The organism is Nocardia puris, from assembly GCF_003315035.1.
Classification (GTDB): domain Bacteria; phylum Actinomycetota; class Actinomycetes; order Mycobacteriales; family Mycobacteriaceae; genus Nocardia; species Nocardia puris.
On sequence record NZ_QNRE01000017.1, the window covers coordinates 1 to 56,799 of the forward strand.

Genomic DNA, 56,799 nt, shown 5'->3' on the forward strand with positions numbered 1-56,799 from the left:
CACGTCGCCCACACCATCAGCCCCATCGCCAAACCCAAAACCATCCACATCGTCCCCGAACTCCCCAAAACCCGCTCCGGCAAAATCATGCGCCGACTCCTGCGCGACACCGCCGAAGGACGCCCCCTCGGCGACACCTCCACCCTCGTCGACCCCACAGTCTTCGAGAATATCCGCGCCGAGAACGCCTGACCGCATCCGCACGACGAGGCCGGTGATCTTTCGGGGTCACCGGCCCCGCCGGTTGAGATCGCACAAGAGTGCCGGGAAGTCCGGCCCGCGACGGATCGGCGGCCGAATTGGCCAAAAGCGGCGGTGTTGGTGACCTCCATGTCCGCGTCCCTGGCCGGTTCGGCGCTACTGTTGCGGCGTGGGCGTGTCCACCGGGCGCGGCGGACCGCCCGTGCGCTACAACCAGAGGAATGAACCGGCGCGGCCGCGCGCCCACACGGTAGCCTGCGTGACCGTGGCGGGTGCCGCCGCGCACAGAACGGAGCCAGCAGTGCCGGGACAGGGAGAAGGGTCGACCAAGTGAGTTTCACCCAGGGCGGTAACGGGAACGACGCGCGCGACGGTCGCACGGTCACCTCGATTCCGCTGACCGACGCCAACCCCATCGGTTCCGCGAGCTTCGGCTCGCTCGTGCGCGACGCGACCGAACAGATGTCGACGCTGGTGCGCGCCGAAGTGGAGTTGGCCAAGGCCGAGGTCACGGGCGAGATCAAGAAGGGCGTGCAGGGCAGCGTCTTCTTCATCGTCGCGCTGACCGTCCTGCTGTTCAGCAGCTTCTTCTTTTTCTTCTTCCTCGCCGATCTGCTCGACATCTGGCTGCCGCGTTCGGCCGCCTCGGGCATCGTGTTCGCGCTGATGGTGCTGATCGCCGCGCTGTTCGGCTTCCTCGGCTACCGCAAGGTGAAGAAGCTGCGCGCCCCCGAGAAGACGATCAACTCGCTCAAGCAGGCCGGCTCGGTGCTGCCCGCCGGGCTGGGTGGCGCGCCCGACACGCCCGCGCTCACCAAGCGCGAGCACTGACGGCGCGGGTCGCCGACATGACCGCGCATCCGCCCAGTACGCTCGATCGGCGTGTCGGTGAACCTGCTTCCTGATCCTTCCACCGTCCGCTACGACGGCCCCTGGATCCATCGGGACGTGCGCGCCAACGGCATTCGATTCCACGTGGTGGAGGCCGAACCCGAGCGCGCGGACGCCCGGCTCGTCGTGCTGCTGCACGGGTTCGCCGACTTCTGGTGGACGTGGCGCCACCAGCTCACCGCGCTGTCCGACCTCGGCTACCGCGCCGTCGCCGTGGACCTGCGCGGCTACGGCGACAGCGATAAACCCCCGCGCGGCTACGACGGCTGGACCCTCGCCGGCGATATCGCCGGGCTCATCCGCGCGCTCGGCCACACCGAGGCCGCGCTGGTCGGGCATGCCGAGGGCGGGCTGGTCTGCTGGGCGACCGCGATCCTGCACCCGCGCCTGGTCGGCTCCATCGCGCTGGTGGGTTCCCCGCACCCGGCCGCGCTGAAGAGCGCCGTGCTGCGCGACCGCCGCCAGCGCCGGGCTTGGCTGCCCGACTTCCTGCGCTACCAGCTCCCCCGCTACCCCGAGCACCGGCTCACCACCGCCGACGGGGCGGAGGTGGAACGGCTGCTGCGCCGCCGGGTGACCGGAAAATGGTCCGGCACCGACGAATTCACCGACACCGCGCGCCGGATGCGCACCGCCATCCGCATCCCCGGCGCCGCCCACTGCGCGCTGGAGTACCAGCGCTGGGCCTTCCGCAGCCAATGGCGCCCCGACGGCCGCCGCTTCATGGCGACCGTGCGCTCCCCGATCCGCATCCCCGTCCTCGCCATGCGCGGCGAACACGACGACTACCTGCTGAGCGCGACGCTGCACCGCGGACACCGGTGGGCGCCACGCCGCAAGCTGGTGACGATCCCCGACGCCGGGCACTTCGCGCACCAGGAGAATCCGGACGCGGTAGTGGCGGAACTGGCGAAGTTCCTGGGCTGAGTTGTCGGCGCGCCGGGGCGCGCGTGTTCGGTCGTCGGGCTCCCCCCGAGGTGGTTGGGAGGGTGCGGATGGGGCGTTCTGGTCGAGCGTTGGGGTTAGCCCGGTAGTGCCCGCTCAGCTCAGGACGCAGGCTCCCGTGTCCACCGGGGCCGACACCACCGGGGCGGAGTCGAGTTCGGTGCGGACCTCGTCCAGGGTCAGGACGTAGCCGGTGTCGTCGTCGGTGACGGCGGCGCCGAAGACCACGCCGAGGACCTGGCCCTCGGTGTCGACCAGCGGGCCGCCCGAGTTGCCCGCGCGGACCAGGCCGCGCACGGTGTAGACCTCGCGCTCGACCGTGCCGTTGCGGTAGATGGTGGGGCCGGTCAGGTCGAGGGTCTCGCGGACGCGGGCCGCGCTGGCCGTGTAGGGGCCGCCGCCGGGGTAGCCGAGCACGATGGCGCTGTCACCCGAGCGGGCCGGCGCGGGGGCCTGCGGGACCACCGGCGAGACCAGGCCGGGCACCGCGAGCACCGCGATGTCCTTCGACGGATCGAACAGCACGACCGAGGCCTCCAGCGGACCGCGCGGCGTGTCCACCGACACGCTGGTGGTGCCCGCCACGACGTGCGCGTTGGTCATCACCCGCTCCGGCGCGATGACGAAACCGGAACCCTCCAGCGCGCGTTGGCAACTCGGCGCGACACCGCGGATGCGCAGCACGCTCTGCTGCAGCGACGCCGCCACGGGACTGGACAGCACGCTCGGATCGGGCGGCTCCACCGCCGCGATCGGCGCGCGGCCGAACGGCCCGATCACGTCCGGCAGGCCGGAGGTGTTGAGCAGCTTGGAGAATTCGTTGGGAACCTTGCGCAGCCAGTTGGGCGCGACCTCGTTGACGTCGGCCAGTACGCGCGACCCGTTGATCGCCGTCGCGATCGACGGCTGCGACGAGGTGGCCAGCGGCAGCGCCAGCAGCCACGCGGTGACCAGCACCGCGACGGCCTGCAGCACCGCGCCCACCACGCTGTCCACGCTGCGGGTGAACGGGTGGCGCATCCCGCTGCGCGCGGCGCGGCCGAGCACCATGCCCGCGACTTCGCCGACGATCACCAGCAGCACGATCAGCAGCACACCGGTGAGCACCCTGGTGCGGCCCTCGTCCACGTGGACCAGGATGTGCGGCGCGATCAGGATGCCCGCGACGGCGCCGAGCACCACGCCGAGGAAGGCCAGCGCCGAGGCGACGGCCCCCTGCCGCCACCCGGACGCCGCGGCGGCGAGCGCGAGCAGCACCACGATGATGTCGAGCCAAGCAGACGAACTCATAAGGTCATCCCCACCGCCGCCAGCGCCTCCTCCAGATCACGCACATCGTCGCGGTCCCAGTCGAGCTCCCAGCCCGCGGCCTTGAATATCCCCGCCAGAATCCCGCCGGTGAGCCCCCACACCAGCATCCCGTCCACCGCGAACGCGGGGCTCTGGTACCCGAACCGCCCGCGCACCAGGAACCGATTGGCCGGGTCCAGCATCTCCGAGAGGGGCACGCGCACAACGCGTTCGGTCTCGCCCTGGTCGACCACCCGCACCTCACCGGGCGTGCGCCAGTAGGCCAGCACCGGTGTGACGTCGAAACCCGATGGCGGGACGAACAGTTTGGGCAGCACCGCCAGCGGTTCCACGTGCTCGGGGATCAGACCCGTCTCCTCGCACGCCTCGCGCAACGCCGTATCGATCGGGCCGTCGTCACCGGGATCGACGGCGCCGCCGGGGAACGCGACCTGGCCGCTGTGCTGGCGCATGGTGGAGGCGCGCTGGGTGAGCAGGACGTCGGCGTCGTGCGGCACTCCGCCGGGCGCGGCCGGATCATCCTCGGGCGCACCGCTGAACAGCACCAGCACCGCCGCCTGACGCGGCTCCTTGCCCACGGTCATGGCGCGGCGCAGGGCGCGGGCCATCGTCAGCGTGTCGCTCGTGTCGGCGCCACCGGATTCGACGGCCCGGCGCAGCCACGGCGGCGTACCGGGCGGAAGCGCGATCATGCCGCGCCCTCCGCGGCCGCGCCGCCCCCGGAGCTCGAGCCCACCACCACCTCCACAGCAGAACGATCCGTCCGGCGCGCCATCACGCCCGGACTCCGAGGGCCGCCGCCACCGTGTCGGCGATGTCGTCGACCCCGGTAAACGTACGCACAACAACCTGCGCGAGGGAACCATCCGCGCGAATCAGCACCGAAATCGGCAGCACCGCGGGCGCTTCGACGGCGTTGCGCACGCGGGTGTCCGCGTCCAGCACGCCGGGCAGGCGCACGTCCAAGCCGCTCAGCCGGGCCAGGGCCTTCGCCTCGTCGGGATCGCTGTGGACGGTGAGCACGGTGACGGAATCGCCCGCGCGCTCGGCGTATTCGCGCAGCATCGGCAGTTCCTCGGCGCACGGCCCGCACCAGTACGCCCACAGGTTCAGCAGGGCGGGGCGGCCCGCGAGCGCGGCGGCCAGGTCGACGGAGGAGCCGTCGGCGAGGCAGCCGAGCGTGATCCCGGCCAGCGGACCGGAGCCGACCGCGCCGGGCACGGCGCTCGGGCACGGCGCGAGCGCGGCCTCGGCGCGCTGCTGCGCGGCGACGGGAGCGGCGGTGGCCGCGGGTCGCTCCGGAGTGGCGGGTTCGTCACCGCCACGCGGCCACAGCGCGACCGCGGCAGCGACGACGACGATCAACCCGACCAGCCCCCAGCGCAGCCCTCGTGTCACAGCCCGACCATCCCGAGCAGATGCTCGCGCTCCGGCCCCTTCACCAATTTGGCGGCGAGTTCCGGTTCGGTGGGGCCCGCGCCGAAGGACGGGCAGTCGTCGGCGAGCGGGCAGGCGCCGCAGGCGGGTTTGCGCGCGTGACAGATCCGCCGCCCGTGGAAGATCACCCGGTGCGACAGCATGGTCCAGTCCTTGCGCTCGATCAGCGCGCCGATCGCGTGCTCGACCTTGACCGGGTCCTCCTCCTCGGTCCACCCCCAGCGGCGCACCAGGCGGCCGAAATGGGTGTCGACGGTGATGCCCGGCACGTCGAACGCGTTGCCGAGGATGACGTTGGCGGTCTTGCGCCCGATGCCGGGCAGTTTCACCAATTCGTCGAGAGTGTGAGGTAACTCACCATCGTGGCGTTCGACCAGTGCCTGGCCGAGCCCGATGAGCGAGCTGGTCTTGTTCCGGAAGAAGCCGGTCGGCCGGATGTATTCCTCCAGCTCCGCGCGATTGGCCTCGGCGTAGTCGCGCGCCGTGCGGTACTTCGCGAACAGCGCGGGAGTGGTGAGATTCACGCGCTCGTCGGTGCACTGGGCGGAAAGGATTGTCGCGACCGCCAATTCGAGCGGATCGGTGAAATCCAGCTCACAGTGCGCGTCGGGGAACTCGGCCGAGAGGGTGCGGTACATGCGGCGCGCGCGGCGCACCAGGCCGAGGCGCGTTTCCGCCTGTCGCGCGCGGCTTCTCCGCTTGCGGGGCGCGGGCGTGGCGGGTTGCGCGGCGGTCGCCCCGACGGCGGCGCGCGGGGAGCCCGCGACGGCTGTCGAGGGGGTGGCTGGCACGCGTCCACCATACGGAACCGGGGCGACAAGTCGCCCGTTCAGATCGGTTGCCGTGTTCCATCTGAGACCTTCAGCGTGTTTACTCCTGGTTATGCAAGGACTCGCTGTGGTGCTCTTCCCAGTGGTGTTGATGCTGTTCGCACTGCTGATGGAGCGGGTCGAGAATCGGCTCCGCAAAATTCTCGAACCCGATCCCGAGGTTCAGCAGTACCTGGACAGGGCCAGCAACGCCGAGGTCAAGGAGTTGACCAAGGCCGGACTGCCGGCCGCCGTCGCCAAGATGCGCAGGCGCCGCAGCCGCACCGACGACCTCGACGTCGCACGCGCGAGCTGAGCGGCGGATTCGCCCGATTCCCCGATAGCGCGACACCGCGCAATCCACTCGTTACGTGGTGTCTGTCACTACGCCGGCGGATTGCCGCGTAGACTGCGCTGTTGGCCGAAGCGCTTCGGTCCAGCCCAGAGCCATTTCCCATAAGGAGCACATTCGTGGACGAGGCCCTCGCCAGAGCAGGCATCTTCCAAGGCGTTGAGCCCACCGCGGTCGCGGCACTCGCCAAACAACTTCAGCCCGTGGACTTTCCGCGCGGCCATGTCATCTTCAACGAGGGTGAACCGGGCGATCGGCTCTACATCATCACCTCGGGCAAGGTGAAGATCGGCCGCCGTTCCCCCGACGGCAGGGAGAACCTGCTCACGATCATGGGCCCCTCGGACATGTTCGGCGAGCTGTCGATCTTCGACCCGGGCCCGCGCACCTCGACCGCCACCACGGTCACCGAGGTCCGCGCCGTGACGATGGACCGGGACGCGCTCAAGTCCTGGATCGACCAGCGTCCGGAGATCGCCGAGCAGTTGCTGCGCGTACTGGCCCGCCGCCTGCGCCGCACCAACAACAACCTTGCCGACCTGATCTTCACCGACGTGCCCGGTCGCGTGGCCAAGGCGCTGCTGCAGCTCGCGCAGCGCTTCGGCACCCAGGAGGCGGGCGCCCTGCGGGTCACCCACGACCTGACCCAGGAGGAGATCGCCCAGCTCGTCGGCGCCTCCCGCGAGACCGTGAACAAGGCCCTGGCCGACTTCGCGCACCGCGGCTGGCTGCGGCTCGAGGGCAAGAGCGTGCTCATCTCCGATTCCGAGCGCCTCGCCCGCCGCGCCCGCTGACGCGGGCCGCACCCGAAGACGAGAACGGCCCGCCGCGACCAGCGCTCCACTGGTCGCGGCGGGCCGTCGTGTGCTCAGCCTTCGCTGCGCAGGTAGTCCAGCTGCGCCTTCACCGAACTGTGCGCGGCGGGCCACAGGCGCTTGTCGACGTCGGCGTACACCTTGCGCACCACCGACATCGCCCCCGCGTTCTCGCCCAGCTCCCGCAGCGCGGCGCGCACCTGGTCGAGCCGCTCGTGTCGATGCCGTATGTAGTACCGCGCCACCGGCTCCAGGTCGGGATGGTCGGGGCCGTGCGCGGGCAGCAGCGCCTTGCCCGTGCCCGCCTCGACCAACCGGTCCAGCGAGCCGAGGTAGTCGGCGAGGGTGCCGTCGGTGGAGTCCAGCACGGTGGTGCCGCTGCCGAGGATGGTGTCGCCGGTGAGTACCGCGTCGGCCAGCACGAAACTCACCGAATCACCGGTGTGGCCGGGGGTCGCGAGCACGCCGATGTCGAGCCCGGCCGCCGAGACGACCTCGCCGTCGGCCAGCGGCTCGCCCGAGCCGTGCAGGTAGGACGGGTCCACCGCCCGCACCGGGGCGCCGGTCAGCTTCACCAGCCGGTCGAGGGCCCCGGTGTGGTCGTGGTGGCGATGCGTGATCAAGGTCATCGCGATGCGCCCGTCTGTGGCCCGCGCGATCGCCTCGACGTGCTTGTGATCCTTGGGCCCCGGGTCCACCACCACGTAGTCCGGACAGTCCCGCGCGCGCAGCAACCAGGTGTTGGTGCCGTCCAGGGTCATCTTGCCCGGATTGTCCGCCAGCAGCACGGCCGCCGTGGGCGTCACCTGGCGCACGTGCCCGTACGCGGGATGGGTCAGCGTCATCGCGGTACCTACATCGCTAGAGAATCGGTGTCCGACACCCTGTCTAACGCACTTCGGCGATGAGTTCGACCTCGACGGGGGTGTTCTTGGGCAACTCGGACACGCCGACGGCCGAACGCGCGTGCGCGCCCGCCTCGCCGAACACCTCGCCGAGGAACTCCGACGCGCCGTTGATCACCAGCGGCTGATCGGCGAAACCGGGCGCGGACGCCACGAATCCGACCACCTTGACGATCCGCACCACCTCATCGAGCCCGACCAGATCATGCACGGCCGCCAGCGCGTTGAGCGCACACAGCCGGGCCGCCTCGGCCGCGGCCTCCAGCGTCACGTCCGCGCCGACCTTGCCGACCGCCGACAACTCACCGTCGACGAACGGCAGCTGACCCGAGGTGTACACGAGCGAGCCCGTGCGCACCGCCGGGATGTACGCGGCGACCGGCGCGGCCACCGCGGGCACGGACAGGCCGAGCCGCTCCAGGTTCTTCCGCCACGGGGTGGCCGCCTCGGCTGCCACTACTGCCTCGGGCGCTTCAGGTAGGCCACGTGCTGCTCGCCGGTCGGGCCGGGCAGCACCGTCACCAGCTCCCAGCCGTCAGCGCCCCACTGGTCCAGGATCTGCTTGGTGGCGTGCGTCAGCAGCGGAACGGTCGCGTACTCCCACAGGGTCACATCACTCATGGTGTGCATCCTGCCGGGCGAACGGTGCGCTCCGCCTCCCGGGTGGCGCTTTTCCGCGCCCCGTTCCGGCGCCGCTGTCTGGTACAGGAGCATCCGGAATCGGCCCGCAAACCGGATCCCCGGCACGTGATCGGGGAGTGGGCGATAGGCTCGCGAGCGTGGGAGTACCAACAGCAGTGCCCATTTCGGCGGAGCCGGGGCTGGAAACGGGTTGGCCGAAGCGCGCGGAAAAGGCCCGCTTGCACTATGTTTCGGGCAAGGGGGGAACCGGGAAGTCCACCGTCGCCGGCGCGCTCGCACTGGCGCTGGCCGCCGGGGGCAGGCGGGTGTTGTTGGTCGAGGTGGAGAGCAGGCAATCGATCGCCCAGCTCTTCGACCTGCCGCCGCTGCCGCCCACCGAGACCCGCATCGCCACAGCCGACGGCGGCGGCGAGGTGGTCGCGCTGGCGCTCGACATCGAGCACGCCTTTCTCGAATACCTCGACATGTTCTACAACCTGGGCTTCGCCGGACGGGCGATGCGCCGGATGGGCGCGATCGAGTTCGTCACCACCATCGCGCCCGGCCTGCGTGACGTGATTCTCACCGGCAAGATCAAGGAGTGTGCGGTCCGCGTCGACAAGGCGGGCAAGCGGGTCTACGACGAGATCGTCGTAGACGCCCCGCCCACCGGGCGCATCGCGAGCTTCCTCGACGTCACCACCGCCATGGCCGAAATCGCCAAGGGCGGGCCGATCGCCGCGCAGGCCGAGGGCGTCTCCCGGCTGCTGCACTCCGACGAGACGATGATCCACCTGGTCACGCTGCTGGAGGCGCTGCCGGTGCAGGAGACCGCCGACGCCGTCGCCGAACTCACCGCGGGCGATCTGCGCATCGGCACCGTCATCGTGAACCGGGCCGGCGAGGGATTCCTGCCCGCCGACGTCCGCAACCGGGCGGCGCTGGGCGAGGTCGATCGCGACGGCGTGCGCGCGGGCCTGGAGAAGGCGGGAATCACCTTGTCCCGGGAGGACTTCGACGGCCTGATCACCGAAACCGTCGAGCATTCGGCCAGGTTGGCGGCCCAGGACGCGAGCGCCGCCGAACTGAACAAGGTCGACGTGTCCCAGCTGTACCTGCCCGCCCTGCCCGACGGCATGGACCTGGGCGGCCTGTACGAACTAGCCGAACACCTGAACGCGCAGGGGGTGCGATGACCGCGCTGGACATCAACGGGATCATCGCCGATCCCACCGCCCGCGTGGTGGTGTGCTGCGGCTCCGGCGGTGTCGGCAAGACCACCACGGCCGCGGCCATCGCGCTGCGCGCCGCCGAGGTGGGCCGCAAGGTCGTGGTGCTCACCATCGACCCGGCGCGCCGGCTGGCCCAGTCACTCGGCGTGGCCGACCTGGACAACGCCCCCCAGCGGGTGGAGCTCGGGCCGGAGGCCAAGGGCGAACTGCACGCGATGATGCTCAACATGCGCCGCACCTTCGACGACATGGTGCTCGAGCACACCACCCCCGAGAAGGCCGAGCAGATCTTCGCCAACCCGATCTACCAGACGGTGGCCTCGTCGTTCGGCGGCACGCAGGAATACATGGCGATGGAGAAGCTGGGCCAGCTCGCCTCCCGGCGCGAATGGGACCTGATCGTCGTGGACACCCCGCCCTCGCGCAACGCGCTGGACTTCCTGGACGCGCCCAAGCGACTGGGCACGTTCCTCAACGGCAAGATGATCCGGCTGATCATGGCGCCGGGCCGCGGTGTCGGGCGGTTCGTGACGGGTGCGATGAGCCTGGCCATGCGCGGCGTGTCGACGATCGTCGGCGGCCAGATGCTCAAGGACGCGTCGCTGTTCCTGCAGTCGCTGGAATCGCTGTTCGGCGGTTTCCAGGACCGGGCCGACCGCACCTACGCGATGCTCTCCAAGCCGGGCACCCACTTCCTCGTGGTGGCCGCCCCCGAACCGGACGCGCTGCGCGAGGCGTCGTTCTTCGTGGACCGCCTCTCCACCGAGCGCATGCCGCTGGCCGGGCTGGTCCTCAACCGCACGCATCCGGCGCTGAGTGCGCTCTCCCCGGACCACGCGCTCACCGCGGCCGATCAGCTGGCCGAATCCGATCCGCTCACCAGCGCGGTGCTGCGCATCCACGCCGAGCGGGTGGCCACCTCCCGGCGCGAACAGCATTTGCTGCACCGCTTCACGGGCGCCCACCCCCGGGTGCCGATCGCGGCGGTGACCGCGCTGCCGTTCGAGGTCGCGGATCTGGAGGCGCTGCGCGCCGTGGGCGATCAGCTCACCGCCGCGTCCGCGTGAGCCGCACCGGACCGTAACGTTCGGTATTGAATCGGAATTGCTATAGGCCCCAACGAGACCGAGCCCGCAGATCTGCGGGCTCGGTCTCGTTTCGCGAGGGGTTACATCGCCACTTGGTGCTGGCGCTGGGCCTGGAAGAAGTCGGCCCACGAGGTCACCTCGGGATGCTGCTTGAGCAGCGCCCGCCGCTGCCGCTCCGTCATGCCGCCCCACACACCGAACTCCACCCGGTTGTCGAGAGCGTCGGCCCCGCACTGCATCAGGACCGGGCAGTGCCTGCAGATCGTCGCCGCTTTGCGCTGCGCCGCGCCGCGGACGAACAGCTGATCGGGATCCACTTCCTTGCATCGGGCCTGGGATACCCAGGCGATTCGCGCTTCGGCCTGCTCCACGTCCAATCGAGCGATGGGGGTTGTCGTATGCATTTGGTGTGCCCCTTTGCAGTCCGAACACCGGGTCAACGGCGCTCCAGAATCGCGTGCCAGCTCACAGCAACCCGAACCCCGCTGCGAACTGAACCACATTCCACTTTGAGTGTTAGCTCCATCACACTGGGTTCTCAATCTAGGTAAAGGTTGGGCTTCAGCGCAAGACCGTCTCGAGAATTTTTGGTACGACCGTCCCTCCTATTCGGATAGCGAACCGGTCGGTCGGCTCTCTTTGCGACTCGCCCGCGTGCGACACGCCGTACACGCCGGTGCGACACGCCCTGCGCGCCGCGAGGAGCGCCGGTCGCGGCGGTCCGCCAAACACACCCGAGAGCGTCGCGGAGCCACCCCGTAGTCTGGGGAACGTGCCGAACGTGCCGATCACACATACGCTCGCGAAGCTGGCGGGCAGCTGCGCGCTGGCCGCCGTGCTCGTCGCCGGGCTGCTGTTCCCTTTGGCGGGCGGATTCGGATTCGTCTCGAACCGCGCCGCCGACGCGGTCGACAACGTCGCCGCCGAACTGGTCGAGGGCATCGTCCCCGCCGTGTCGACGATGGTCGACGCGGACGGCACGCCCATCGCCTGGCTCTACGAGCAGCGGCGCTTCGAGGTGCCCAGCGAGAAGATCTCCAACGACATGAAGCTGGCCATCATCTCCATCGAGGACCGCCGCTTCGCCGAACACCAGGGCGTGGACTGGCAGGGCACCGTGCGCGCGTTCCTCACCAACACCACCAGCGGTGAGGTCCAGCAGGGCGCCTCCACCCTCGACCAGCAGTACGTGAAGAACTACCAGCTGCTGGTGCTGGCCAAGACCGACGCCGAACGCCGCGCCGCCATCGAGACCACCCCGGCCCGCAAGATCCGCGAGATCCGGATGGCGCTCACCCTGGACAAGGAACTCAGCAAGGACGAGATCCTCACCCGGTATCTGAACCTGGTGCCGTTCGGCAACTCCTCCTACGGCATCCAGGACGCCGCGCAGACCTACTTCGGCATCGACGCCTCGCAGCTGAACGTCGCGCAGTCGGCGATGCTCGCGGGCATGGTGCAGTCCAGCTCCAAGCTGAACCCGTACACCAACGAGCAGGGCGTGCGAGAGCGCCGCAACACCGTGCTGGACACGATGATCCAGAACATCCCGGCCCGCGCCGCCGAATTCCGCGCGGCCAAGGAGGAGCCACTCGGCGTGCTCCCCGAGCCCAAGGGCCTGCCGCGCGGCTGCATCGCCGCCAACGACCGCGGCTTCTTCTGCGACTACGCGCTGCAGTACCTGGCCAACGCCGGCATCAGCCGCGAGCAGATCGACAAGGGCGGCTACCTGATCCGTACCACCCTGGACCCGGCCGTGCAGGATTCGGTGAAGCGCGCGGTCGTGCAGCACGCCGACCCGAACCTCCCGCACGTCGCCGAGGTCATGTCGGTGATCGCACCCGGCCAGGACTCGCATCCGCTGCTGGCCATGGCCAGCAGCCGCACCTACGGCCTGGACCGCGACGCCAACGAGACGCTGCTGCCGCAGCCGTACTCCATGGTCGGCAATGGCGCGGGATCGGTCTTCAAGGTCTTCACCACCGCCGCGGCCATGGAGAAGGGCATGGGCATCAACTCCCAGCTCGACGTGCCCGGCCGCTTCGAGGCCCGCGGCCTCGGTGACGGCGGCGCGCGCGGCTGCCCGCCCGCCACCTACTGCGTGGAGAACGCGGGCGCCTACAAGTCGCCCATGTCGGTCACCGAGGCACTGGCCACCTCGCCGAACACCACGTTCGTGAAGATGATCCAGGCCGTCGGCGTGGGACCGACCGTCGATATGGCGGTGCGCCTGGGCATGCGCTCGTTCACCGAGCCGGGCAGCTCCGGGATCAGCAACCAGAGCCTGGCCGACATGATCAAGAGCCAGAACCTCGGCTCGTTCACGCTGGGCCCGGTCGCGATCAACGCGCTGGAACTGTCCAACGTGGCCGCGACGCTGGCCTCCGGCGGCAAGTGGTGCCCGCCGTCGCCGATCAAGGAGGTCGTCGACCGCTACGGCAAGCCGGTGCCGCTCACCCAGCAGGCGTGCGAGCAGGTCGTGGAGCCCGGCTTGGCCAACACCCTCGCCAACGCGCTGAGCAAGGACGACACCGCGGGCACCGCCGCTGCGGCCGCCCAGTCGGTGGGCTGGAACCTGCCGATGGCGGGCAAGACGGGAACCACCGAGAGCCACCGCTCCTCGGCCTTCCTCGGCTTCACCAACTCGCTGGCCGCCGCGGTCTACGTGTACGGCGACAGCCCCACCCCCGGTGAGATCTGCTCGTTCCCGCTGCGCAGCTGCGGCAGCGGCAACCTGTTCGGCGGTAACGAACCCGCGCGGACCTGGTTCAACGCGATCAAACCGATCGTGGACCGGTTCCCGCCCGCCGCGCTGCCACCGCTGGACGACAAATACGTGCGCGGCGCCAATAACGCGCAGGTCCCCGACGTGGCGGGCATGTCGCAGGCCGACGCGACCGCCGCGCTGACCACCGCGGGCTTCCAGGTCTCGGCGGTCACCGGCACCGGGCCGCCGCCCAAGGGCAGCGTGATGAGCACCTCGCCGAACGGTTCGGCGATCCCGGGCTCGGTCATCACGATCTACGTCAGCGACGGCACGCAACGCGTCGCGCCGGCTCCGGCGCCACCGCCCGCGGTGCCGAACCTGCCGCCACCACCGGCGCTGCCGCCCGGCTTCCCACTCCCACCGTGGTGGCCCCGATAGTCCAGTGAACGACGAACGGCCGACCGGAAACTCCGGTCGGCCGTTCGCGTTCGCGGATCCGGCTAGAGCCGGGCCTTCACGGCCGCGGAGATGCGCGACCCGTCGGCCTTGCCCGCGGCGAGCGCGGTGGCGGCCTTCATGACCTGGCCCATCTGGCGCATGCCGGGCCGCTCGCCGATCTCCTCGGCGACCTGGGCGATGGCGGTGTCGGCGAGATCGGCGATCTCGGCCTCGGTGAGCTGGGTCGGCAGGTACTCGTCGATGATCCTGGCCTCGGCGTGCTCGTTCGCGGCGAGTTCACCGCGACCGGCCTGGGTGTAGACCTCGGCCGACTCGTTGCGCTTCTTCGCCTCCTTCTGCAGGACGGCGATCACCTCGGCGTCGGAGAGTTCGCGCGCCTGCGTGCCCGCGACCTCGGCGTTCTGGATCGCGGCCAGCAGCATGCGCAGGGTCGACAGGCGCAGCGTGTCCTTGGCCTTCATCGCGGCGGTCATGTCCGTCCGCAGCCGCTGTTTGAGTTCCGACATGTGCCACACGGTAGCCGCTCCCGGGGAACCGGCCCACCACATTTCGCCGGTGGCCGCGCCGAGCTTGTGCGGAAACACACTCGGCGATCCGCGGCGGGCTCACCTATGCTGGGCAAATGCCCGTGATCTCGACGTCCGCCGTCCGCAGAACCGCACTGGGAGCCACCGGTGCCGCGGTAGCTGGAATCGGTTACGCCTCCCTGATCGAGCGCAACGCGTTCGTGCTGCGCGAGGCGACCATGCCGGTGTTGCCGCCGGGATCATCGAGTCTACGCGTACTGCACATCAGCGACCTGCACATGACGCCGGGCCAGAAGCTCAAGCAGCAGTGGTTGCGCGAACTGGACCGGCTGGAGCCGGATCTGGTGGTGAACACCGGCGACAACCTGTCGCACCAGAAGGCCGTGCCCGCCGTGGTGCAGTCGCTCGGCGGATTGCTCGCCCGCCCAGGACTTTTCGTGTTCGGCAGCAACGACTACTTCGCGCCGGTGCCGAAGAACCCGCTGAAGTACTTCAAGAAGGACCACCGCCGCGTGTACGGCGCGCCGCTGCCGTGGAAGGACCTGCGCGCGGCGTTCACCGAACGCGGCTGGCTCGATCTCACCCACGTGCGCCGCGACCTCGAGGTGAGCGGCATCCGCATCGCCACCGCCGGCGTCGACGACCCGCACCTGCAGCGCGACCGCTACGACACGGTGGCCGGCGCGCCCAACCCGCTGGCCGACCTGCGCCTGGGCCTCACCCACTCGCCCGAACCGCGCGTGCTGGATCGGTTCGCCGACGACGGCTACGACCTGGTGCTGGCCGGGCACACGCACGGCGGTCAGCTGGTGCTGCCGGGCTACGGCGCGCTGGTCACCAACTGCGGTATCGACAAGTCGCGCGTGAAGGGCCCGTCGAAGTGGGGCGCGCACACCCAGCTGCACGTGTCCGCCGGCGTGGGCACGTCGCCCTGGGCGCCCTACCGCTTCTGCTGCCGCCCCGAAGCCACCCTCCTCACGCTCGTCGCCGCTCCCCCGAAGCGTCCGATCTCGGACAGTGATCGTGGAGTGTCGACGTCGGAGACCGTCGCGCGCTGAGGGCGTACCGATTCGCTGACTGACGCTCGGCCGTCCTCCGGCGGCTGAGCGTTCCTTTCGTCGACCCTTCAGATCGTGCGCATCTGCGTCGCCCGAGTGTCTCGAACCGTTGCCCGGGTTGACCTTTCGCGCGGGGCGAGACGGGTCATGGGGCGGGTGTAGCAGTTGAGCTCGATCTGCAAGGCCCGGTATGGTCGCTTGCCGAAACTGGAGACAGTCGAGGAGGGGACGACGTTGAGCAGAGGGTCCGGCGAGCCGTTGACCGAGCCGATCCCCACGGGGATACACCCGGACCACCCCGGAGACGTCGCCACCGCGCTCCCCGCCCCCGACGTTCCGTCCGCGTCCAACGACATCCCCCTGACCCTGCCGGGGATCACTCCCCCTCCCCAATCCGCCATGGGCACAACGGTTCCGACCGCCCTGCCGCCCCTCCACCAAGGCCTCGGCGGCGCTCCCCGGATCTCGGCACCCGCTCCGGGGGCTGACGAGTCGCATGTGGCTCCCGTACAAGAGATTTCATCCCCGAGAGGCACGCGCACCGAGCCGGCGCCGTCCCCCGAGGCGTCGCCGCAGCCGGACCGCCCGGGGTACGCAACAACCCATACGACACCGAGGCAGACCGCGCACCCGACACCGTCGGCGCCGGAGACCGAGCGGCCCGCCTACACGTCCGCCCCGGCATTCGACGCGCACACAGCCCAGCTGAACTTCACCTCTCCCCGGTACTCGGCGCCGCAGGGTTTCCCGGCGCCTCCCGGCCCCGGAGCGCACCAGCATGAACGAACCCCGCTGGGGTGGAAGGCATGGGCCGGGGCGGTGGCGGCCGGAGTGGTGGTGGCCGGTGGGGCGGTCGCGGTGGTGGTGAGCGGCGGCGGGGAGGAGGACGCGCCCGCGATGGTGAGCGCGCTCACCGCGTCGGAGGCGTCGCTGTCGCGGCGCTCCACGTCCGTGCAGGCCGGGCCGCCGGTGGTGCCCGGGTACCAGGTGGTGGTCGCGCCCGACAACGGCGCCGCCTACGACGTGCCCGCCGGCTGGACCGTCGCCGAACCCGGCACCCCGGGCGGCTTCGGCACCCCGCCCGACGCCGTGAGCGGCAAGGGCTATGCGTTCGAGGGCAAGGACTACTGCCCCGGCTCCACGCGCACCGTCGCCTTCGTCACCAGCTCGCAGAACACCGACACCTCCGGCGCCGCAACGGAACTCGCGACCCGCACGGCGCGCGCCGCCTACGCCGACTCCACCGGCGGCGGACCCACCGGCGCACCCCAGCCCCTCGCCTCCCTCGACGGCGCCCAGAACGGCACCTTCGTCGAGTCCAAGGGCGCCATCCCCGCCTCCCAGCCCGGTTGCGCCACCGAGTACACCATCTACACCTTCGCCGCCCCCGCCGACACCGGCACCGTCGTCCTGGTCATCGCCGCCGACACCGGCGTCCCCGGCGCCGTCGACACCGAGATCGCCAAGCGCATCTTCCGCACCATCCGCCCCCACGAAGGCTGACTGACCTGCCGGTTTAACGTCTGGACCCGACCTGTTGTAAGCTACTCCAGGTTCAAGCCACGGGGTGTGGCGCAGCTTGGTAGCGCGCTTCGTTCGGGACGAAGAGGTCGCAGGTTCAAATCCTGTCACCCCGACTCGTGTGGTTGAGACACGATAGAGGCCCTGACCTGCCACTTGGGTCAGGGCCTCAATCTTTGCCCGGAATCCGTGCACAGCTCGCCAGAAGCCCTCAGGGGCCAGTCCGCCTGCGCGGTGGCCCCAACTGCCGCACCCCGTCGCGCCTCTCGGTTCCGAGTCGAATGCGGCCGGTCGGCGCGCTCACCACGACGACACACCGGGTGGGCTATCCAGCCCGCACTCGGCGGACCAGAGCGAGAGCCCCGGCGGTTACGGCAACGATTACGAGCACGAAGCCGTAATCGACCGGGGCATCACTCTTTTCCGGCGATGTTTTCGCCATCCCCCACCATCTCCTCCCTGGGCGCGGTGTCTGGACCAAATGTCCACCGCCCCTCGGCAGGAGGTGAGATCACATTGCGACAACGAATCGCGTCGTCCTATTGCGCGACAACGAATTTCGCGTCTCGCACATGTGGGCTTGTCTGGAACATCCCGAATGGACGCTTGATATCGATGGCCGAATCCTCCGATTGTCCGTCCCGGATTCCCGCACGCGGCAGCCTCGACAACGGAACCAACCGCAGCGGGCGACTGTCCGGACCGGAATCCCGCACACGGCATCCCCGTCAACGGAACCAGTCGCAGTAGGCAATCGACAGAGGGCGACGACCGTCAGCGGCTGGGCGGTTCCGCCGGCATCGGCTCCTCCACCTCCTCGGCGGGCGCGCTCGGGTGGGGCCACCAGATGGCGGCGGCGGTGATCGATACCAGCGCGAGGACGAGGGTCAGCAGGGCGATGAGGGTGGGTGGGTTCATCGGATCCTCCCGGTGGTGACGGAGGGCGCCCGGCGTCAGGTGGGGCCTGCCCGCCCGGTGGCGCAACCGGGCGGAGTGCCGATGAAGGGGCACGGTGTGGTCCCGACGCCGGGGCCGATCATCAGGATGACCCTTCAATGTGACCAGCGGGCGCACACCGTGTTGCGTTGTCCTCGCACGGCGGGACAACCATCGGTGAACTTTCGGACTCCACAGGCTGCAATACGGGGTGCGGCACGACCGCATCGAATCCGGACCGACAGCGCTCGCCGGGCGCCAACCCGTCGGCCCACCCCGCACTCGAGTATCGGAACTCGAACGCGCCTGCGATGATCGAATCGTCGTCCCGGCCTCCGAGCACCGGCGGTGAGCAGACGCTTACTCGCTGTTAACTTACGGGCACACGGCCGAAACGCGAGGTCCATAGCGTATACAGGCATGTCGACACGGGTGGCCACACTGGCCGATGCAGCGGGTAGACCGTTGCGGGACGTGGTGTATACGGCGTTGCGCGACGAGTTGATGAACGGCGACATCAAGTTCGGCGAACGCCTCACCGAGCCGAAACTCTCGGCGCGCTTCGGGATTTCGCGGACCCCCATCCGCGAGGCCCTGACGGTGCTGTGTTCCGACGGCCTGCTCCGCCGCGAGGAATACGGCTTCAGCCCCGTCCGCCCCAGCATTCCGCTCGTGCGCGACCTGTACGAATTGCGAATCACGTTGGAGCTGGGCGGTATCCAGCGCGCCATCGACAACCCCGATATCCACCACGATCACGAATTGCTGGCGACCGAGCGCAAGGCGTGGCTGGAATTGCAGGCCGACCCGCCCGCGCAGGAACCGGGATTCGTGGTGCGCGACGAGGAATTCCACGTCACGCTGCTCACCGCGGCGGGCAACGCCGAACTGGTGCGCGCGCTGCAATCGGTGAATTCCCGCATCCGCCACGTGCGCATGTACGACTTCATGGTCAACAACCGCATCGAGACCACCATCACCGAACATCTCGGCATTCTCGACGCCGTTCTGGCCGACGACCTTCAGCTGGCATATCGCCTGCTGCACAAGCACATCGGCGAATCGCTGGACGTGGTGCTGGAACGGGTGACCCGCGCCATCGCCGCGATGTCGCTGGCGACGGATTGAGGAGTACGAAGTGCAGTTCGATACGGTGCTCGTCGCCAATCGCGGCGAGATCGCGGTCCGGGTTCTGCGGTCCGCCAAAGCGCTCGGCCTGAAAACGGTCGCCGTCTATTCCGATGCCGACGCGGCCGCCGCGCACGTCGAATTCGCCGATGCCGCGGTGCGTCTGGGTCCGGCCCCAGCCGCCGAGTCCTACCTGCGCGCCGATCTGGTGATCGAGGCGGCGCTCTCGACCGGCGCGGGCGCGATTCATCCGGGATACGGATTCCTCTCGGAAAACGCGGATTTCGCGACCGCGGCCGCCGACGCGGGGATCGCGTTCGTCGGCCCCACCCCGGACCAGTTGCGCGTCTTCGGTGACAAGCACACCGCCCGTGAGGCCGCGCGCGCCGTGGGCGTGCCGCTGATCCCGGGCAGCGGTCTGCTGGAATCGGCCGACCACGCGGTGGCCGAGGCGGAGCGGATCGGCTACCCGGTGATGCTGAAAGCCGTCGGCGGCGGTGGCGGTATCGGCATGCAGAGCTGCTTCACCGCCGACGAGGTGCGCGCCGCGTTCGAGCGGGTGCAGCGCCTGGCGGCCACCAACTTCTCCTCCACCGGCGTGTTCCTGGAGCGCTTCGTGGCGCGGGCCCGGCACGTGGAGGTGCAGCTGTTCGGCGACGGCGCGGGCCGCGTGGTCAGCCTCGGCACCCGCGACTGCTCGCTGCAACGCCGCAACCAGAAGGTCATCGAGGAGGCGCCCGCACCCGGCCTCGCCGACGAGGTGACCGAACAGCTGCTGCGCACCTCGCGAGAGCTGGCGAAATCGGTCGGCTACCGCTCGGCCGGCACCGTGGAATTCGTCTACGACGTGGATCGGGGCGAGGCCTCGTTCCTCGAGGTCAACACCCGCTTGCAGGTGGAACACCCGGTGACGGAAGCGATCACGGGCGCGGACCTGGTGGAGTGGATGTTGCGGCTGGCCGGCGGCGACGCGTCCATGCTGGACGGCCTGCCCGAATCCGGCCCGGTGAGCAGCGGTTGGGCCGTCGAGGCCCGCGTCTACGCCGAGGACCCCGGCCACGACTACCGGCCCAGCGCCGGGCTGGTCACCGCCGCGGAATTCCCCGCCGACGCGCGCGTGGACACCTGGGTCGCCACCGGCACCGAGGTGAGCCCGTACTACGACCCGCTGCTGGCCAAGGTGATCACCTCCGGCCCCACCCGCGACGCCGCGTTCGCCGGCCTGGCCGACGCGCTGGCCGCCACCACCATCCACGGCGTGCATACCAATACGGCCCAATTGCGTGCCATCGCAACCAATCCCACGGTCGCGGCGGCCGGCCACGTCACCACCACGCTGGCCGACCTCACCATCGCCGACCACCGCGTCGACGTGGAACGCGGCGGCACCATGACCACCATCCAGGACCACCCCGGTCGAATCGGCTTGTGGGAGGTGGGAATTCCGCCGTCGGGCCCGATGGACGACCTCTCGTTCACCCTGGCCAATACGGCCGTCGGCAACCCGGCGGGCGTCCCGGCGCTGGAGTGCACTCTGCAAGGACCGCGCCTGCGGTTCGCGACGGAGACGGTGGTCTGCGTGACCGGCGCCGACGCCCCCGTCACCCTCGACGACGCACCCGTCCCGATGTGGGAGCCGGTCACGGTCCCCGCGGGCTCGGTGCTCGACATCGGCGCGCCCGCCGGCGCGGGCCTGCGCACCTACCTCGCGGTGCGCGGCGGATTCGACGCGCCGCTCTACCACGGCAGCGCGTCCACCTTCACGCTCGGCGGCTTCGGCGGCGTGACAGGCAAGGCGGTCACGGCGGGCGATGTGCTGCACGTGGTCACCGGCCGCGACGATCTGAGCGCACCCGCCGAGGTGCCCGCCGCCGCGCGCCCGGAGTTCACCCACGAGTGGGAGCTCGCCGTCGGCCTCGGCCCGCAGACCTCGCCCGCGTACTTCACCGACGAGGACATGGCCCAGTTCTGCACACACCCTTGGCAAGTCGGCAGTCACGCCAACCGCACCGGCATCCGGCTGGAGGGCCCGAAGCCCACCTGGTCGCGCACCGACGGCGGCGAGGCGGGCCTGCACCCGTCGAACCTGCACGACAATCCTTACAGCGTCGGCACATTGAACGTCTCCGGTGATACGCCGATCCTGCTCGGCCCCGACGGCCCGAGCCTCGGCGGCTTCGCTTGCCCGCTCACCGTGGTGGCCGGGCACCGCTGGAAGCTGGGCCAGGTGCGTCCCGGTGACAGCATCCGCTTCGCGCCGGTGGACGACGAGGAGGCGACGGCCCTGCGCCGCTCCGACGAGCGCCGCGCCAAGGCCGCCGTCCCCAGCGTGTGGACCGATCCGGGCGACCGAGGGGTGCTCGGCTCGGTGGACGCGGGCGCCGACCGCCCGCGCGTGGTGTACCTGCGCGGCGGCGACGACAACATCCTCGTCGAATACGGCGAGATGGTGCTGGATCTGGGTCTGCGCATGCGGGTGCACGCGCTCTCGGAGGCGCTCGCGGCGGCCGGCCTGCCCGGCATCATCGACGTGACGCCGGGCGTGCGCTCGCTGCACATCCACTTCGATCCCGATGTGCTGCCGCAGCATCGGCTGGTCGGTACCCTCGCCGAGCTCGAGACCGAGCTGCCCGCCACGCACGATCTGGTGGTGCCGAGCCGCACCATCCGGCTGCCGCTCTCCTTCGATGACCCGTCCATCGCCGAGGCCATCGACCGCTACCGCAGCGGCGTGCGCGACACCGCGCCGTGGCTGCCGTCCAACACCGAATTCATCCGGCGCATCAACGGTTTGGACAGCGTCGACCAGGTGCGCGACACCGTCTTCGACGCCGAATACCTGGTGCTCGGCCTCGGCGACGTGTATCTCGGTGCGCCGCTGGCGGTTCCGCTCGATCCGCGCCACCGCCTGGTCACCACCAAGTACAACCCGGCGCGCACCTGGACCCCCTCCGACGCGGTGGGCATCGGCGGCAAGTACCTGTGCGTCTACGGCATGGCCTCCCCCGGCGGCTACCAGCTCATCGGGCGCACCGTGCCGATCTGGTCCAGCTACCGCCAGTCCGCGCCGTTCGAATCCGGGACGCCGTGGCTGTTCCGGTTCTTCGATCGCATCGTGTGGGAGCCGGTCACCCCGGAGGAGCTGCTCGACTTCCGCGCGGCCGCCAAGGCGGGCCGTTTCGACGCCGAGGTGAGCGAAGGCACGTTCGCCCTCGCCGACCACCTGCGCCTGCTGGAGGAGAACGCGGAGTCCATCGCCGCGTTCGAAGCCAGGCAGAGCGAGGCGTTCGAGGTGGAGAAGCAGGCGTGGCACGCCTCGGGCGAATTCGACCGCGCCAGTGCCGAACCCGCCGCCCCGGAACCGGTCGAGGATCCGCTCGCGGGTCTGCCCGCCGACGCCACCGTGGTGACCGCGCCGATGATCGGCAACGTCTGGCGGGTGGAGATCGAGGAGGGGCAGCGCCTCGACGCGGGCGCGCCGGTCGCCATCCTCGAGGCCATGAAGTTGGAACTACCGGTGCACAGCCCGGGCGCCGGTACCGTGCTCAGGGTGCTCACCGCGCCCGGCGCCAAAGTGGAACCGGGAACCCCGCTAGCAGTGATCGGAGTCGACTGAATGACCGCAGGCGTCCTGGGTGTCACCCCAGCACAGGATTCGCCCACCGAGCGGGTGGCCGCCGCCTACCGGCGCATCGCCGAGGTGGACCGGCCCGAGGTGTGGATCACGCTGCGCCCCGAGGCCGAGGTCGCCGCCGAGGCCGCCGAGGTGGCGCGCCGGGTGGCCGAGGGCGAGGAGCTGCCGCTGGCCGGCCGGCTCGTCGCGGTCAAGGACAATATCGATGTGGCGGGGCTGCCGACGACGGCCGCGTGTCCCGAGTTCGCCTACACCGCAACGGAAACCGCATCTGCCGTGGAGCGGCTGACGGCGGCGGGCGCGGTGGTGCTCGGCAAGACCAATCTCGACCAGTTCGCGACCGGCCTGGTCGGCACCCGCAGCCCGTACGGCGCGGTGCGCAATGCCGTTGACCCGGAACTGGTTTCGGGTGGTTCGTCGTCGGGGTCGGCGGTGGCCGTCGCACTCGGCGTCGCCGATATCGGCATCGGCACCGACACCGCCGGGTCGGGCCGGGTGCCCGCGGCGCTGAACGGGATCGTCGGAGTCAAGGCCACGCTGGGTGTGATCCCGGCGCACGGTGTGGTGCCCGCCTGCGCCGACTACGACGCCGTCACCGTGTTCGCCGCCGACCTGGACCTGGCGATCCAGGCCGCGGCGGTGATGGCCGGACCGGAATCGCGCGACCCGCGCAGCCGCACCTGGCCGCCGGACGTGGCGCTCGCGGCGCGGCAGCAACCGCGCCTGGGCGTGCCGCGCGAACTCGACCTGGCGCCGCTGAGCGAGGACTATCGCGACGCGTTCGCCAAAACCCTTGCCGCCGTGCGGGAATCCGGGATAGAGACGGTGGAGATCGACATCTCCGGTCTGCTCGGCGCGGCGCTGCTGCTCTACGACGGCGCGATCGTCGCCGAGCGGTACGCGGCGGTCGGCGAGTTCCTGTCCACCGGGCCCGCGGGCGCCGATCCGACGGTGGCGGCGATCATCGGCGCGGCCGCGGGCACCACCGGTCCCGCGTTCGCCGCCGATCTGGACGCGCTCGCCCGCGCCCGCACCGACGCCGCGCACCTGCTGCGAGACGTGGACGGCCTGCTGCTACCCACCACCACCGAACATCCGAGTATCGCTGCGGTGCAAGAGGATACGGTCGGCATCAACCGCCGCATGGGCACCTACACCAACTTCTGCAACCTGCTCGACATGGTCTCGATCGCCGTTCCCGGCGCACCGACCGCGACGGGCGCGCCCTTCGGCGTGATGGTGGTGACGCCCACGTTCACCGATCAGGTGGCGGTCGATCTGGCGGCCCGCGTGGCCGGGCTCGACCACGCGCCGCTGCTGGTCCGCGACGGTGTGGAGCTGGCGGTCTTCGGCGCGCACCTGCGCGGGCAGCCGCTGCACTGGCAGCTGGAGGAGATCGGCGCACGCTTCGCGGGCGAGATCGAGACCACCGACGCCTACCGCCTGACGGCGCTGGACACGGTGCCGCCGAAGCCCGGATTGGTGCGCCACGGTGCGGGGCAGGGCGCGCCGATCGTCGGCGAGCTGTACACGGTGTCGCGGGCCGGCCTCGGCGGCTTCCTCGCCGCGCTGCCCGCGCCGATGGCGCTGACGGCGGTCGAATTGTCCGACGGCCGTTCGGTGATCGGCTTCGCCTGCACCTACGACGCGGCGCTCGCGGCCACCGACATCACCGAATTCGGCGGCTGGAAAGCGTATCTGGGCCGCGCCAACTGAGAACATGCGGAAGGCCCGGCAGTTCCTCCCCAGGTCTGCCGGGCCTTCGCTGTGTCCGCCGGGGGCGCCTCCCCGCGCCGTCCGGCGGAACTCTGGGTGGGCGGGCCGGTCACCCCTCGTGAACCGGCCCGCCCCGATGTCGGGTGGGATTTTCGGCCGCTGCCCGACGGTTACCTTCGGCAGCGGGCGCACCTGCGTCGCCCGCAGCTCCCGGAAGAGCCTTCGGCGGCGTAGCCGGAGGAGAACCAGCCGGGTCGATCACCCCTCGTGGACCGACCCGGCCGGATTCCGCGACGGGACCTGTCACCCCTCGTTGGACAGGTCACGCCCCGGACTCCCACCCCGGTGGTGGTTGTCGATATCCCCCCTTCCCCCGGGTTACTGGCAGAACGCGAACGTCCCCAGTTCGGTACGGCCGTCCTTGATCAGGTAGCCGGTCGCGGCGAGGTCGGTACTCGCCACGACGTTTTCGCCGTCGGGCGCGAGCCACTCGACCTCCTGCACGACCTTGTAGGCGTTGGGGTCGTTGCGCAGGACCTCGACCTTGGTGTCGTCCAGATCGGCGGGCTTGGTGTCGGTGGCCTTGCCCTGCTCCCACTCACCGGCGCTGGAGAGGGTCAGCTGGGCGGCGTCGTAGATGACGGTGCGGTAGCGGACCTGCTGCTTCTCGTCGGGCTGGTAACCGGCCTGGGCGTAGACGATGGGCGCCGCGATCTCGATCTGGATGCGGTTGTCCTTGTGGGTGCAGGTGGCCTGGCCGGTGAGCGCGACGCCCGGCGTGCCGGTGTCGGCGGCGGCGACGCCCGAGCCGAAGACGAGCGCGGAGGCGGTGGCCGAGAGGGCGAGTGCGGTGGTCAGCTTGCCGATCATCTGTCTGGCGTCCTTCGTGGTGTCCGAGCCGGTGTGTTCCGGTGTTGTCACAAACTTTGCGTCGCGCGTCTTGGGGCACCCTTAAAAAGATCTTGCAGGGGAGAAACCGCAGGTAGATGGGGTTGTGCTAACACTTGCCCACGGTGCGAGCGATGATGGAAAAGCCTGCGACTCCCGACGATCGGAGCAACGATGGAAACCGTGGTGGTGTGGATCCTCGCCAGCATCCTGTACTGGTGGGGTCTGCTGTGAGCAATGGCCTGGCCGCATCGCCGGCCAGGCTCCCCAATCCCTGATCGGGCGTCCGCGGCGCGGCACGCGAATGACGAGAACGACTGTGCCCCGGGGCTTTCCACCCCGGGGCACCGTCGCGTTCAGCGCTTGATCAGCGCACGGTCTCGGGAACAGCCTCCTCCGCCTCCGGGAGTTCGGCCTCGTCGTCGCGCTCGCGCAGCAGGACGAGCGAGAGGGCGGCGGCGGCCAGCACCGAGCAGGCGCCCGCCACGAAGGTGACGCCCATACCGGAGGTGAACGCCTCCCGCGCCGCGCCGGTGAGCGCGTCGTCACCGAATGCCAGTGCGTCCGAGATGGATTCGCGCGCCGCGGCGGGCGCGTCGGCGGGCATGGCGCCGGTGTAACCGCTCGCGAGCACGGCCCCCAGGATCGCGACACCCAGCGCCGCGCCCGCCTGCTGGATGGTGTCGTTGAGCGCGGACCCAACGCCCGCGTGTTCGCCCGGCACCGCGCCCATCAGCGCGCCGATCACCGCGGGCATGGCCAGGCCGAAGCCGCCGCCCATCACGGCCATGGCCAGCGCGGGCAGCCAGAAGCCGGAGTCCGGTTGCAGGGTGGCGAGCAGAGCGAACCCGCCCGCGGTCACGGTGAGGCCGGTCGCGACGATCGGCCGGTGCCCTAGGCGCCCGATGAGCTTCGCGCCGATCGCGTTGAAGATCAGCACCGTGACAGCCATCGGCGTGAACGCCAGCGCGGTGCGGGTGGGGCTGTAGTCGAGCACGAATTGCAGGTACTGGGTGAGCACCAGCAGCAGACCGCCGTTGGCGAAGGTCAGCAGGACCAGCGAGAGGCTCGAGCCGGTGAAGACGCGGTTGCCGAACAACTCCAGCGGGACCATCGGCGCGTCGGTGCTCAATTCGCGAATCACGAAGCCCGCCAGGCAGATCACCGCGAGGGTCGCGGCGGTGAGGGTGCCCGGATCGGCGAAGCCGTGCGTGGGAGTCATGATGATGGCCCACACCAGGGCGGTCATGCCGACGATCGAGAGCGCCATGCCCGGCAGGTCGAACCGGCGCCACGGCCCCTTGGACTCGGGCATGAGCGCCAGCGCGGCGATGAGGGCGAACACGACGATGGGCAGATTCAGCACGAAGACCGAACCCCACCAGAAGTGGTCCAGCAGAACGCCGCCGGTGACCGGGCCGCCGACCATGCCGACCACCGCGACCGCGCTCCAGGCCGCGATCGCGCGCGGCCGCTCGTCCTCGTCGAACACGGTGATCAGGATCGACAGCGTGCTCGGCATGACCAGCGCGCCGCCGATGCCCATCGCGACACGCCCGGCGATCAGCATCTCGGGCGTGGTGGCGAGCGCGGCCAGCACCGACGCCGCCCCGAAGATCACCAGGCCGATGAGCATCACCAGCCTGCGGCCGTACTTGTCGGACAGGCTGCCCGAGGTGAGCAGTAGACCGGCGAACACCAGGATGTAGGAGTCGATGATCCACTGGATGTCCTGAGCGCTCGCGCCCAGATCGGTGGCGATCTGCGGAATCGCCACGTTGAGCACCATGTTGTCGATCACCAGCACCAACGTGCTCAGGCACAGCACGATCAGGATCAGCCAGCGCCGCGGATCGCGCGGTTCGGTCGTGTTCATGGAAAGCCTTTCCGGAGAGTTCGTTCGCACACTGTGCGGTTGTCGAACACTGTACTGTCCGCCGAACAGCGTTCGCAATAACGAACGACGTACGGGCCCCGATGAGGTGCGGCTAGGCTGGCCGCAAGGAACAGAAGGAGGGCGGATGGCAGTCGAAGACGCGGCGTTCGGGTCGGTATGGGCGCGCCCGCAGCGGCGCAGGCGCGACCAGCCCGCGCTGAGTCGCGAGCAGATCGTGGCCGCGGCCATCGACCTGCTGTCCAGCGAGGGCATCGATGCGCTGAGCATGCGCAAACTGGGCGCCAAGCTCAACGCGGGCGCGACCTCGCTCTACACCCACGTGGCCAACAAGGAGGAGATCATCGAGCTGGTCGCCGATCAGGTGATCGGCGAGCTCGCGGTGCCCGATCCGGCGGATCCGCGCGGCTGGCGCGGCGCGCTGCTCGGCTTCGCCACCGAACTGCGCGCGCTGATCCTGCGCCACCCGTGGATGAGCTCGGTGTTCGGTGAGATCGGCACGCTCTACCTCGGCCCGAACATGATGCGCAGCTGCGAGGGCGTGCTCTCCGTCCTGCATTCGGCCGGTTTCGACGAGCGCCGGGCCGACAACGCCATGAACGTGCTGATGGCCTACGTCATCGGCATCACCTCGGCCGAGGCGGCCTCGGTGGCGATCGTGCGCCGCAGCGGCATGAGCATGGCGGCCTGGATCGGCAAGATGCTCGTCGCCGGCGAGTCCGCCGCCCGGCCGTTCCCGCACCTGCACCGGCGTTACGTGACCAAACGGGGCGACGGGGCGACGGTGCCGCTGGCCGGGGACGCCTTCGTGGAACAGGTCGAGATGATTCTCGACGGCATCGACCCCGGGGTCGGCGGCTCTCGCGCGTGACGGCTGGGCGCGGGAATCCTTGTCGCACAGCGACGGAAAGGGCGCGCGATCTCCGAGAGATCACGCGCCCTTCGCGCTGACAGCGGGAGCAGAAGGGTTTACGAGGCGCCGTTGCCGTTCAGCCCGGCGCGCACACCTTCCTCCACGCGCTTGCCGAGATCGGCGTCGACGTTCTTCCAGTACTCGAACACCCGGGAGAGCACCGGCTCGCGCACGCCGGCCAGCACGTGCCCGACGATATTGTCCACCAGGCGATCCCGCTGTTCATCGTTGAGCACCTCGCGCACCAGGGTGCCCGCCTGGGTGAAGTCGCCGTCCTCGGCGTGCTGGATGTAGCCCGCGCGCAGCATGGTCGGATCGAACTCCCAGGCGCCGGGGTCGGGCGCGAGCGCCGGGTCGGCGTGCGGCCCGCCGTACGAATTCGGCGCGTACACCGGCACATCCGCGTCGTTGAAGAAGTACCGCATGGCGCCCTCCTTGGAGTAGGAGTTCACCTCGGCGGCGCGCGGCTGGTTCGGCGGCAGCTGCGCGTAGTTGGTGCCGATGCGGTAGCGGTGCGCGTCGGCGTAGGAGAACACGCGGCCCAGCAGCATCTTGTCGGGCGAGAAAGCGATGCCGGGCACCACGTTCGACGGTTCGAACGCGGCCTGCTCGATATCGACGAAGTAGTTGCGCGGGTTGCGGTTCAAGGTCCACTTGCCGACCTCGATGAGCGGGTAGTCCTTGTGCGACCACACCTTGGTCAGGTCGAACGGGTTGAACCGGTAGCCCTCGGCCTCGGCGACCGGCATCACCTGCACGTGCAGGGTCCAGCTCGGGTACTCGCCGCGCTCGATGGCGTCCCACAGATCCTGGCGGTGGTAGTCGGGATCGGTGCCGGCCAGGCGATCGGCCTCGGCCTGGGTGAGGAAGTCGACGCCCTGGTCGGTCTTGAAGTGGTACTTGACCCAGAACCGCTCACCGGCGGCGTTGATCCACTGGTAGGTGTGCGAGCCGTAGCCGTTCATGTGCCGGTAGGTCTTCGGGATGCCGCGATCGCCCATCAGCCAGGTCACCTGGTGCGCGGTCTCCGGGCGCAGCGTCCAGAAGTCCCACTGCATGTTGTGGTCGCGAAGTCCGTTGCCCGGCAAGCGCTTCTGCGAGCGGATGAAGTCGGGGAACTTGATCGGGTCCTTGATGAAGAAGATCGGGGTGTTATTGCCGACCAGGTCGTAGTTGCCGTCCTCGGTGTAGAACTTCACCGCGAAACCGCGCGGATCGCGCCAGGTGTCGGGGCTGCCCTGCTCGCCGGCGACGGTGGAGAACCGCACCAGCGATTCGGTGCGGGCGCCGGGCTGGAACAGCTTGGCGCTGGTGTAGCGGCTGACGTCGCCCGTGACGACCAGTTCGCCGTAGGCGCCCGCGCCCTTGGCGTGCACGATGCGCTCGGGCACGCGCTCCCGGTTGAACTGGGCCAGCTTCTCGATCAGGTAGTGATCGTGCAGCAGGATCGGGCCTTGGATGCCCGCGGTGAGCGACTCGTCGTCGCTGGATACGGCGGTGCCGGTGTTGGTGGTGGTCGGCTTGGTCATCTCGAAGCCTCCTTAACGGTGGGACCCAGGAAAATGGGCTGACCCGGGGGTGTCAGGGTGTGCGGTCCGTGCGCCGCTCGGCGCGGCACGCCGGGCACAGGCCCCAGAACACGACCTCTGCCTCGTCGATCTCGAACCCGTGATCCTCGCCGGGTTCCAGACACGGAGCACTTCCGACGACACAGTCGACGTCGACGACCGTGTCGCAGTTGCGGCACACCAGGTGGTGGTGGTTGTCCCCGATCCGCGTCTCGTAGAGCGCGGGTGAGCCCGCGGGCTCGATGCGGCGCAGGATTCCGGCGTTCACGCAGGCGCGCAGCACGTCGTAGACGGCCTGCGTGGACACCGAACCCAGATTCGCCCGGACCGTGGCTGCCACTCGGTCGGCGTCCGAGTGCGGCCGGGCCGCCACCGCATCGAGCACCGCGACCCGCGGGGCGGTAACCCGCAGGCCTGCTGCCCGCAACCACTCGCGGGGGTCAGCACCTCTGGTGTGCATGGGTCCCATGGTTGCTCTTTTTCTGGAATTAGTCAAGAAAAGGAGGCGGGAGTGTTGCGGGATGTGGTGATGTGATGACGGTCACTGTATCGACACCCCACGGTAGCCCGTGCGAACCCACACCGGGTGGAGCTACGCCGATGCGATGGCGACAGCCATACATCCGCCGACACGGACTCGGGCGCTCCATATACGCATCGCGACGTGGGAGTTTTCGCTCCATATACGCGTTGATCCGTCACCGGGGCGAGGGGGTTCGGTGATCATTCACTCCGGACACGCCGATGCACGCGACACGCGTAATCGGCAGTGGCGCAATAGAAATCAGCGATCGATGTGGAGACACCTCCTGCCGAGGGGCCGTGGACCGTGGTCCAGACACCGCGCCCAGGGAGGAGGTGGTGGGGAATGGGGAAACATCGCCGGAAAAAGCGAGATGCCCCGGTCGACTACGGCTTCGTTCTTTCGATCGTCGTCGTAACCGCCGGGGCCCTCGTCCTGGTCCGCCGGGTGCGGGCTAGGTGACCCACCGGGTGGAGCGTCGTCACCAGCGGCGCTCCGCCCTCCCGGCATCACATAGGTGACGGGATCGAGTGTACCTCCGGCTCCGCCCGCCCTCGCAACTCCGACACGATCCCCTCGGCGTGCCGTCCAGCGTGTCGCGATGGTGACACGGCCGTCGCCCACGCCCCTGCCCGAGGCGACGGCCGGTGCCCACCCTCGATCGGATGACGCACGCGGCGCGCCGCCATCCGGTCCGATGCCGTGCGGCCGAATTACGCGGCGGTTCAGGGGAACCCGGATGTGCGCGCCGACCGCGCGGAGATCTCGCACGCACCCGTCGGCGGCGAGGTCGTCACCCGCACGCACGCCCGGTCGACAGCGAGGTTGTCGCTCGCGCGCACGCCGGCGGCGAGGTCGTCACCCACGCTCATGCCCGATCGACGGCGAGATCGGCGCCCACGCTCACGCCCGGTCGGTGACAAGGTCGGCGCCCACGCTCACGCCCGGTCGGTGACAAGGTCGGCGCCCACGCTCACGCCCGGTCGGTGACAAGGTCGGCGCCCACGCTCACGCCCGATCGACAGGTGCGGTTGCCGCTCCCGCGCACGCCTCGTCGGTAGCACGGTCCTCGCCCACGCTCACGCCCGGTCGACAGGCGAGGTTTGCCGCTCGGGCGCACGCCCCGTCGGTGGCGAGGTCGGCGCACGCGCTCACGCCCGGTCGGCAGCGAGATCGTCGTCGGAGGCGACCGCGTCGGCGAGCGGGACGGATACGTCGGCCGCGCGGGTGGGGTCCAGGACCGCGCGGCGGGCGATGAGGGGGCGGGCGGCGCGCAGGTCGGCGGGGCGGGCGAGAGCGACCGCACCGGCCAGCCTGCCGTCGCGCAGGGCGAGGACCGCGAACTCACCGCTGTCCACGCTGCCGCGCACGACGAAGTCGTCGCCCGGCTGCCAGCGGCCCGCGAACTGGAGGTTGCGGCCGTACTGAGTGGACCAGCCCCACGAAACATCCGGTCGTGCAGGGGTTTTGCCGAGCATCGAGCGCGCGGCGGCCGCGCCCTGGGCCTGCGCGCCGTTCCAGTGCTCGTCGCGCTCGTACGCGCCCAGCTCCGGGTCGAAGCGGTTGGCGACGTCGCCCGCGGCGAATACGTCCGGCGCGGACGTGCGGTAGTGCTCGTCCACCAGGATGCCGTTGCCCACGGCCAGGCCCGCGACACTCGCCAGCGCCGTGTCGGGCGCCGAGCCGATGGCGATCAGCGCCGCCGCGGCTGACCAGTTGCGGCCGTCGCGGGCGAGCGCCGTCACCCCCGTCTCGATCCCGTCGAGGCGGTCCAGCACCACCTCGTCGTGGATCTCGACGCCGTTGTCCGCGTGCAGGTTCCGGTAGTAGTCGCCGACGGCGGGCGGCGCGATCCGGTCCAGCGGCGCCGGTCCGGCGTGCACGATCGCCACCCGCACGCCGAGCCCGCGCGCCGTCGCGGCCACCTCGCACCCCACCAGGCCGGCGCCGACGATCAACAGCGAACCGCCCGCGATGATCGCCTCCCGCAGCGGCGCGACATCGGCCGCGCCGCGCAGGGTGTGGACGTTGCGCTGCGGGCCCGGCAGCGATTTGGCCCGCGCGCCGGTGGCCAGCAGCAACCGGTCGTAGCCGAGCGACTCGCCACCGGCGAACCGCACCCGCTTGGCGTCGACGTCGACGGCGTCCACCCCGCGCCCCAGCAGCAGATCGACCTCGAGGGAGCGCCAGGAGTCGGCCGGCTCGAGCAGCGTCCTGCGTTCCTCGGCGGTGCCCGCCAGCAGTTCCTTCGACACCATCGGACGGCGGTACGGCAAGCCCCGCTCCGCGCCCACCAGCACGATCTCTCCCGTGAAGCCCTCGGCGCGCAGGGTTTTCGCGGCCGTGGCACCGGCGACGCCCGCGCCGACGACGATGATCCGTTCGGTCATGCGCGGCTCACCTCGACCATCTCGAAATCCGCTTTGGCCGCTCCGCAATCCGGGCAGGACCAGTCGTCGGGGATGTCGTCCCAGCGGGTGCCGGGCTCGATGCCGTCCTCGGGCCAGCCCAGCGCCTCGTCGTACTCGAAACCGCATTGCACACAGCGGAACAGCTTGTAGTCGGTGCTCATCGGGTTTCTCCTGTCGCGAGCGAAACGGGCTGGAAGTCGAGCTTCTCGCGGACGCCGCAGTCGGGGCAGCACCAGTCGTCGGGGATCGACGACCAGGCCGTGCCGGCCGGAAAGCCTTCGCGGGGAGCGCCTTTCGACTCGTCGTAGACGTAGTCGCAAATGGGGCAGACGTAGGCGGACATCAGCGCACCCCGTGGGCGGCCAGCACCCGGTCGCGCTTGCCGGGCTGGATGTTCACGCGGGTGATGTCGCCGTTGTAGTGCGCGAGCACGCGGTGGTCCATCACCTTGCGCCACAGCGGCGGGAAGTAGGCCAGCGTGATCATGCTGGCGTAGCCGCTGGGCAGGTTCGGCGCGCCGTCCATGCTGCGCAGCGTCTGGTAGCGCCGGGTGGGGTTGGCGTGGTGATCGCTGTGGCGCTGCAGGTGGTACAGAAAGATATTGGTGACGATGTGGTCGGAGTTCCAGCTGTGCTCCGGGGTGCAGCGCTCGTAGCGACCGGTCGCCGTCTTCTGGCGCAGCAGGCCGTAGTGCTCGAGGTAGTTCACCGTCTCCAGCAGCGAGAACCCGAAGACGGCCTGGATCAGCAGGAACGGCAGCACGCCGACGCCGAACACCGCGACCAGGGCGCCCCACAGCACCACCGACATCAGCCAGGCGTTGAGCACGTCGTTGCGCAGCGTCCACGGGCTCTTGCCGAGCCGGGCCAGCCGGGTCTTCTCCAACTCCCACGACGAGGTCAGGCTGCCCCATACGCTGCGCGGCAGGAAGGCCCAGAAGGATTCGCCGAAGCGCGAGGTGGCCGGGTCCTCCGGGGTGGCGACGCGCACGTGGTGGCCGCGGTTGTGCTCGATGTAGAAGTGGCCGTACAGGGTCTGGGCGAGGGTGACCTTCGACAGCCAGCGCTCCAGTTCGTCCTTCTTGTGGCCGAGTTCGTGCGCGGTGTTGATGCCGACACCGCCCATCACGCCGATGCTCAGCGCGAGACCGATCTTCGACAGCAGGCTCAGCCCGCCGTCGACGCCCAGCCAGGACAGGTCGGAGGCGGTCCACAGGTAGCTCGCCAGCACCAGGCTGATCAGCTGGAACGGGATGTAGGAGTAGACGCAGTAGCGGTAGTACTTGTCGTTCTCCAGCGCCTCCATCACCTCGTCGGGCGGATTCTGCCCGTCGGGCCCGAAGAAGCGGTCCAGCAGCGGCAGCAGGATGTAGAGCAGGATCGGGCCGATCCACCACCACACCGGCGAGACGGCCTGCCAGCCGAGCTGATTGAAGCCCCAGACCAGGCCGAGCGCGACGATCAGCGCGGTCGGCGGGATGAGGCCGAACAGCCACAGGTATCGCTTGCGGTCGCGCCACTGGACGGCCTGGTCGGGCGCTTCGCTTCGAGATGTCGTCATGTCTTCTCCTCGGATTTCCCGGCGGGGACGGGCCCGCACCGCGGGGGGGCGGTGGGGCCACCGGTCGAGCACTTTACAAATCGTGCAGCTGTGTCCAATTGGAATACACATCACACAAAATTGTCAATAGTGGATACAAAAGTGGCACGTGTGTACGATCGAGGGCGTGTCCGAAACGCCGAACTTCCACGCCCGGATGCGCTCGTTGCTGCGCGAGCGGATCATCGAGACCGCGCGCGACGTCGTGTCCACCGAGGGCTGGGGCGCGGTGAACATGTCCCGCCTGGCCAAGGACGTCGGCGTGAGCAGGCCAGTGCTGTACAAGGAAGTCGGCACCAAACAGGAGCTGGCCGATCTCGTCATCCGCAGCGAGGTGGAGACCTTCCTGGTCGGTATCGACGACAGCTTGGCCGCGCACCCGGACGACCCGGTGGCGGGCGTGATCGCGGCCGCCGGGTACGCGCTGCGGGCCGCGGCCGACAACACGCTGATCAAAGCGGTGCTCGCGGGGCGTTCCGAGGCCGACACCGCGCTGCTGCCCACCCTGATGACCGATCCGGAGCCGGTGCTCGGCCGGGCGCTGGCCGCCCTCACCACCGCCGTGCGCACCCGCTACGGACTGACCGAACTCTCCGACGAGGACCTGTCGGCGCGGGTGGAGAGCGTGGTGCGGCTGACGCTGAGCCACCTGTTCCAGCCGCTCGGCTCGGTCGAGCGCGCGCTCGAGCAGATCTCGGTGGTGGTCGTGAGCGTGCTGGGGCCGGTCACGGTCTGAGACCGGTGGCGCCGCACGTGTTCATCCGGATGGAGGCACGCCGTCAGCGCAGGCGCCTGCGTTTCATGTAGAGCGCCAGTTCGTCGTAACTGCCGTCGCCGTTGGCGAATTCGACCACGTTGCGGGCGGAGTCGAACCACGCGCCCGCGCTCGGCCCGATCTCCGCGAGGGCCGCTTCCAGATCCGCCATGCCGACCGGGCGGACGGTGCCGGTGCGGATCGATTCGGCCATGGCCAGCTGGGTGGCCGAGGTGCACACGTGCGCCAGGTCGGCGCCGGAGAAGCCCTTGGTGCGGGCGGCGAGCGCGCCCAGGTCGACTCCGGCGACCGGACGGTCGCGCAGGTGGTAGTGCAGGATCGAGTGCCGGGCGGCGCGGTCGGGCAGGGCGACGAGGATCATCCGGTCGAAGCGGCCGGGGCGACGCAGGGCCACGTCGACGTCCCACGGATGGTTGGTCGCGCCGAGCACGTAGACGCCCTCGTTGTCCTGGGTCGCCGAATCCATCTCGGTGAGCAGCTGATTCACCACGGTGCGCATCGTCGCCGACCCCGACATCTGGCTGCGCCGGTGGCCGAGGGCGTCCAGCTCGTCGAGGAACAGCACGCAGGGCGCGTTGCGGCGGGCCACCTCGAACACGCTGTGCAGATTGCGCTCACTGGCGCCGGTGTAGATGTCGAGGATGTCGGCGATCTCGATCGGATAGAAGTTCGCGCCGAGCTCGCCCGCGACCGCGGACGCGATGAACGTCTTGCCGCATCCGGGCGGGCCGTACAGCAGCAGCCCGCCGCGCGCGGACGTACCGAAAGCCTTGGCCAGCCCCGGGTTTCGCAACGGGCCGAGGAGGGTGAGATCGAGCTGTCGCTTGACCTCCTCCATGCCGCCCACGTCGGCGAGGGTCACGCGGGTGCGCGAGAACAGTGCGGCGTCGCCCTCGGCGGCGTAGGCGGTGGGGCCGCTATCGACGAACGCGGGCTCGATGATGCCGGCCACCTCGCTCTCGGCGGCGGCCCAGTCGTAGCCGGAAGGATCGGCGGGGTGGCCGGACGCGGCGGAATCCTCTTCGCGCGCGGGAACATCCGCGCGCCCGACGCCGTCCGTCGACGCGCGATCGCCGGACGCGGAGGTCCGAGCTCCTCCGGCCCCGACCGCTTCACCCTGCGGGCCGACGGCCCCCGTTGGGTCGGGAGTGCCCGGCTGGTCATCGGACGCAGCGGAATCCGAGTGCCCCGCAGCCGGATTCGCCAGGGCGGCGGTGCTGCGCTGGAGCAGCTCGACCACCTTCGCGTTGCCGGGCTCCTGGGTGAGGGCCGTGCCGCAGTGCGCGATGGCTTCGGCGTGCCTGCCGCGTTCGGCGAGCAGTTCGATGACGTGCAGGCGCAGCGCGAGCACGTCGGGGCTGCGCTCGACGGCGGCGAGCATCTCGGTGAGCACCGGATCGGCGGTCATTGGGTCCCCCTCCTCTGACGAAACAGCTGCATCCTAACGAGCGCCGCCGACGAACTTCACCCCGTTTCTCGCGGGAAACACCAGGCGCGCCGGGTGATCGCGCCCGTGGCAACGCGCCTTCGAATCGGCCGGGCATCCCCGCCCGGTGACAGGCGCCACAACTGGACAACGGAATAGTTCCGGACGGACGGTCGTTGATCCCCACTGTCGGCGTCCGGACAGCCCCGGGCCGCACCCTTTGTCGCTTCGAGCGACCACTCGCCGAGAGGCGCTTGTGGGACGTCGACACCCCTAGTCGTGACGTTGGCGTGACGTCCGGCGACTCAGCGCCGCCAGGTAAACCCCCGGACCTGGCGGCGTTTCGCATGTCGCGCGCCGTTCACCGAAACAGGCCAGGATGCACGACATGGCAAACCCGCACGCCCTGCGCCGCACCCTCGGACTCACCGACTCCGTGGTGATCGGCCTCGGGTCCATGATCGGGGCCGGCATCTTCGCCGCGCTCGCTCCCGCGTCCGCCGCCGCGGGTTCGTGGCTGCTGCTCGCCCTGGCCCTGGCGGGTCTGCTCGCCTACTGCAACGCGACGTCCTCGGCCCGCCTGGCCGCGCTCTACCCGGTGTCGGGCGGAACGTACGTATACGGGCGCGAGCGACTCGGGCCGTTCTGGGGGTATCTCGCCGGGTGGGCGTTCGTCGTCGGGAAGACCGCGTCGTGTGCGGCCATGGCCCTCACGATCGGCCACTACGCGTGGCCCGAGCACGCCCGGCCGGTCGCGGTGGCGGCGGTCGCGGCCATCACCGCGTTGAACTACGCGGGCGTGCGGAAATCGGCGCTGGCCACGCGGGCGATCGTCGCCGCCGTCCTGATCGTGCTGGGCGTGGTGGCCGCGACCGGGCTCGCGGGCGACCACGCGGCGGCCGGCGCGCTGCCGGATCGAATCGGTCCGCTCGGCGTGCTGGAAGCGACCGGCCTGCTGTTCTTCGCGTTCGCCGGATACGCGCGCCTGGCCACCCTCGGCGAGGAGGTGCGCGATCCGCGACGCACCATCCCGCGCGCGATTCTGCTCGCGCTGGCCCTGAGCCTGGCGGTGTACGCGGTGGTCGCCGTCGCCGCGCTGCTGACGCTCGGTTCGGCGGGCCTGGCCGACGCGGCCGACCCGCTCGCCCAGGTCGTGACGGCGGCGGGGGCTCCGGAACTCGCGCCGGTGGTGCGGGTGGGCGCGGTGCTCGCGGCGGCGGGTTCACTGCTGGCGCTGATCCTCGGCGTCTCGCGCACGACGCTGGCCATGGCGCGCGACCGTCATCTCCCGCACGCGCTCGCGGCCGTGCACCCGCGATTCGGCGTGCCGCACCGCGCCGAACTGGCCGTGGGCGCGGTGGTGGCCGTGCTGGTGGCGTTCTTCGATCTGCGCGCGGCGATCGGGTTCTCCTCGTTCGCGGTCCTCGTCTACTACCTCGTCGCGAACATCGCCGCGAGCACACTCACGGCGACCGAGCATCGGCCGGCCCGCTGGATCCCGGTGCTCGGCGCCGCGGGCTGTGGCATCGTCGCCCTGTCGTTGCCGCCGGCGGCCGTGGTGAGCGGGCTCGCGGTGCTGGGTGCGGGCGCGATCGGCTATGCGATCCGCCGCGGCCGATCCGGTTGAGCAACTGATGGATACCCATTTTCCGTACCCGCAACTCCCGGGGAACAGGGCGCGATAACCTCGTGCGGTGCGCTGCTTGCTGGCCGGTTTCACGGCGTTCTCGCTGCTCCTGGGAGGGGCTGTGGCGGCATCGGCGGGAGCCGAGCCGGTGACACCCGCGCGGTGCGAGGTCCAGACGGGTCGCGAGCCGCAGCGGGCAACTCCCGAGCAAGCGGGATTCGACGCCGACCGGCTGGCGGCGGCGCTGGCCTTCGCCGACGGCCGCAACCGGCTCAATATCCAGGTGTTCCGGCACAACTGCCTGATCGGCGAGGGCCCCGACAACGCGCGGACCGGCGGCGTCGCGTGGAACGTGTGGAGCGGCACCAAGAGCGTGGTGGCCCTGCTCGCGGGCATCGCGTCCGACCGCGGCCTGCTCGACGTGCACGCACCCATCGACGCTTACCTGCCCCCTGGCCTCGGTGATGCCGCCCGGCGCGCGATCACGGTGGAGAACCTGCTCACCGAGTCCTCGGGGATGCAGGCCTCCTCGGTCGCCGAGGGGCTCACCGCGATCGTCCCCCTCGACCCGAACAGCGCGGTGCAGGCGCTCGGCGTGCCGCTCGAGCATCCGCCCGGGACCGAGTTCTCCTACAGCCAGCGCAACGTCGATCTGCTGGCCTGGGTCATCGAGCTGGCCGTCGGGGAGCCGTTGCAGCAGTTCGCGCAGCGCGAGCTGTTCGACCCGCTCGGCATCCGGCGCGGCGACTACTACTGGGCGCGCGACCGCTCGGGCAACACCTACGGCCACGCGCACCTCTACATCCCGCCCGACGACTACGCCAAATTCGGCCTGCTCGTCGCGGGCGAGGGCCGCTGGGCCGGGCGGCAGGTGGTCTCCGAGCGCTACCTGCGCCAGGCGCTGACGCCGTCGGCCACCAATTCCTGCTACGGCTACCTGTTCTGGCTCGGGTCCGACTGCACCGCGGCGGCGGGGTTCCTCCCGGACCGGACCTACCGGATCTCCGGACTCGGCATGCAGGACGTCTTCGTGCTGCCCGACCTGGATCTGGTGGTGATGTGGACCGGCGCGTTCGGCAACGTCAGCGCGTACGGGCCGACGGGCGTACTGGAGAACACCTCGGAGCTGCCGCACGAGTTCTTCCGCAGGCTTTTCGCCGCACTGGTCGACAACCCGTTTCCGGACCCGGGCCCCTACCCCGAACCGGTGCCGGACGACGAGCCCGGCGATCTGGTGGACCCGAACCTGCTGCTCGCCGTGTTCGGGCTCGGCACCGCGGCCTATCCGGGCTGTGATGTGTTCTCCTGCTTGAACACTCGGCTCGTGCCGCCGTTCGCCGACGCGCCGCCCGGCTGCTACCTGGTGGCCTGCCTCGGGAACGACCCGCGCACGCCGGGTATCCGCTGACCTAACAACTCCTTGACAAATCATTACATTTGTCAAACTCTGGTCTGATGGCCCGCTGCTTCGCGGCCGTCGACCGAACCGGCGCCGCATGATCACCAACCCGCTGCGCCGGCTCCCCTACCCCGACGCCGCACGGGGACTGTTGCGCACGACCGTGCTGACCGTCGTCGACGAGTTGGTGCGCTCCGACGGCTGGGCCGCCACCAGCCTCTCGGCCATCGCCCGCGCCGCCGGGGTGAGCAGGCAGACCCTCTACAACGAATTCGGCAGCCGCCGCTCCATCGCCGAGGCCTACATCGTGCACCGGCTGGACGGCCTGCTCGACATGGTCGCCGAGCGCGTCGACGGCGACGACCTGGCCGACACCCTGCGCGAGGCGTTCGCGCGGTTCTTCGTGCTCGCCGACGAACCCCTCATCCAGACCGCGCTGGCCGCCGACAGCGTGGAGGTCATGGCGTTGGTGCGGGTCACCAACGAGCGCGCCACCACCCGCCTGGCCGAGATTCTGCGCACCGTCGACCCGGGCCTCACCGACCGCGACGCCCAGGTCTACGCCGACGCGATCGCCCGCACCGCCGTGACCCACGTGGTCGCACCGACCGTCGGGGCGGACGAGGCGATCGACCGGCTGACCCACCTCGCGCTGGCACTGGTCACACCGCGCCACACACCGGTCCCGGCGGTGCGCACCTGATCCCATGGGCCCCGCCCGGCCACCGTTCGGGCCGCGCCCTGGACCCCGTCGCCACGGGGAACAGCGGCGCACCACCCACCGGCACGCACCTGCCCCCGGCACGACCGCATGGTGCGGGACGCCGGTTCACCCGGCGACCATGTCCGCACCGGCCTGACCAGCTTCACAGATCGGCACTCACATCGCCCCGCAATACCGAAGGCCGCCGGAACGAATTCCGGCGGCCTCCAACAGGTTTCGCTCAGCGCTCGCTGAGCAGCACCTCGGCGATCTGAATGGTGTTGAGCGCGGCGCCCTTTCGCAGGTTGTCGCCCGACACGAACAGCGCGAGCCCACGGCCGTCCGGCACGCCCGGGTCCTGGCGGATGCGGCCCACCAGCGACTCGTCGATGCCCGCGGCTTGCAGCGGCGTCGGCACCTCGACCAGCTTCACACCGGCCGCGGCGCCCAGGATCTCCCGCGCGCGCGCCACCGAAAGCGGTTGCGCGAACTCGGCATTGATCGACAGCGAGTGCCCGGTGAACACCGGCACGCGCACGCAGGTGCCGCTCACCGCCAGCTCGGGCAGGCCGAGGATCTTGCGGCTCTCGTTGCGCAGCTTCTGATCCTCGTCGGTCTCGCCGGAGTCGTCGTCCACCAGCGAACCCGCCAGCGGGATCACGTCGAACGCGATCGGAGCCACGTACTTGTTCGGCGCGGGGAACGCCACGGCGCTACCGTCGTGCACCAGCTTCTCCGCGTCGTCCACCACGGCGCGCACCTGCGCGGCCAGCTCCTCCACGCCGGCCAGGCCCGAACCCGACACGGCCTGGTAGCTGGAGACGATGAGCCTGGTCAGGCCCGCCTCGTCGTGCAACGGCTTGAGCACCGGCATGGCGGCCATGGTGGTGCAGTTGGGGTTGGCGATGATGCCCTTGACCAGGTTGCGGGTGGCCTCGGGGTTCACCTCGCTCACCACCAGCGGCACCTCGGGGTCCTTGCGCCAGGCCGAGGAATTGTCGATGACGGTCACGCCGGCCGCCGCGAACCGCGGGGCCTGCACGCGCGACATGGTGGCGCCCGCCGAGAACAGCGCGATGTCCAGGCCGGACGGATCGGCGGTCTCGGTGTCCTCCACCACGATCTCGCCGCCGCGCCACGGCAGCGTCTTGCCCGCCGAGCGAGCCGAGGCGAAGAACCGCACCTCGTCGGCGGGAAAGTCGCGCTCCTCCAGCAGTTTCCGCATGACGGCGCCGACCTGACCGGTCGCGCCGACGACGCCTACCCGTACACCCATGGCTTATCGCCCCGTTCCGGCGTGCACCACGGCCACCTCGTCGCCGCCCAGATCGAAGGCGCGGTGCAGCACCTTCACGGCGTCGTCCAGTTCGGTGTCCTTGACCAGCACCGAGATCCGGATCTCGGAGGTGGAGATGAGGTCGATATTGATGCCCGCCTCGGCCAGCGCCTCACAGAAGGTGGCGGTGACGCCGGGGTGGCTCTTCATGCCCGCGCCCACCAGCGACACCTTGCCGATGTGGTCGTCGTAGAGCACCTGCGCGAAACCGATCTCGCCCTGCCGCCGGGTGAGCATCTCCACCGCGCGCGCGCCGTCGGTCTTGGGCAGGGTGAAGGTGATGTCGGTCTTGCCCGTCTCCACCTTGGAGATGTTCTGCAGCACCATGTCGATATTGATCTCCGCGTCGGCGACGGCGCGGAACACCTTGGCGGCGTAGCCCGGTTCGTCGGGCAGCGCGACCACGGTCACCTTGGCCTCGCTGCGGTCGTGCGCGACGCCGGTGAGGATTGCTTTCTCCAAGGGGATGTCCTCCATCGATCCGTAAACGTAGGTGCCCTGCTTGTCGGTGTAGGACGAGCGCACGTGCACGGGCACGTTGTAGCGGCGGGCGTACTCGACGCAGCGCAGCATCAGCACCTTCGAGCCGCAGGCCGCCATCTCCAGCATCTCCTCGTAGGAGACCTGTTCCAGGCGCTGCGCGTCGGCGACGATGCGCGGGTCGGCGGTGAAGACGCCGTCGACGTCGGTGTAGATCTCGCAGACGTCGGCCTCCAGCGCCGCGGCCAGCGCGACGGCGGTGGTGTCGGAGCCGCCGCGGCCCAGCGTGGTGACGTCCTTGCTGTCCTGGCTGACGCCCTGGAAGCCCGCGACCAGCACGATCGTGCCCTCGTCCAGGGCTTCGCGCAGCCGGCCCGGCGTCACGTCGATGATCTTGGCGTTGCCGTGCGCGCCGGTGGTGATCACGCCGGCCTGCGAGCCGGTGAACGAGCGGGCCTCCGCGCCCAGCGAGTGGATGGCCATGGCCACCAGCGCGTTGGAGATGCGCTCGCCGGAGGTGAGCAGCATGTCCATCTCGCGGGCGGGCGGTGCGGGCGCGACCTGCTGGGCGAGGTCGAGTAGTTCGTCGGTGGTGTCGCCCATCGCGGAGCAGACGACCACCACGTCGTGCCCCTGCTTCTTCGTTTCCACGATCCGTTCAGCGACGCGCCGGATGCGCTCGGCGGTGGCCACCGAGGATCCTCCGTACTTCTGAACAACGAGAGCCACGACAGGGTCCTCCAAGATCGACAATCAGCAGGTAACAGCCATAGAGACTACCGGCCGGACTCCGCCGCTCCGGTGACTACCTCCCTGACCTGTGGAAAAGCACACAGGCGCACGCGCTCTCGATTGAACCGGCGCGTCCGGGCAACGCGCGCGAAGATAGAGGACATGAAGAGCACACTCGTCGCGGTCACCACCGGACGGCGCGAAGTAGTGCACGACCTCACCCCGGCCTGCGCGCAGTTCGCGCGCGAGTCCGGCGGCGACGGCCTGCTGCACATGTTCGTGCCGCACGCCACGGCGGGCGTGGCGATCATCGAACTGGGCGCGGGCAGCGACGACGACCTGCTCGCCGCGCTGCGCGAACTGCTGCCCGCCGACGACCGCTGGCGCCACGCGCACGGCTCCCCCGGACACGGCCGCTCGCACGTGATGCCCGCCCTCATCCCGCCCTACGCCACTGTGCCCGTGCTGGGCGGCGAACTCATGCTCGGCACCTGGCAGTCCATCGCGCTGGTCGACCTGAACGTGGACAACCCCGAGCGCTCGGTGCGGCTGTCCCTGCTCACGAACGGGTCGTGACCCTCAGGCACGGGTGAACCAGGTGACCTGGGTGCCGTCGGCGAAGTCCAGGCGCCGGGTGGGCGTGAACCGCGTCGGGTCGAAGCCGCCGGTGAACGCGCGGACGCCATCGCCCGCGACCACCGGGTAGCCCTTGACGACGAGCGCGTCGATCTCCCCGAGCAGCTGACCGGCCAGGTTGCCGCCGCCCGCCAACCAGATGTCGAGCCCTTCCTCCTTCTTCAACTCGCGCACCAGCCCCACCGGATCACCGGGGACCAGCTCGACCGACGGATCGGCGATCTCCCCCAGGCTGCGCGACACGATGTACTGCCGCATGTGCGCATACGGGCTGGTCACGCCGATTTCCAGCGCCGGATCGTAGGTGCCGCGTCCCATCACGAGGGTGTCGAAGTGCCGGTTGGGCGCGCTCTCGGGGATGCCGAAGTACGGGCGTACGTGGGTCGGCAGCGTCTCCGGATAGTCGGCCCGGAACCACTCCTTCATATCGTCGCCGACCGGGTAGAAGTCGACCTCCCCGCCCGGCCCGGCGATATAGCCGTCGATCGAAACGCCGACGAAGTAGACGAGCTTTCGCATGCGGACCACCTTTCTCGTACTACTCTGTTTGTAGTGATTTGAACGTAGTACTACAGATGGAGTGGTGTCAAGATGCGGACGAACCCCGAGCGCAGGCGGGCGCTCATCGATGCGGCGATCGAGGTGCTGGCGCGCGACGGTGCGCGCGGACTGACGTTCCGCGCGGTCGACAAGGAGGCGGGCGTGCCGACGGGCACGGCCTCCAATTACTTCGCCAACCGCGACGACCTGTTCACCCAGGTCGGCAGTCGTTTCTACGAACGCCTCGAACCGACCGAGGCGATGATGACCAAGATGACCGACGGGCCGGGCACCCGGGAGAACCTGATCGAGCTGATGCGCGAGGTGGTCGGACGCCTGGAGGCCTTCCGCACCGGCTACCTGGCCATGCTCGAACTGCGGCTGGAGGCCACGCGCAGACCCGAGCTGCGCGCGGTGCTCACCGAGCGGGTGCGCGCCGATCTCGACTTCAACATCCGCAACCACATCGAATCGAACAACCCGGGCGACACCGATACGGTCAAGCTGCTCTACCTCGCACTGAACTGGCTGATCGTGGACCGGCTGACGCTGCCGGAGATCATCGACGCCGCCGAGAGCGAGCGGCTCATCGAGGTGGCCGTGCGCCGACTGGCCTTGTGACCCAGGTCACTACATTCGATAATGGGCCGATGATGGCGAACATTGGAGACCGACTGCTCGTCCACGGACACGTGGTGGGCGAAATGGATCGACACGCCGAGATCATCGAGGTCCGCGGACCCGAGGGCGGCCCGCCGTACCTGGTGCGGTTCGACGACGGCCACGAGTCGCTGATGTACCCCGGCCCCGACGCCGTGATCGAGCACCCGACCGCCGACTGAGACCCGCGCGGGCCGCGAGATCACCCGCGCACACAAGTTGCCGCGTGGTAGCTACCACGCGGCAGTTCGCGCACCATAGACCGCGTTGTTGACGGATGGGAACGGCGCTGGGCAGAATCGGCGAGTTGATCCACCGGGGGCGCGGAGGTACTGCATGCGCACGAAAACCGATATCCGTTTCGCCGTGGAGGCGAGCCCGGCCCAAGTACTCGACGCCGTCGCCGCGATCGACATGCTCCCGGAATGGTCGATGTACCAGGACGCCCGCGTGGCGACCCGCGACCGGGCGGGCCGCCCGCACCGCGTGTACGTCACCGCCGACGTGCTCGGCAGCCAGGATCTGCAGGTCCTCGAGTACGAATGGACCGCCGACCGCGCCTCCTGGCAGGTCGTGGACTCCTCCCGCGGCATCCGTGGCGGCGGCTGGTTCGAGGTGAGCGAAGGGCCCGAGGGCACCGAGGTCTGGTACCACGCCGAACTCCATTCCCGCATACCCCTGCCCGGTTTGTTGATGAAACGAACGGTGCAGCGCTGGAACGAAACCGTCGTGCAGAACTTCATCGAATTCGCCGAAAGTTATCCAGAAACCGAGAAATACTCTCCGGTATAGCCGTAGCGCATCGTAGCGATAGCTCATGCGCATCATCGAGCACGCTCGCTAGGGCAACGGCTTGTCGTTGGAGACCAGGTAGCGCACGGTCTTCTCGACGGGCGGCGGCCCGTACGCCGAGGGTTCCACGCGCACGCCGCCGCGCACCGCGTCGCGGATCTGGTCGACGTTCTCCCGGATCATGTCCGAGACCAGTTCGTCGGTCCGGGGGTCGTCGAGCACCTGGAACACGATGCGGAACGTGGTGTCGGCGACCAGCCGGATGATGTCGTCGTGGAACGGGACGTACTTGACCTTCCCGGCCTGCGGGTCCTTCTTGATGAGCTCGAGGATCATCTCGTCCATCTCCGCGCGGTTCTCCTCCAGCGCGGCGGCGATATTGCGGGTGTAGTGACCGGTCCGCAGCACGTGCGCGACCTCGTCCAGCACGGCGATCGTGATGGGCCGCTTGATCACGTCCACGATGGTCCCCACGAACCGGTTCACGATGGCCGCCGTGATCCGGTCGCCGAACACGCGGTCGGCGATGCGGCCCAGGCGTACCAGGATCACCACGATGCGCAGCAGCCGGAAGCCGCGGAAGATCGGGCTGGTCACCGGGATCATGCCGAGCACTTCGTACCAGTAGACGAACGGGAACGTCCACGGCCAGCCGGCCCGGCGCCACCGCCAGAGGAACTCCGCGGCGAACACCGCGCAGATCGACACGTCGGCGATCACCACGGCGCGATAGGTCTGCTCGGAGACGTCGAAGAAGGTGATCCACAGGATCAGCCCCAGCGACGCCACCGCCAGCGCCAGCATCGCGAAATCGGTCCACAGCGCAGGCGGCTTGCGCGGGTAGTCCGTCGCGGTTGGCGCCGGTCCGAATTCGTGTTCGGTGGGGACAGACACGGATGGATTTCCCTTCGACGCCGGCGTCGGATCGAGCGTAGTCGTCCACCCCCGCCGATGTGGCCGACCCGCACGGGATTTCGCGTCAGCGACCGGCGCGGATGATCTGCTCGATATTGCGCTCGGCCAGCGCGGTGATGGTGAGCGACGGGTTCACCGTGCCGGTGCTGCCCGGGATCGCCGCGCCGTCCATCACGTAGAGGCCGGGGTGACCGTGCACCCGCCCGTACCCGTCGGTGGCCTTACCGAGCACCGCGCCGCCCAGCGGATGCGCGGTGAACAGGGCGTTGGCGTCGTAGCCGAGCGCGCTGTACTCGACCAGCGCGCCGGCGCGTTCGGCGATCTTGCGGTCCACCGCGCGGGCCGCGGCCACCACCTCGTCGCGGTTGCGCGTCGGCCAGGACAGCCCCACCGCGTCGCGCCCGGCGTCGTAGCCGAACCGGGTGCGGGCCGGGTCGAGCACCATGCCCAGCGAGGCCATCGCGCCGGTTTCGAACGGAATGCCCGGGATGTACCAACTCTCCAGCGTCACCGGCACGTTCGACTCGTCGAGGATGCGGCTCGCGCTCGGCACGCCCTGTCCGAGCCCGGCCAGCGAGCTCGCACCACGCGCCAGCACCACGTCGCCGTTGGTGCCCCAGCCGTCGCCGATGTGCTCGTTGAGGTTGCCGAGCGCGCCGGTGGCCTGGGCGCGGACCAGCAGCTCCGAGGTGCCGACGGACCCGGCCCCGAGGAACAGGCGGTCGCAGGTCAGGGTGCGCGTGCCGAGCACGTCGCCGGTGGGCGCGAGTTTGGTGACCGTGACGGCGTAGCGGCCACCGCTCTCCTGTGCGATGGCGTCCACGCGGTGGCCGGGGAAGATCGCCGACTTCCCGGTCTCCTGCGCGAATTTCAGGTAGTTCTGGTTCAGGTCGAACTTGGCGCCGTTGGAGTTGCCCAGGTTCGAGCGCGCGGCCGTGGCCGAGGGGCGGCTCTGCCCGGCGAGTTCGGCGCGCAGCACATCCCACCGGAAGATCGAATCGTTGGCCAGCGGTTCGTATCCCGCCTTGCGCACCTGCTCGTCCCAGGCCCGCGAATGGGTGAACGGCGAGGAGCCGTAGATGTCGGCGGGCATGGTGCTCAACCGCAGCATCTGCCGCACGCGCGGGTAGTAGACGCGCTCGAGTTCGTCGTAGGCCACCGCGCCGTGGAAGACCTCGTCGAAGAATCGGCGCTCCGGGGCGACCATCGCGCCGGTGAAGATCACCGAACCGCCGCCGACCGCCGCCGCGCGCCACACGTCGATGCCGGGGTACTCGGTGCAGTCGAGCACACCGCCGAACTTCGCGAAGCTCATCGGCACCTTGGTCACGCCGGTGAACGACGTGCGATGCCAGAAACCGCGCCCGTCGGGCAGGTCGTCGCCGGTGAAGATCTCCCGCCATGGGTCGTTCGGCCAGCGCGAACCGCGCTCCAGCACGGTGGTGGCGACCCCGGCCTGTGCCAGGCGCAACGCGGTGACGGACGCGCCGAAACCGGAGCCGACGACGATCGCGGGCGAATGCTCCGGCGCGTCGGGGATCGGGGCGAAGATCTCCGGAACCCAGTCGCGGAACAGCCCGTGCCAGATCGGATCCGCCGCCGCGGGACGCGCACCGAACGCCGACCCCGCCGCGCCGACGAGCGCCGCCAAACCCGCGGCCCTCATGAAGGCACGTCTGTGCACCGGCCACCTCCCTCATCACGCATGGCCGAGCGCAGAATAGCGCGCACGACCCGGCGGCGGCCACACACTGTGAAACGTCACCGCGTGGACCGTCGAGCTCCGTGTGATCAGGAGTCGAACGGCTCGCTCTCCGCGTTACAGGTCGCGCCGGGCGCGGGCAGTCGCAGATCGACCAGATAGCGCTCGCGCAAGTGCCGTACGCAGGCGCCCGCGGGGCTGTGGCCGTACCCGTCGTTCACCACGACGAGCCTGGCGTTGACCATTTCCTGCTGGGCGGCGCGCGCCAGCTCGACCGGGGTGGCCGGGTCGTAGCGGTTCTGGAGCAGCAAGGCGGGCTTGTCGGAGCTCAGCGTCCACGGGCCCGTCCAGCGCTGCGGGTAACCGCCCTCCGGATCGGGCCACGCCGCGCACGCCTGCCGACCGTAGAACCAGAACGATCCGTAAAACCTTGCGCTCGAGTCGATTTCGTCGACGATCCCGGGCCAGTCGCCGGGCGCGAAGGGAAAGCTGTTGTCGGCGCAGGAGATCGCGAGGAACGATTCGAGGAAGTCGAACGTCAGCATGCCCGCGCCGAGCACCTGCTCGACCGCCGCGGCGTCACCGCGCGGGCCCGATTCCAGCTCGGTCAGCAAGGTGGCCAGCGCGGGCCAGCCCTGTTCGGGGTCGTAGAGCAGCATCGCGTGCGCCTGCGCGGCGTCCACGTAGGAGACCGGCACGGCGTTCTCGCCCTCGCCCACCGTGATCGGCCCCTCGCGCAGCCGGGCGAGCAGCGCCTCGTCCCTGGCACGCAGACCCTCGGCGGCGGTGTTGTCGACGGGCGGCGCGGTGGTCGTGGTCCACTCGGGGCTCGTAGGCGCGGCCGAGCCTGCCTTGTCACCGCGTTCGGGCGACGGCCCGGTGAGTTCCGAACGCCCCGGGTCGGCGAACGAGCACCGCTGCGCGCCCGCCTCGGCACACCGGCGGAAGAACTCCGAGCGCACCTCCTCGGTGCCCGCCGCGATGGTGGTGAGCATGGCGCGCGTGTCGTCGGTGTAGGTCTCGGGGTCGATCATCGAGGTCAGTTGCAGCGCGCGCACCCGGTCGGGGAACAGCGCGCCGTACACCTCGCCGAGGTAGCTGGCGTAGGACCCGCCCGCGTAGGTCATCTGCTCCGCCCCCACCGCGCGGCGCAGCAGGTCCATGTCGCGGGCCGCGTCCACGGTGGTGAGGTACGGGAGCAGCTCGCCGGAGTGCTCGGCACAGCCCTGCGCCAGGGCGCGGCTGTCGCGTTCGGCGGCCGACTCCTGCTCCGCGTTCGCGGGCGGGATCATCGCCGACAACCAGAAGCGTTCCTGCGCGGCGTCATCGGCGAAACAGCGCACCTGCGAGCTGCGGCCCACACCGCGCTGATCGAAGGTCACCACGTCGAACCGCTCGCCGATCTCGCCCTCGAACAGCCTGCTGTCGCGCGCCGCGTCCACCCCGGAACCGCCCGGCCCGCCGACCGCCGAGAACAGCGTGCCGATGCGGCGCTGCTGATCGGTGGCGCGCTGGCGGACCACCGCCAGCTCGATCGTGGGGCCGTCGGTGCGCGAATAGTCCAGCGGCACAGTCGCGGTCGCGCACTCCGACTCCGCCAGGCCCGCCTCGGCGCAGGGCGCCCAGTCCAGGCGGGGCGTCGGCGCGGCGTCGGCCTGCGCGACCAGCTCGGCGACCCGCGACTCGTGACCGGTCGGAGCGGTGCAGCCCACCAGCACGGGCGCCGTCGCCGCGAGCACGATGAGGACGAACTTCCACCTACGCACGGTCACCATCATCTGCGGCGGGCCCGCCCGGCGTCATCATCCTCAATGAGGACATCGACCCCGAGGTTCACCCGGCGACCCGGCGTGGGCGCGGCACGAGCTCGCCGGAACAGTTGGGGCACACGTGCCGCAACGCGCGGCCACACGCCGGGCAGAACGTGCATTCGTAGCTACAGATCACGGCCGCGCCGCTGTCGGTCACCGCCGCCGCGCAGCGTTCGCACACCGTGCGCATCTCCAGAGCCATGGGTTTCTCCTCGATGGGCTAGGTCGTCAGCAGCCGGATCACCGCGATGGTGCCGACGATCACGATCACCGCGCGCAGCACGTTCGGCGGCATCCGCCTGCCCATCCGCGCGCCGAGCTGGCCGCCGACGATGGAGCCCGCCGCGATCAGCGCGACCGCCTGCCAGTCCACGTCGGCGATGACGATGAAGATCGCCGCCGACACCGCGTTGACGATCAGCGCCAGCACGTTCTTCACGCCGTTGAGCCGCTGGATGTCCTCGTGCACGAACACCCCGAGCAGGCCGATCAGCAGCACGCCCTGCGCCGCGCCGAAATACCCGCCGTAGATGCCGGTGGCGTAGACCAGCACGAACAGGATCGGGCCGCCGTGCGCGGGGGCGGGCGCGTCGTCCTGCTCGCGCCGGCGCTTGACCCAGGCCGACAGTCGCGGCTGCACCACCACGAGCACCAGCGCGGCGATGATCAGCACCGGCACGATCGCCTTGAAGGCGCCCGGCGGCAGCGTCAGCAGCAGCACCGCGCCGGTGATGCCGCCCAGCAGGGAGGCCGTGCCCAGCTGCAGCAACCGGTGGCGCTGCCCCTCGAGTTCGCGGCGGTAGCCGATCACACCGCTCACCGAGCCCGGCACCAGGCCGATGGTGTTGGACACGTTCGCCGTCACCGGCGGCAGCCCGAAGGCCAGCAGCACCGGGAACGTGATGAGCGTCCCCGAGCCGACGATGGTGTTGATGCCGCCCGCGGCGACGCCCGCGCCGAGCACGGCGAGTTGTTCGAGCCAGGTCATGCTGTGTCCTTCTGTGCCTGCCCGAGGGGCCCTCCGTGGTTACGCAAGCTGCCTCCTCCGCGCCCTGACTCGGCCAGGCAGGTCCTTCTGTGCCTGCCCGAGGGGCCCTCCGTGGTTACGCAAGCTGCCTCCTCCGCGCCCTGACTCGGCCAGGCAGGTCCTTCTGTGCCTGCCCGAGGGCCCAGCGCGAGGTGGGCCAGCCGCCACCGCCGGGCCCCGACTCGGTCACGCGGTCAGGTCCTCTTACGTCCCGTCGGACCCCAGCGGCCCGTACAAGCGTTCAGTTCGTAGGGCACGCTAGCCCCCACCCGGCGACCCGCCCGCAATCAGGACCGGACTGTCGGGGTGGTGCGGTCGCGCGGTAAGCTGTCGGCCATCATGCAGCGGGCACTTCTTCTCGGCCGCCGCGACGGGGTCTGATCGGACCGGCTCCCGTCGCGGGGTTTCGCCGTGCCGGTCGACCCACCTTGGGATTCCACCACACCCTGGAGAATTGCAATGTCCCCCGCTGACGCCTACGTATCCGGTTCGCGCACCATCACCGCGCCCAGCAAACCGGCACCGGCCGACCAGGCCGCTTGGAACAAGCAGCGCGACTCGTCCATGCCTGCCTTCCGCTACCGCCCCTTCGCCGAAGAGGTCGAGCCGATCACGCTGCCCGACCGCACCTGGCCCGACAAGGTCATCGACCGCGCGCCCGGCTGGTGCGCCGTGGACCTGCGCGACGGCAATCAGGCCCTGATCGACCCGATGAGCCCCGCCCGCAAGCGCCGCATGTTCGACCTGCTGGTGCGGATGGGCTACAAGGAGATCGAGGTCGGCTTTCCCTCGGCCAGCCAGACCGACTTCGACTTCGTCCGCGAGATCATCGAGGACGGCGCGATCCCCGACGACGTCACCATCCAGGTGCTGACCCAGTGTCGCGCCGAGTTGATCGAGCGCACCTTCGAGGCGTGCGCGGGCGCGGCCAACGTGATCGTGCACTTCTACAACTCGACCTCCATCCTGCAGCGGCGCGTGGTGTTCCGCGCCGACCGCGAGCAGGTGAAGAAGATCGCCACCGACGCGGCCGCCCTGTGCCTGGAGGTGGAGAAGCGCTACCCCGACACGAACTGGCGCTACGAGTACAGCCCGGAGTCCTACACCGGCACCGAGCTGGAGTACGCCAAGGACGTGTGCGACGCGGTCTCGGCGATCATCGCGCCGACGCCCGAGAAGCCGCTGATCATCAACCTGCCCGCCACCGTCGAGATGGCCACGCCCAACGTGTACGCCGACTCCATCGAGTGGATGAGCCGCAACCTGGCCCGCCGCGAGTCCATCGTGCTGTCGCTGCACCCGCACAACGACCGCGGTACCGCCGTGGCCGCCGCCGAACTGGGCTACCAGGCGGGCGCGGACCGCATCGAGGGCTGCCTGTTCGGCAACGGTGAGCGCACCGGCAACGTCTGCCTGGTCACGCTGGGCATGAATCTGTTCTCGCGCGGCGTGGACCCGCAGATCAACTTCTCCGACATCGACGAGATCCGCCGCACCGTCGAGTACTGCAACCAGCTGCCCGTGCACGAGCGCCACCCCTACGGCGGCGATCTGGTGTACACCGCGTTCTCCGGCAGCCACCAGGACGCCATCAACAAGGGTCTGGACGCGATGAAGGCCGCCGCCGACGCGCAGGACGCCGACGTGGCCGACATCGTGTGGGAGGTGCCCTACCTGCCCATCGACCCGAAGGACGTGGGCCGCACCTACGAGGCCGTGATCCGGGTGAACTCGCAGTCCGGCAAGGGCGGCGTGGCCTACATCATGAAGACCGACCACGGCCTGGTGCTGCCGCGCCGGCTGCAGATCGAGTTCTCGCAGGCGATCCAGCAGCTGACCGACGGCGAGGGCGGCGAGGTCACCCCGAAGGAGATGTGGGACGTCTTCCACGAGGAGTACCTGGCCCCGGTCACGCCGCTGGAGCGGATGCGCCAGAAGGTGACCGCCTCGGAGACCGACGGCGGCGAGGACCAGATCACCGCGGTGGTGAAGGTCGACGGCGTGGAGCAGGAGATCTCCGGGCGCGGCAACGGCCCGCTGGCGGCGTTCGTCGACGCGCTCGGCACCGTCGGGTACGACGTGCGGGTGCTGGACTACTCCGAGCACGCCATGTCGGCCGGTGACGACGCCCAGGCCGCGGCCTACGTGGAGTGCGCCATCGGCGACAAGGTCGTGTGGGGCGTGGGCATCGCCACCTCCATCACCACGGCGTCACTGCGCGCGGTGGTGTCGGCGGTCAACCGGGCGGCGGGGTAGATCCCTTCCGGCCGAATCGTTTTCGGCATCGACGGCGCGGGTGATGCGTCACCCGCGCCGTCGGCGTTCGTGGAGAGAATGAGCGAAACCGGGGTTCACCGAACACCCCGCTCCGCCGTACCGCTCGCTACCGAGGCGACCTCGACCGCACCTGCGGCAGTGGGCGAAAGCTCGCGCACGAGTGGCCCGGTCGCGGCGGGCTACGAGTCGTTCTCGGTGGTCGGGATCTCGGCGGGTGCGCCCTACTCCTGCGCGCTGGCCGCCCCGGCCCCCGACCGGGTGCGCGCCGTCGCCATCGCGAGCGGGCTCGCCAGGTGGACGGCGACGACCACGCGCCGGGGACGGAGATCGGCGCGGCCGTCTTCCGGTACCTGGCTCGGCATTCGTAGCCGATCCGCCGCCCGTTTCGAGAAGGTTCCGGCGCGAGCACCCGTCCCGGGCCGGTCACACCGTGGGTCTCGGCACGACCTGCGCGGTCGTTTGCTGACCTGCTAGCGTTGGTTTGCACGCAAGCGCCGAGCTCTCTGCTCGAATCCCGGGCAGATGGGGGAACTGTGACAAACAACGACCACAATCCGACCTCTCCGCCGTGGCTCCAGAGCCATCCGGTGGACACGGCCGAACCCTCCGCATCGCATGCGGCGCAGGACGAACAGCGCGACGCGCAACCCGCCGAGGTCGCGTCGCAGCCGGGCGCGCCCGAGGCCGGTGGGGAACAGCCCGCCGCGCCCGAGCCCGCCGCCTGGCTGCCGCCGGAGCCCCCGGGTGACCCGAGCGCCGGCTTCGCGCCACCGCCCGGTCCCGTGGACCCCTCCGGCTATCCGCCCGGCTTCGCACCGCCGGGCGGTCCCGTGCCGTCCCCGCCGGGGCCGTGGAACACCGGACAGTTCCCGCAGCAGGGGCCGCAGGGGCAGTTCTCGCCCGACCAGCAGCTTCCCCCGCCGCCCGGCGAGCCCGGCGGCGCGCCGTACGGCGAATACCGGCAGGAGATAGGGCCCGACGGCCTGGTCCGCCGGGTGTCGCACGACGGGCCGGATCAGGGCCCCGCGCAGGACAATCCGAACGGTCCCATCTACAGCTGGGCCCCGCCGCCTCCGCCCGCGCAACCGATGCCGCCGCAGCAGCCGATGTATCAGGAGCCGCAGGGCGCGCCGGATCACGGCCAGCCCTGGCAGAGTGGTCCGCCCCCGCAGCAGCCCGGTTTCGAGCCCCCGCAGCAGCAGGGGTTCGCGCCGCAGCAGCAGTACCAGCCGCCGCAGCAGCACGGCTTCCAGCCGCAGCACATGCCGCAGCCGGGGCAGCAGCCCGGTTCGGTGAACGATCTGAACCTGTTGAAGCGGGCGCGCCGCGCGCCGCGCAGCGGGTGGCGCCGAGCCGTGCACAAGGCGTCCGGCGGCATGATCAACCCCGGCGAGTCGGCGGCCGACGTCGTCTACCGGGACCTGGTCGACCGCGTCAACCAGCCGGTGCGCGGCGACTACCGGATCGCGATCCTCTCGCTGAAGGGCGGTGTCGGCAAGACCACCACCACGGTCGGCCTGGGCTCCACCTTCTCCTCACTGCGCGGTGACCGCGTCATCGCCATCGACGCCAACCCCGACCTGGGCACCCTCGCCCACCGGGTGCCGCGCCAGACCCGCTCCACCGTGCGCAACCTGCTCGAGGACACCCACATCTCGCGCTACTCCGATGTGCGGGCGCACACCTCGCAGGCGCCGAGCCGCCTGGAAGTGCTTGCCTCCGAACAGGATCCGGCGGTCTCCGAGGCGTTCAGCGAAGCCGATTACCGCAAGGCGATCAGCATCCTGCAGTCCTTCTACAACATCATCCTCACCGACTGCGGCACCGGCCTGATGCACTCGGCGATGTCGGGCGTGCTGGATATGGCCAGCGCCCTGGTGCTGGTCACCTCCCCCGCCATCGACGGCGCCCGCTCCGCCTCGGCCACCCTGGACTGGCTCGACCACCACGGCTACGGCAAGCTCGTCGAGCGCACCGTGGTGGTGGTCAACGCCTCCCGCCGCGGCGCCTCCACCGTCGACCTGGACCAGCTCCGCAAGCTGTTCCTCGACCGCACCCGCGCCGTCCAGGTCGTCCCCTTCGACGACCACCTCGCCGAAGGCGCCGAAATCGACCTGGAACTGGTGAGCAAACCCACCCGCCGCGCCCTGCTCGAACTGGCCGCCATGGTCGCCGACGACTTCGGCTTCGTCGGCGCCCAGCAATACCAGGGTCCGGGGCCGGTCGGCCCGCGCTGATCGAAAACCGCCGGGGCGCAGGGGATTTCGCGCCCCGGCGGGCCAGGTCCGTGATTCACCGCGCAGGGTCGCCGGGTGGCACGAACGATCACACCCCGAGAAGACTTGTCTGCGGGCCTGTCTCGCTGGTTCCGCTGCTGCACAAGGGCACAAGCGAGTAGAGGCCAGGGAGTCTGCGCGTAGCAAGTACGCATGAAGCGGCACGAGTTCGCCGGCGAGTCAGTTCGGGCGGCCGGTACGCTCGCCGCGCAGGCGCCTACCTCGAATCCCCCAAGGCCCCAGAACATGCCAGGTTCCCCCTGCAAGTTTCGAGAAGTGGCGCGCGCATCGGGCGGGCGGGGGTTAGGCTCCCCGGGATGCCCATGGTGCGGCTGGGGCTGGAGTGGACCGGTCGCGGTGCCGTGCGGGGCGGGTGGGATGGCTCCGAGCAGGCGCTTTACAGTGGGTCGGCGAGATCAACGGTGTGGCGAAGGCTGGGCGGCGGAAGTGCGAGATCAGCGGTTGGCCGTGTCGCGGAGGACGGTACTCCGGGGTACGGCGGCGATGGGGGCGGCGCTGACGGCCGCCTCGCTCGGCTCGGCGACGGCGGCGGCCGCCCCCGGTAGACGCGTGGCGGTGCTCGGCGGCGGTGTCGCGGGACTCACCGCGGCGCACGAACTGGCCGAGCGCGGCTTCGAGGTCACGGTCTACGAGCGACGCGCCCTGGGCGGCAAGGCCCGCAGCATTCCGGTGCCGGGCAGCGGGCGCGACGGCCGCCCCGACCTCCCGGGCGAGCACGGGTTCCGCTTCTTTCCCGGCTTCTACCAACACATTCCGGACACCATGCGGCGAATTCCGTTCGGCGGCAATCCCGATGGTGTGTGGAACAACCTGATCGGCGTGCCGGAAGCCCGTTTCTCCCGCCTCGACGGCGACGACTTCCGCGTCCCCCTCGGTATGCGCGCCCGCCCCGAACCCACGCCCGACGCGCTGCGCGAAACCCTCGGCGCCGGCATCGCGACCGCCCTGCGGATGCCGATGTCGGAGGGGCTGTGGTTCGCCAACCGGCTGCTGGTCTTCAACACCAGCTGCGACGCCCGCCGCTTCGGCCAGTGGGAGTACCTGTCCTGGCGCGACTACGTGGGCAGCCGCGACCGTTCGCACGAGTTCCGCGCGCTCATCTCGCGCACCCTCACCAGCATCATGGTCGCCGCGAAGGACAACCTCGCCAGTGTGCGCACCATCGGCAACATGGGAGAGCAGTTCCTCGGCAACCCGTTCGAGGTGGGCAACGACGGCGCGCTGGACCGCGTGCTCACCGGCCCCACCAACGAGGCGTGGATCGACCCGTGGGCCGAGCGGTTGCGTGCGCTGGGCGTGCGGTTCGTGCTGGGCGCGGATGTGCGCGGGCTCGAAATGCGGGACGGCCGTGTGGTTTCGGCGCGCGTGGTGCGCGGCGGCGCGGCCGAGAACGTCGACGCCGACTACTTCGTGGTGGCGTTGGCGGCCGAACAGGCGCGGCTGCTGTGGTCGCCCGCCGTGCTCGAGGCGTGGCCCGAATTGTCGGGCATGGAACGGCTTTTCGTGGACTGGATGACGGGAATGCAGTTCTACCTGCGCCGTTCGCCCGTGCTGTCGCAGGGACACGTCGCCTAT

Annotated in this window: 54 protein-coding genes, 1 tRNA gene and 1 pseudogene (1 of these 56 only partly in view); 27 read left to right on the forward strand and 29 right to left on the reverse strand. The window is 70.1% G+C overall.

Features of this window, described 5'->3' with window-relative positions:
- The 4 genes and pseudogenes from DFR74_RS30020 to DFR74_RS30035 all read left to right on the forward strand — a co-directional run.
- Positions 1-192 (forward strand): AMP-binding enzyme (locus tag DFR74_RS30020; protein ID WP_147265989.1); only part of this gene is annotated, 192 nt, incomplete at its 5' end.
- A gap of 89 nt (positions 193-281) precedes the next feature.
- Positions 282-426, forward strand: a pseudogene (gene nhaA / locus DFR74_RS30025) (Na+/H+ antiporter NhaA); the annotation flags it as partial.
- 105 nt (positions 427-531) lie between these two features.
- Positions 532-1,032 (forward strand): phage holin family protein, encoded by a 501-nt coding sequence (locus tag DFR74_RS30030; RefSeq protein WP_067507662.1) that lies wholly within the window; start codon positions 532-534, stop codon positions 1,030-1,032.
- 51 nt (positions 1,033-1,083) lie between these two features.
- Positions 1,084-2,019 carry an alpha/beta fold hydrolase gene (locus DFR74_RS30035; protein WP_067507665.1) on the forward strand — a complete coding sequence of 312 codons (936 nt, stop codon included), beginning with the start codon at positions 1,084-1,086 and terminating at the stop codon, positions 2,017-2,019.
- Between the two features lie 114 nt (positions 2,020-2,133).
- Here the strand turns inward: DFR74_RS30035 and DFR74_RS30040 are convergent, their stop codons facing one another.
- The 4 genes from DFR74_RS30040 to nth all read right to left on the reverse strand — a co-directional run bounded on the left by DFR74_RS30040 (position 2,134) and on the right by nth (position 5,444).
- Positions 2,134-3,327 (reverse strand): MarP family serine protease, encoded by a 1,194-nt coding sequence (locus DFR74_RS30040; protein WP_067507668.1) that lies wholly within the window; start codon positions 3,325-3,327, stop codon positions 2,134-2,136.
- Positions 3,324-4,040: an NUDIX hydrolase gene (locus DFR74_RS30045; protein ID WP_067507671.1), complete on the reverse strand. Its 717-nt coding sequence runs from the start codon at positions 4,038-4,040 to the stop codon at positions 3,324-3,326. The genes DFR74_RS30040 and DFR74_RS30045 overlap by 4 nt, the downstream gene beginning before the upstream one ends.
- A gap of 82 nt (positions 4,041-4,122) precedes the next feature.
- Positions 4,123-4,746 carry a TlpA family protein disulfide reductase gene (locus DFR74_RS30050; RefSeq protein WP_113975360.1) on the reverse strand — a complete coding sequence of 208 codons (624 nt, stop codon included), beginning with the start codon at positions 4,744-4,746 and terminating at the stop codon, positions 4,123-4,125.
- Entirely contained in the window at positions 4,743-5,444 is a 702-nt protein-coding gene (gene nth / locus DFR74_RS30055) for an endonuclease III (RefSeq protein WP_067508072.1), read from the reverse strand. Before nth ends, DFR74_RS30050 begins: the two co-directional genes overlap by 4 nt.
- Positions 5,445-5,682: 238 nt before the next feature.
- Here nth and DFR74_RS30060 point away from each other — a divergent pair, with 238 nt between their 5' ends.
- Positions 5,683-5,910 (forward strand): hypothetical protein, encoded by a 228-nt coding sequence (locus DFR74_RS30060; RefSeq protein WP_084537496.1) that lies wholly within the window; start codon positions 5,683-5,685, stop codon positions 5,908-5,910.
- Positions 5,911-6,065: 155 nt separating this feature from the next.
- Positions 6,066-6,740 (forward strand): Crp/Fnr family transcriptional regulator, encoded by a 675-nt coding sequence (locus DFR74_RS30065; RefSeq protein ID WP_011206875.1) that lies wholly within the window; start codon positions 6,066-6,068, stop codon positions 6,738-6,740.
- A 74-nt stretch (positions 6,741-6,814) separates the two neighbouring features.
- Here DFR74_RS30065 and DFR74_RS30070 read toward each other — a convergent pair whose 3' ends face one another.
- From DFR74_RS30070 to DFR74_RS30080, 3 genes are read right to left on the reverse strand one after another with little or no spacing between them, the layout of a single operon-like run.
- Complete coding sequence (locus DFR74_RS30070) at positions 6,815-7,606, reverse strand: MBL fold metallo-hydrolase (protein ID WP_067507680.1); 792 nt, start codon at positions 7,604-7,606, stop codon at positions 6,815-6,817.
- 43 nt (positions 7,607-7,649) lie between these two features.
- Entirely contained in the window at positions 7,650-8,123 is a 474-nt protein-coding gene (locus DFR74_RS30075; RefSeq protein ID WP_067507683.1) for a RidA family protein, read from the reverse strand.
- Positions 8,123-8,287 carry a DUF4177 domain-containing protein gene (locus tag DFR74_RS30080; protein WP_085999251.1) on the reverse strand — a complete coding sequence of 55 codons (165 nt, stop codon included), beginning with the start codon at positions 8,285-8,287 and terminating at the stop codon, positions 8,123-8,125. Before DFR74_RS30080 ends, DFR74_RS30075 begins: the two co-directional genes overlap by 1 nt.
- Before the next feature lie 176 nt (positions 8,288-8,463).
- Here DFR74_RS30080 and DFR74_RS30085 point away from each other — a divergent pair, with 176 nt between their 5' ends.
- Positions 8,464-9,483: an ArsA-related P-loop ATPase gene (locus DFR74_RS30085; protein WP_067507686.1), complete on the forward strand. Its 1,020-nt coding sequence runs from the start codon at positions 8,464-8,466 to the stop codon at positions 9,481-9,483.
- On the forward strand, positions 9,480-10,586 hold the full coding sequence (locus tag DFR74_RS30090; RefSeq protein ID WP_067507689.1) for an ArsA family ATPase: 1,107 nt from the start codon (positions 9,480-9,482) through the stop codon (positions 10,584-10,586). Before DFR74_RS30085 ends, DFR74_RS30090 begins: the two co-directional genes overlap by 4 nt.
- Positions 10,587-10,687: 101 nt before the next feature.
- Here the strand turns inward: DFR74_RS30090 and DFR74_RS30095 are convergent, their stop codons facing one another.
- A complete protein-coding gene (locus DFR74_RS30095) occupies positions 10,688-11,011 on the reverse strand; it encodes a WhiB family transcriptional regulator (protein WP_067507692.1) in 324 nt (107 codons plus the stop codon).
- A gap of 377 nt (positions 11,012-11,388) precedes the next feature.
- Here DFR74_RS30095 and DFR74_RS30100 point away from each other — a divergent pair, with 377 nt between their 5' ends.
- Positions 11,389-13,752: a penicillin-binding protein gene (locus tag DFR74_RS30100; RefSeq protein ID WP_067508074.1), complete on the forward strand. Its 2,364-nt coding sequence runs from the start codon at positions 11,389-11,391 to the stop codon at positions 13,750-13,752.
- 62 nt (positions 13,753-13,814) lie between these two features.
- Here the strand turns inward: DFR74_RS30100 and DFR74_RS30105 are convergent, their stop codons facing one another.
- Positions 13,815-14,279, reverse strand: a complete 465-nt coding sequence (locus DFR74_RS30105; protein WP_067508076.1) for a GatB/YqeY domain-containing protein — start codon at positions 14,277-14,279, stop codon at positions 13,815-13,817.
- 116 nt (positions 14,280-14,395) lie between these two features.
- Here DFR74_RS30105 and DFR74_RS30110 point away from each other — a divergent pair, with 116 nt between their 5' ends.
- The 3 genes from DFR74_RS30110 to DFR74_RS30125 all read left to right on the forward strand — a co-directional run bounded on the left by DFR74_RS30110 (position 14,396) and on the right by DFR74_RS30125 (position 16,995).
- A complete protein-coding gene (locus tag DFR74_RS30110; RefSeq protein ID WP_067507695.1) occupies positions 14,396-15,358 on the forward strand; it encodes a metallophosphoesterase in 963 nt (320 codons plus the stop codon).
- Positions 15,359-16,177: 819 nt separating this feature from the next.
- Positions 16,178-16,861 (forward strand): hypothetical protein, encoded by a 684-nt coding sequence (locus DFR74_RS30120; RefSeq protein ID WP_067507700.1) that lies wholly within the window; start codon positions 16,178-16,180, stop codon positions 16,859-16,861.
- A 60-nt stretch (positions 16,862-16,921) separates the two neighbouring features.
- A tRNA-Pro gene (locus tag DFR74_RS30125) sits at positions 16,922-16,995 on the forward strand.
- 658 nt (positions 16,996-17,653) lie between these two features.
- On the opposite strand, the gene DFR74_RS36330 is transcribed toward DFR74_RS30125, so the two are convergent.
- Positions 17,654-17,797 (reverse strand): hypothetical protein, encoded by a 144-nt coding sequence (locus DFR74_RS36330; RefSeq protein ID WP_157115821.1) that lies wholly within the window; start codon positions 17,795-17,797, stop codon positions 17,654-17,656.
- A 438-nt stretch (positions 17,798-18,235) separates the two neighbouring features.
- Between DFR74_RS36330 and DFR74_RS30130 the strand changes: the two genes are divergently transcribed.
- Genes DFR74_RS30130 through atzF form a run of 3 tightly spaced genes read left to right on the forward strand, consistent with a single transcriptional unit; the run spans position 18,236 to position 24,293 of the window.
- On the forward strand, positions 18,236-18,943 hold the full coding sequence (locus tag DFR74_RS30130) for a GntR family transcriptional regulator (protein WP_067507702.1): 708 nt from the start codon (positions 18,236-18,238) through the stop codon (positions 18,941-18,943).
- Between the two features lie 10 nt (positions 18,944-18,953).
- Positions 18,954-22,559, forward strand: a complete 3,606-nt coding sequence (gene uca / locus DFR74_RS30135; protein WP_067507703.1) for an urea carboxylase — start codon at positions 18,954-18,956, stop codon at positions 22,557-22,559.
- Positions 22,560-24,293 carry an allophanate hydrolase gene (atzF, locus tag DFR74_RS30140; RefSeq protein WP_067507706.1) on the forward strand — a complete coding sequence of 578 codons (1,734 nt, stop codon included), beginning with the start codon at positions 22,560-22,562 and terminating at the stop codon, positions 24,291-24,293.
- Positions 24,294-24,671: 378 nt separating this feature from the next.
- On the opposite strand, the gene DFR74_RS30145 is transcribed toward atzF, so the two are convergent.
- Together DFR74_RS30145 and DFR74_RS30150 are read right to left on the reverse strand one after the other, a co-directional pair.
- Positions 24,672-25,163 carry a hypothetical protein gene (locus DFR74_RS30145; RefSeq protein ID WP_067507708.1) on the reverse strand — a complete coding sequence of 164 codons (492 nt, stop codon included), beginning with the start codon at positions 25,161-25,163 and terminating at the stop codon, positions 24,672-24,674.
- A 385-nt stretch (positions 25,164-25,548) separates the two neighbouring features.
- Complete coding sequence (locus tag DFR74_RS30150; protein WP_067507710.1) at positions 25,549-27,057, reverse strand: MFS transporter; 1,509 nt, start codon at positions 27,055-27,057, stop codon at positions 25,549-25,551.
- 145 nt (positions 27,058-27,202) lie between these two features.
- On the opposite strand from DFR74_RS30150, the gene DFR74_RS30155 reads away from it, so the two are divergent.
- The gene (locus DFR74_RS30155) at positions 27,203-27,946 is read left to right on the forward strand and encodes a TetR/AcrR family transcriptional regulator (RefSeq protein WP_067507712.1); all 744 of its coding nucleotides are present in this window, start codon (positions 27,203-27,205) and stop codon (positions 27,944-27,946) included.
- Between the two features lie 98 nt (positions 27,947-28,044).
- Here DFR74_RS30155 and DFR74_RS30160 read toward each other — a convergent pair whose 3' ends face one another.
- The 7 genes from DFR74_RS30160 to DFR74_RS30185 form a co-directional block, all read right to left on the reverse strand.
- The gene (locus DFR74_RS30160) at positions 28,045-29,517 is read right to left on the reverse strand and encodes a catalase (RefSeq protein ID WP_067507715.1); all 1,473 of its coding nucleotides are present in this window, start codon (positions 29,515-29,517) and stop codon (positions 28,045-28,047) included.
- A 52-nt stretch (positions 29,518-29,569) separates the two neighbouring features.
- Positions 29,570-30,016: a Fur family transcriptional regulator gene (locus DFR74_RS30165; protein WP_067507717.1), complete on the reverse strand. Its 447-nt coding sequence runs from the start codon at positions 30,014-30,016 to the stop codon at positions 29,570-29,572.
- Between the two features lie 788 nt (positions 30,017-30,804).
- A complete protein-coding gene (locus DFR74_RS36335) occupies positions 30,805-30,951 on the reverse strand; it encodes a hypothetical protein (RefSeq protein ID WP_157115822.1) in 147 nt (48 codons plus the stop codon).
- 279 nt (positions 30,952-31,230) lie between these two features.
- Positions 31,231-32,469 carry an NAD(P)/FAD-dependent oxidoreductase gene (locus tag DFR74_RS30170; RefSeq protein ID WP_067507719.1) on the reverse strand — a complete coding sequence of 413 codons (1,239 nt, stop codon included), beginning with the start codon at positions 32,467-32,469 and terminating at the stop codon, positions 31,231-31,233.
- Positions 32,466-32,651, reverse strand: a complete 186-nt coding sequence (locus DFR74_RS30175; protein ID WP_067507721.1) for a rubredoxin — start codon at positions 32,649-32,651, stop codon at positions 32,466-32,468. The genes DFR74_RS30170 and DFR74_RS30175 overlap by 4 nt, the downstream gene beginning before the upstream one ends.
- The gene (locus tag DFR74_RS30180; RefSeq protein WP_067507723.1) at positions 32,648-32,833 is read right to left on the reverse strand and encodes a rubredoxin; all 186 of its coding nucleotides are present in this window, start codon (positions 32,831-32,833) and stop codon (positions 32,648-32,650) included. Before DFR74_RS30180 ends, DFR74_RS30175 begins: the two co-directional genes overlap by 4 nt.
- The gene (locus tag DFR74_RS30185) at positions 32,833-34,050 is read right to left on the reverse strand and encodes an alkane 1-monooxygenase (protein ID WP_067507725.1); all 1,218 of its coding nucleotides are present in this window, start codon (positions 34,048-34,050) and stop codon (positions 32,833-32,835) included. Before DFR74_RS30185 ends, DFR74_RS30180 begins: the two co-directional genes overlap by 1 nt.
- Before the next feature lie 166 nt (positions 34,051-34,216).
- Here DFR74_RS30185 and DFR74_RS30190 point away from each other — a divergent pair, with 166 nt between their 5' ends.
- Positions 34,217-34,825, forward strand: coding sequence for a TetR family transcriptional regulator (locus DFR74_RS30190; protein WP_067507728.1), 609 nt, complete (start codon positions 34,217-34,219; stop codon positions 34,823-34,825).
- 43 nt (positions 34,826-34,868) lie between these two features.
- Here the strand turns inward: DFR74_RS30190 and DFR74_RS30195 are convergent, their stop codons facing one another.
- Entirely contained in the window at positions 34,869-36,272 is a 1,404-nt protein-coding gene (locus DFR74_RS30195; protein WP_067507732.1) for an ATP-binding protein, read from the reverse strand.
- Positions 36,273-36,678: 406 nt separating this feature from the next.
- Here DFR74_RS30195 and DFR74_RS30200 point away from each other — a divergent pair, with 406 nt between their 5' ends.
- The 3 genes from DFR74_RS30200 to DFR74_RS30210 all read left to right on the forward strand — a co-directional run bounded on the left by DFR74_RS30200 (position 36,679) and on the right by DFR74_RS30210 (position 40,019).
- Complete coding sequence (locus DFR74_RS30200; protein ID WP_198161716.1) at positions 36,679-37,917, forward strand: APC family permease; 1,239 nt, start codon at positions 36,679-36,681, stop codon at positions 37,915-37,917.
- 67 nt (positions 37,918-37,984) lie between these two features.
- Complete coding sequence (locus DFR74_RS30205; RefSeq protein WP_232331712.1) at positions 37,985-39,325, forward strand: serine hydrolase domain-containing protein; 1,341 nt, start codon at positions 37,985-37,987, stop codon at positions 39,323-39,325.
- 88 nt (positions 39,326-39,413) lie between these two features.
- Positions 39,414-40,019, forward strand: coding sequence for a TetR/AcrR family transcriptional regulator (locus tag DFR74_RS30210; protein ID WP_067507740.1), 606 nt, complete (start codon positions 39,414-39,416; stop codon positions 40,017-40,019).
- Positions 40,020-40,260: 241 nt separating this feature from the next.
- Here DFR74_RS30210 and DFR74_RS30215 read toward each other — a convergent pair whose 3' ends face one another.
- On the reverse strand, positions 40,261-41,295 hold the full coding sequence (locus DFR74_RS30215; protein ID WP_067507743.1) for an aspartate-semialdehyde dehydrogenase: 1,035 nt from the start codon (positions 41,293-41,295) through the stop codon (positions 40,261-40,263).
- 3 nt (positions 41,296-41,298) lie between these two features.
- Positions 41,299-42,564: an aspartate kinase gene (locus DFR74_RS30220; RefSeq protein WP_067507746.1), complete on the reverse strand. Its 1,266-nt coding sequence runs from the start codon at positions 42,562-42,564 to the stop codon at positions 41,299-41,301.
- A 165-nt stretch (positions 42,565-42,729) separates the two neighbouring features.
- On the opposite strand from DFR74_RS30220, the gene DFR74_RS30225 reads away from it, so the two are divergent.
- Entirely contained in the window at positions 42,730-43,143 is a 414-nt protein-coding gene (locus DFR74_RS30225; RefSeq protein WP_067507748.1) for a YjbQ family protein, read from the forward strand.
- Positions 43,144-43,146: 3 nt separating this feature from the next.
- Here the strand turns inward: DFR74_RS30225 and DFR74_RS30230 are convergent, their stop codons facing one another.
- Entirely contained in the window at positions 43,147-43,722 is a 576-nt protein-coding gene (locus tag DFR74_RS30230) for a dihydrofolate reductase family protein (protein WP_067507751.1), read from the reverse strand.
- A gap of 72 nt (positions 43,723-43,794) precedes the next feature.
- Between DFR74_RS30230 and DFR74_RS30235 the strand changes: the two genes are divergently transcribed.
- The 3 genes from DFR74_RS30235 (at position 43,795) to DFR74_RS30245 (ending at position 45,195) form a co-directional block, all read left to right on the forward strand.
- Entirely contained in the window at positions 43,795-44,364 is a 570-nt protein-coding gene (locus DFR74_RS30235; protein ID WP_067507754.1) for a TetR/AcrR family transcriptional regulator, read from the forward strand.
- 29 nt (positions 44,365-44,393) lie between these two features.
- Positions 44,394-44,585, forward strand: a complete 192-nt coding sequence (locus DFR74_RS30240; RefSeq protein ID WP_067507757.1) for a DUF1918 domain-containing protein — start codon at positions 44,394-44,396, stop codon at positions 44,583-44,585.
- A 154-nt stretch (positions 44,586-44,739) separates the two neighbouring features.
- Positions 44,740-45,195, forward strand: a complete 456-nt coding sequence (locus DFR74_RS30245) for an SRPBCC family protein (protein WP_067507760.1) — start codon at positions 44,740-44,742, stop codon at positions 45,193-45,195.
- Between the two features lie 48 nt (positions 45,196-45,243).
- On the opposite strand, the gene DFR74_RS30250 is transcribed toward DFR74_RS30245, so the two are convergent.
- From DFR74_RS30250 to DFR74_RS30270, 5 genes are all read right to left on the reverse strand, one after another.
- Positions 45,244-46,089 (reverse strand): hypothetical protein, encoded by an 846-nt coding sequence (locus DFR74_RS30250; RefSeq protein WP_067507764.1) that lies wholly within the window; start codon positions 46,087-46,089, stop codon positions 45,244-45,246.
- 85 nt (positions 46,090-46,174) lie between these two features.
- A complete protein-coding gene (locus DFR74_RS30255) occupies positions 46,175-47,776 on the reverse strand; it encodes a GMC oxidoreductase (protein ID WP_228791683.1) in 1,602 nt (533 codons plus the stop codon).
- 125 nt (positions 47,777-47,901) lie between these two features.
- A complete protein-coding gene (locus DFR74_RS30260) occupies positions 47,902-49,578 on the reverse strand; it encodes an alpha/beta hydrolase (protein ID WP_411720347.1) in 1,677 nt (558 codons plus the stop codon).
- A 67-nt stretch (positions 49,579-49,645) separates the two neighbouring features.
- Complete coding sequence (locus DFR74_RS30265) at positions 49,646-49,825, reverse strand: DUF1272 domain-containing protein (protein WP_067507773.1); 180 nt, start codon at positions 49,823-49,825, stop codon at positions 49,646-49,648.
- 18 nt (positions 49,826-49,843) lie between these two features.
- Positions 49,844-50,611, reverse strand: a complete 768-nt coding sequence (locus DFR74_RS30270; RefSeq protein WP_067507776.1) for a sulfite exporter TauE/SafE family protein — start codon at positions 50,609-50,611, stop codon at positions 49,844-49,846.
- Positions 50,612-51,109: 498 nt separating this feature from the next.
- Between DFR74_RS30270 and leuA the strand changes: the two genes are divergently transcribed.
- The gene (gene leuA, locus DFR74_RS30275) at positions 51,110-52,906 is read left to right on the forward strand and encodes a 2-isopropylmalate synthase (protein WP_067507779.1); all 1,797 of its coding nucleotides are present in this window, start codon (positions 51,110-51,112) and stop codon (positions 52,904-52,906) included.
- Positions 52,907-53,148: 242 nt separating this feature from the next.
- On the opposite strand, the gene DFR74_RS36340 is transcribed toward leuA, so the two are convergent.
- A complete protein-coding gene (locus tag DFR74_RS36340; RefSeq protein WP_157115823.1) occupies positions 53,149-53,289 on the reverse strand; it encodes a hypothetical protein in 141 nt (46 codons plus the stop codon).
- Positions 53,290-53,460: 171 nt separating this feature from the next.
- Here DFR74_RS36340 and DFR74_RS30280 point away from each other — a divergent pair, with 171 nt between their 5' ends.
- Positions 53,461-55,164 carry a MinD/ParA family ATP-binding protein gene (locus DFR74_RS30280; RefSeq protein ID WP_232331713.1) on the forward strand — a complete coding sequence of 568 codons (1,704 nt, stop codon included), beginning with the start codon at positions 53,461-53,463 and terminating at the stop codon, positions 55,162-55,164.
- A gap of 543 nt (positions 55,165-55,707) precedes the next feature.
- On the forward strand, positions 55,708-56,799 hold the 5' portion of the coding sequence (locus tag DFR74_RS30285; RefSeq protein ID WP_067507785.1) for a hydroxysqualene dehydroxylase. Its footprint extends 609 nt past the window's final position; the window shows 1,092 of its 1,701 coding nt (coding positions 1-1,092); it begins with the start codon at positions 55,708-55,710; its stop codon lies off the right edge, out of view.

Bases quoted from the DNA above. Each gene is read 5' to 3' on its own strand.
- DFR74_RS30040 (WP_067507668.1), bottom strand. From the start codon at position 3,327: ATGAGTTCGTCTGCTTGGCTCGACATCATCGTGGTGCTGCTCGCGCTC.
- DFR74_RS30045 (WP_067507671.1), bottom strand. From the start codon at position 4,040: ATGATCGCGCTTCCGCCCGGTACGCCGCCGTGGCTGCGCCGGGCCGTC.
- DFR74_RS30070 (WP_067507680.1), bottom strand. From the start codon at position 7,606: ATGACGCTGACCCATCCCGCGTACGGGCACGTGCGCCAGGTGACGCCC.
- DFR74_RS30080 (WP_085999251.1), bottom strand. From the start codon at position 8,287: ATGAGTGATGTGACCCTGTGGGAGTACGCGACCGTTCCGCTGCTGACG.
- DFR74_RS30090 (WP_067507689.1), top strand. From the start codon at position 9,480: ATGACCGCGCTGGACATCAACGGGATCATCGCCGATCCCACCGCCCGC.
- DFR74_RS30095 (WP_067507692.1), bottom strand. From the start codon at position 11,011: ATGCATACGACAACCCCCATCGCTCGATTGGACGTGGAGCAGGCCGAA.
- DFR74_RS30105 (WP_067508076.1), bottom strand. From the start codon at position 14,279: ATGTCGGAACTCAAACAGCGGCTGCGGACGGACATGACCGCCGCGATG.
- DFR74_RS30110 (WP_067507695.1), top strand. From the start codon at position 14,396: ATGCCCGTGATCTCGACGTCCGCCGTCCGCAGAACCGCACTGGGAGCC.
- DFR74_RS36330 (WP_157115821.1), bottom strand. From the start codon at position 17,797: ATGAACCCACCCACCCTCATCGCCCTGCTGACCCTCGTCCTCGCGCTG.
- DFR74_RS30130 (WP_067507702.1), top strand. From the start codon at position 18,236: ATGTCGACACGGGTGGCCACACTGGCCGATGCAGCGGGTAGACCGTTG.
- atzF (WP_067507706.1), top strand. From the start codon at position 22,560: ATGACCGCAGGCGTCCTGGGTGTCACCCCAGCACAGGATTCGCCCACC.
- DFR74_RS30145 (WP_067507708.1), bottom strand. From the start codon at position 25,163: ATGATCGGCAAGCTGACCACCGCACTCGCCCTCTCGGCCACCGCCTCC.
- DFR74_RS30150 (WP_067507710.1), bottom strand. From the start codon at position 27,057: ATGAACACGACCGAACCGCGCGATCCGCGGCGCTGGCTGATCCTGATC.
- DFR74_RS30155 (WP_067507712.1), top strand. From the start codon at position 27,203: ATGGCAGTCGAAGACGCGGCGTTCGGGTCGGTATGGGCGCGCCCGCAG.
- DFR74_RS30160 (WP_067507715.1), bottom strand. From the start codon at position 29,517: ATGACCAAGCCGACCACCACCAACACCGGCACCGCCGTATCCAGCGAC.
- DFR74_RS30165 (WP_067507717.1), bottom strand. From the start codon at position 30,016: ATGCACACCAGAGGTGCTGACCCCCGCGAGTGGTTGCGGGCAGCAGGC.
- DFR74_RS36335 (WP_157115822.1), bottom strand. From the start codon at position 30,951: ATGAGCGTGGGTGACGACCTCGCCGCCGGCGTGCGCGCGAGCGACAAC.
- DFR74_RS30170 (WP_067507719.1), bottom strand. From the start codon at position 32,469: ATGACCGAACGGATCATCGTCGTCGGCGCGGGCGTCGCCGGTGCCACG.
- DFR74_RS30175 (WP_067507721.1), bottom strand. From the start codon at position 32,651: ATGAGCACCGACTACAAGCTGTTCCGCTGTGTGCAATGCGGTTTCGAG.
- DFR74_RS30180 (WP_067507723.1), bottom strand. From the start codon at position 32,833: ATGTCCGCCTACGTCTGCCCCATTTGCGACTACGTCTACGACGAGTCG.
- DFR74_RS30185 (WP_067507725.1), bottom strand. From the start codon at position 34,050: ATGACGACATCTCGAAGCGAAGCGCCCGACCAGGCCGTCCAGTGGCGC.
- DFR74_RS30195 (WP_067507732.1), bottom strand. From the start codon at position 36,272: ATGACCGCCGATCCGGTGCTCACCGAGATGCTCGCCGCCGTCGAGCGC.
- DFR74_RS30200 (WP_198161716.1), top strand. From the start codon at position 36,679: ATGGCAAACCCGCACGCCCTGCGCCGCACCCTCGGACTCACCGACTCC.
- DFR74_RS30210 (WP_067507740.1), top strand. From the start codon at position 39,414: ATGATCACCAACCCGCTGCGCCGGCTCCCCTACCCCGACGCCGCACGG.
- DFR74_RS30215 (WP_067507743.1), bottom strand. From the start codon at position 41,295: ATGGGTGTACGGGTAGGCGTCGTCGGCGCGACCGGTCAGGTCGGCGCC.
- DFR74_RS30225 (WP_067507748.1), top strand. From the start codon at position 42,730: ATGAAGAGCACACTCGTCGCGGTCACCACCGGACGGCGCGAAGTAGTG.
- DFR74_RS30230 (WP_067507751.1), bottom strand. From the start codon at position 43,722: ATGCGAAAGCTCGTCTACTTCGTCGGCGTTTCGATCGACGGCTATATC.
- DFR74_RS30235 (WP_067507754.1), top strand. From the start codon at position 43,795: ATGCGGACGAACCCCGAGCGCAGGCGGGCGCTCATCGATGCGGCGATC.
- DFR74_RS30240 (WP_067507757.1), top strand. From the start codon at position 44,394: ATGATGGCGAACATTGGAGACCGACTGCTCGTCCACGGACACGTGGTG.
- DFR74_RS30245 (WP_067507760.1), top strand. From the start codon at position 44,740: ATGCGCACGAAAACCGATATCCGTTTCGCCGTGGAGGCGAGCCCGGCC.
- DFR74_RS30255 (WP_228791683.1), bottom strand. From the start codon at position 47,776: ATGAGGGCCGCGGGTTTGGCGGCGCTCGTCGGCGCGGCGGGGTCGGCG.
- DFR74_RS30265 (WP_067507773.1), bottom strand. From the start codon at position 49,825: ATGGCTCTGGAGATGCGCACGGTGTGCGAACGCTGCGCGGCGGCGGTG.
- DFR74_RS30270 (WP_067507776.1), bottom strand. From the start codon at position 50,611: ATGACCTGGCTCGAACAACTCGCCGTGCTCGGCGCGGGCGTCGCCGCG.
- leuA (WP_067507779.1), top strand. From the start codon at position 51,110: ATGTCCCCCGCTGACGCCTACGTATCCGGTTCGCGCACCATCACCGCG.
- DFR74_RS36340 (WP_157115823.1), bottom strand. From the start codon at position 53,289: ATGCCGAGCCAGGTACCGGAAGACGGCCGCGCCGATCTCCGTCCCCGG.